The sequence below is a fragment of the Paraburkholderia sp. RHO2 genome, from assembly GCF_050955445.1.
In the GTDB taxonomy this organism is placed as follows: Bacteria; Actinomycetota; Actinomycetes; order Mycobacteriales; family Mycobacteriaceae; genus Prescottella; species Prescottella agglutinans_A.
Genome location: NZ_CP162617.1, coordinates 2,231,877 through 2,288,559 on the forward strand (window position 1 = coordinate 2,231,877; position 56,683 = coordinate 2,288,559).

At 69.3% G+C, this 56,683-nt stretch carries 54 protein-coding genes (2 of these 54 only partly in view); 32 read left to right on the top strand and 22 right to left on the bottom strand.

Translation table 11 applies throughout. The annotated features are described in order from the left end of the window. Window positions 1-343: the 5' portion of an SRPBCC family protein gene (locus ABTV10_RS10300; protein ID WP_499034505.1), read on the bottom strand. It extends 125 nt beyond the left edge of the window; 343 of the gene's 468 nt are visible here — the first part of the coding sequence; the start codon lies at window positions 341-343; the stop codon falls past the left edge of the window. Between the two features lie 136 nt (window positions 344-479). On the opposite strand from ABTV10_RS10300, the gene ABTV10_RS10305 reads away from it, so the two are divergent. From ABTV10_RS10305 to recX, 5 genes are all read left to right on the top strand, one after another. After that, the gene (locus ABTV10_RS10305) at window positions 480-1,463 is read left to right on the top strand and encodes an LLM class F420-dependent oxidoreductase (protein ID WP_499034506.1); all 984 of its coding nucleotides are present in this window, start codon (window positions 480-482) and stop codon (window positions 1,461-1,463) included. 71 nt (window positions 1,464-1,534) lie between these two features. Beyond that, window positions 1,535-2,683, top strand: a complete 1,149-nt coding sequence (locus tag ABTV10_RS10310; protein WP_499034509.1) for a glycosyltransferase — start codon at window positions 1,535-1,537, stop codon at window positions 2,681-2,683. Between the two features lie 40 nt (window positions 2,684-2,723). Then, entirely contained in the window at window positions 2,724-2,918 is a 195-nt protein-coding gene (locus ABTV10_RS10315; protein WP_433612323.1) for a DUF3046 domain-containing protein, read from the top strand. Window positions 2,919-3,103: 185 nt separating this feature from the next. After that, window positions 3,104-4,141 carry a recombinase RecA gene (recA, locus tag ABTV10_RS10320; RefSeq protein WP_433612325.1) on the top strand — a complete coding sequence of 346 codons (1,038 nt, stop codon included), beginning with the start codon at window positions 3,104-3,106 and terminating at the stop codon, window positions 4,139-4,141. Window positions 4,142-4,203: 62 nt separating this feature from the next. Continuing rightward, a complete protein-coding gene (gene recX, locus ABTV10_RS10325; RefSeq protein WP_499034512.1) occupies window positions 4,204-4,851 on the top strand; it encodes a recombination regulator RecX in 648 nt (215 codons plus the stop codon). Window positions 4,852-4,904: 53 nt separating this feature from the next. Here the strand turns inward: recX and ABTV10_RS10330 are convergent, their stop codons facing one another. Genes ABTV10_RS10330 through ABTV10_RS10345 form a run of 4 tightly spaced genes read right to left on the bottom strand, consistent with a single transcriptional unit; the run spans window position 4,905 to window position 8,118 of the window. Next, on the bottom strand, window positions 4,905-5,828 hold the full coding sequence (locus tag ABTV10_RS10330) for an amino acid ABC transporter permease (protein WP_433612329.1): 924 nt from the start codon (window positions 5,826-5,828) through the stop codon (window positions 4,905-4,907). Next, window positions 5,825-6,508: an amino acid ABC transporter permease gene (locus ABTV10_RS10335; RefSeq protein WP_499034515.1), complete on the bottom strand. Its 684-nt coding sequence runs from the start codon at window positions 6,506-6,508 to the stop codon at window positions 5,825-5,827. The genes ABTV10_RS10330 and ABTV10_RS10335 overlap by 4 nt, the downstream gene beginning before the upstream one ends. Window positions 6,509-6,523: 15 nt before the next feature. Next, complete coding sequence (locus ABTV10_RS10340; RefSeq protein ID WP_499034516.1) at window positions 6,524-7,369, bottom strand: glutamate ABC transporter substrate-binding protein; 846 nt, start codon at window positions 7,367-7,369, stop codon at window positions 6,524-6,526. 20 nt (window positions 7,370-7,389) lie between these two features. Next, window positions 7,390-8,118, bottom strand: a complete 729-nt coding sequence (locus tag ABTV10_RS10345; RefSeq protein ID WP_433613377.1) for an amino acid ABC transporter ATP-binding protein — start codon at window positions 8,116-8,118, stop codon at window positions 7,390-7,392. A gap of 188 nt (window positions 8,119-8,306) precedes the next feature. On the opposite strand from ABTV10_RS10345, the gene miaB reads away from it, so the two are divergent. Further along, the gene (gene miaB / locus ABTV10_RS10350) at window positions 8,307-9,824 is read left to right on the top strand and encodes a tRNA (N6-isopentenyl adenosine(37)-C2)-methylthiotransferase MiaB (protein ID WP_499034518.1); all 1,518 of its coding nucleotides are present in this window, start codon (window positions 8,307-8,309) and stop codon (window positions 9,822-9,824) included. Beyond that, window positions 9,821-10,426: an Rv2732c family membrane protein gene (locus tag ABTV10_RS10355; RefSeq protein WP_499034519.1), complete on the top strand. Its 606-nt coding sequence runs from the start codon at window positions 9,821-9,823 to the stop codon at window positions 10,424-10,426. Before miaB ends, ABTV10_RS10355 begins: the two co-directional genes overlap by 4 nt. Before the next feature lie 66 nt (window positions 10,427-10,492). Here the strand turns inward: ABTV10_RS10355 and ABTV10_RS10360 are convergent, their stop codons facing one another. After that, window positions 10,493-11,845: a DUF349 domain-containing protein gene (locus ABTV10_RS10360; RefSeq protein WP_499034521.1), complete on the bottom strand. Its 1,353-nt coding sequence runs from the start codon at window positions 11,843-11,845 to the stop codon at window positions 10,493-10,495. Between the two features lie 167 nt (window positions 11,846-12,012). Between ABTV10_RS10360 and ABTV10_RS10365 the strand changes: the two genes are divergently transcribed. The 7 genes from ABTV10_RS10365 (at window position 12,013) to ABTV10_RS10395 (ending at window position 19,900) form a co-directional block, all read left to right on the top strand. Then, window positions 12,013-12,756, top strand: a complete 744-nt coding sequence (locus ABTV10_RS10365) for a class III extradiol ring-cleavage dioxygenase family protein (protein ID WP_499034523.1) — start codon at window positions 12,013-12,015, stop codon at window positions 12,754-12,756. Continuing rightward, on the top strand, window positions 12,753-13,664 hold the full coding sequence (gene miaA, locus ABTV10_RS10370) for a tRNA (adenosine(37)-N6)-dimethylallyltransferase MiaA (protein ID WP_499034525.1): 912 nt from the start codon (window positions 12,753-12,755) through the stop codon (window positions 13,662-13,664). Before ABTV10_RS10365 ends, miaA begins: the two co-directional genes overlap by 4 nt. Window positions 13,665-13,703: 39 nt before the next feature. Beyond that, entirely contained in the window at window positions 13,704-14,573 is an 870-nt protein-coding gene (dapF, locus tag ABTV10_RS10375; protein WP_499034527.1) for a diaminopimelate epimerase, read from the top strand. Between the two features lie 79 nt (window positions 14,574-14,652). Then, window positions 14,653-16,143 carry a GTPase HflX gene (gene hflX / locus ABTV10_RS10380; RefSeq protein ID WP_499034528.1) on the top strand — a complete coding sequence of 497 codons (1,491 nt, stop codon included), beginning with the start codon at window positions 14,653-14,655 and terminating at the stop codon, window positions 16,141-16,143. Next, window positions 16,136-17,260: an SdiA-regulated/phytase-like domain-containing protein gene (locus ABTV10_RS10385; RefSeq protein ID WP_499034529.1), complete on the top strand. Its 1,125-nt coding sequence runs from the start codon at window positions 16,136-16,138 to the stop codon at window positions 17,258-17,260. The genes hflX and ABTV10_RS10385 overlap by 8 nt, the downstream gene beginning before the upstream one ends. 51 nt (window positions 17,261-17,311) lie before the next feature. Next, window positions 17,312-18,601, top strand: coding sequence for a uracil-xanthine permease family protein (locus ABTV10_RS10390; RefSeq protein ID WP_499034531.1), 1,290 nt, complete (start codon window positions 17,312-17,314; stop codon window positions 18,599-18,601). A gap of 153 nt (window positions 18,602-18,754) precedes the next feature. After that, window positions 18,755-19,900: an acyl-CoA dehydrogenase family protein gene (locus ABTV10_RS10395; protein WP_499034532.1), complete on the top strand. Its 1,146-nt coding sequence runs from the start codon at window positions 18,755-18,757 to the stop codon at window positions 19,898-19,900. 64 nt (window positions 19,901-19,964) lie between these two features. Here ABTV10_RS10395 and lexA read toward each other — a convergent pair whose 3' ends face one another. Next, window positions 19,965-20,693: a transcriptional repressor LexA gene (gene lexA, locus ABTV10_RS10400; protein ID WP_499034533.1), complete on the bottom strand. Its 729-nt coding sequence runs from the start codon at window positions 20,691-20,693 to the stop codon at window positions 19,965-19,967. Window positions 20,694-21,068: 375 nt separating this feature from the next. On the opposite strand from lexA, the gene ABTV10_RS10405 reads away from it, so the two are divergent. After that, window positions 21,069-21,470, top strand: a complete 402-nt coding sequence (locus ABTV10_RS10405; RefSeq protein ID WP_499034535.1) for a LysM peptidoglycan-binding domain-containing protein — start codon at window positions 21,069-21,071, stop codon at window positions 21,468-21,470. Between the two features lie 254 nt (window positions 21,471-21,724). After that, on the top strand, window positions 21,725-22,216 hold the full coding sequence (gene nrdR, locus ABTV10_RS10410; protein ID WP_499034537.1) for a transcriptional regulator NrdR: 492 nt from the start codon (window positions 21,725-21,727) through the stop codon (window positions 22,214-22,216). A 37-nt stretch (window positions 22,217-22,253) separates the two neighbouring features. Here nrdR and hrpA read toward each other — a convergent pair whose 3' ends face one another. Then, window positions 22,254-26,210, bottom strand: a complete 3,957-nt coding sequence (hrpA, locus tag ABTV10_RS10415; protein ID WP_499034539.1) for an ATP-dependent RNA helicase HrpA — start codon at window positions 26,208-26,210, stop codon at window positions 22,254-22,256. 166 nt (window positions 26,211-26,376) lie between these two features. Between hrpA and ABTV10_RS10420 the strand changes: the two genes are divergently transcribed. Further along, window positions 26,377-27,603, top strand: coding sequence for an aminotransferase family protein (locus ABTV10_RS10420; RefSeq protein ID WP_499034540.1), 1,227 nt, complete (start codon window positions 26,377-26,379; stop codon window positions 27,601-27,603). Window positions 27,604-27,622: 19 nt separating this feature from the next. Here the strand turns inward: ABTV10_RS10420 and ABTV10_RS10425 are convergent, their stop codons facing one another. Next, window positions 27,623-27,874, bottom strand: a complete 252-nt coding sequence (locus ABTV10_RS10425) for a hypothetical protein (RefSeq protein ID WP_499034541.1) — start codon at window positions 27,872-27,874, stop codon at window positions 27,623-27,625. Window positions 27,875-27,891: 17 nt separating this feature from the next. Between ABTV10_RS10425 and ABTV10_RS10430 the strand changes: the two genes are divergently transcribed. Beyond that, complete coding sequence (locus ABTV10_RS10430) at window positions 27,892-28,590, top strand: hypothetical protein (RefSeq protein WP_499034543.1); 699 nt, start codon at window positions 27,892-27,894, stop codon at window positions 28,588-28,590. A gap of 355 nt (window positions 28,591-28,945) precedes the next feature. After that, window positions 28,946-29,530 (top strand): transglycosylase family protein, encoded by a 585-nt coding sequence (locus ABTV10_RS10435; RefSeq protein WP_499034545.1) that lies wholly within the window; start codon window positions 28,946-28,948, stop codon window positions 29,528-29,530. A gap of 64 nt (window positions 29,531-29,594) precedes the next feature. On the opposite strand, the gene ABTV10_RS10440 is transcribed toward ABTV10_RS10435, so the two are convergent. Further along, window positions 29,595-30,167, bottom strand: a complete 573-nt coding sequence (locus ABTV10_RS10440) for a dihydrofolate reductase family protein (protein ID WP_499034547.1) — start codon at window positions 30,165-30,167, stop codon at window positions 29,595-29,597. Between the two features lie 71 nt (window positions 30,168-30,238). Between ABTV10_RS10440 and ABTV10_RS10445 the strand changes: the two genes are divergently transcribed. From ABTV10_RS10445 to ABTV10_RS10460, 4 genes are all read left to right on the top strand, one after another. After that, the gene (locus ABTV10_RS10445) at window positions 30,239-30,811 is read left to right on the top strand and encodes a TetR/AcrR family transcriptional regulator (RefSeq protein ID WP_499034548.1); all 573 of its coding nucleotides are present in this window, start codon (window positions 30,239-30,241) and stop codon (window positions 30,809-30,811) included. A 116-nt stretch (window positions 30,812-30,927) separates the two neighbouring features. Continuing rightward, entirely contained in the window at window positions 30,928-31,863 is a 936-nt protein-coding gene (locus ABTV10_RS10450; RefSeq protein ID WP_499034549.1) for a LysR substrate-binding domain-containing protein, read from the top strand. A 60-nt stretch (window positions 31,864-31,923) separates the two neighbouring features. Beyond that, a complete protein-coding gene (locus ABTV10_RS10455) occupies window positions 31,924-32,709 on the top strand; it encodes a lipase family protein (RefSeq protein WP_499034550.1) in 786 nt (261 codons plus the stop codon). 156 nt (window positions 32,710-32,865) lie between these two features. Continuing rightward, window positions 32,866-34,044, top strand: a complete 1,179-nt coding sequence (locus tag ABTV10_RS10460) for an acetyl-CoA C-acyltransferase (RefSeq protein ID WP_499034552.1) — start codon at window positions 32,866-32,868, stop codon at window positions 34,042-34,044. 64 nt (window positions 34,045-34,108) lie between these two features. On the opposite strand, the gene ABTV10_RS10465 is transcribed toward ABTV10_RS10460, so the two are convergent. Next, complete coding sequence (locus tag ABTV10_RS10465) at window positions 34,109-34,846, bottom strand: LysR substrate-binding domain-containing protein (RefSeq protein ID WP_499034554.1); 738 nt, start codon at window positions 34,844-34,846, stop codon at window positions 34,109-34,111. 73 nt (window positions 34,847-34,919) lie between these two features. Here ABTV10_RS10465 and ABTV10_RS10470 point away from each other — a divergent pair, with 73 nt between their 5' ends. After that, on the top strand, window positions 34,920-35,351 hold the full coding sequence (locus ABTV10_RS10470) for a DUF5997 family protein (RefSeq protein WP_433612384.1): 432 nt from the start codon (window positions 34,920-34,922) through the stop codon (window positions 35,349-35,351). Between the two features lie 63 nt (window positions 35,352-35,414). On the opposite strand, the gene ABTV10_RS10475 is transcribed toward ABTV10_RS10470, so the two are convergent. From ABTV10_RS10475 to ABTV10_RS10490, 4 genes are all read right to left on the bottom strand, one after another. Continuing rightward, the gene (locus ABTV10_RS10475) at window positions 35,415-35,885 is read right to left on the bottom strand and encodes a hypothetical protein (protein ID WP_499034557.1); all 471 of its coding nucleotides are present in this window, start codon (window positions 35,883-35,885) and stop codon (window positions 35,415-35,417) included. Window positions 35,886-35,928: 43 nt separating this feature from the next. Further along, the gene (locus ABTV10_RS10480; RefSeq protein WP_499034559.1) at window positions 35,929-38,448 is read right to left on the bottom strand and encodes a DEAD/DEAH box helicase; all 2,520 of its coding nucleotides are present in this window, start codon (window positions 38,446-38,448) and stop codon (window positions 35,929-35,931) included. Window positions 38,449-38,509: 61 nt separating this feature from the next. Continuing rightward, window positions 38,510-39,547 carry an alpha/beta fold hydrolase gene (locus tag ABTV10_RS10485; RefSeq protein ID WP_499034561.1) on the bottom strand — a complete coding sequence of 346 codons (1,038 nt, stop codon included), beginning with the start codon at window positions 39,545-39,547 and terminating at the stop codon, window positions 38,510-38,512. 179 nt (window positions 39,548-39,726) lie between these two features. After that, entirely contained in the window at window positions 39,727-40,674 is a 948-nt protein-coding gene (locus tag ABTV10_RS10490) for a proteasome assembly chaperone family protein (protein WP_499034562.1), read from the bottom strand. A 317-nt stretch (window positions 40,675-40,991) separates the two neighbouring features. On the opposite strand from ABTV10_RS10490, the gene ABTV10_RS10495 reads away from it, so the two are divergent. Next, window positions 40,992-41,687, top strand: coding sequence for a DUF5642 family protein (locus tag ABTV10_RS10495; protein ID WP_499034564.1), 696 nt, complete (start codon window positions 40,992-40,994; stop codon window positions 41,685-41,687). A 152-nt stretch (window positions 41,688-41,839) separates the two neighbouring features. Then, window positions 41,840-43,000, top strand: coding sequence for a DUF4192 domain-containing protein (locus tag ABTV10_RS10500; RefSeq protein ID WP_499034566.1), 1,161 nt, complete (start codon window positions 41,840-41,842; stop codon window positions 42,998-43,000). Here the strand turns inward: ABTV10_RS10500 and galE are convergent. Next, window positions 42,980-43,975: a UDP-glucose 4-epimerase GalE gene (gene galE, locus ABTV10_RS10505; RefSeq protein ID WP_499034568.1), complete on the bottom strand. Its 996-nt coding sequence runs from the start codon at window positions 43,973-43,975 to the stop codon at window positions 42,980-42,982. The genes ABTV10_RS10500 and galE overlap by 21 nt on opposite strands. Before the next feature lie 40 nt (window positions 43,976-44,015). Then, on the bottom strand, window positions 44,016-44,702 hold the full coding sequence (locus ABTV10_RS10510; protein ID WP_433612400.1) for an iron-dependent transcriptional repressor DtxR: 687 nt from the start codon (window positions 44,700-44,702) through the stop codon (window positions 44,016-44,018). Between the two features lie 151 nt (window positions 44,703-44,853). On the opposite strand from ABTV10_RS10510, the gene ABTV10_RS10515 reads away from it, so the two are divergent. Both ABTV10_RS10515 and ABTV10_RS10520 read left to right on the top strand, forming a co-directional pair. Then, window positions 44,854-46,128, top strand: coding sequence for an acetoin utilization protein AcuC (locus ABTV10_RS10515; RefSeq protein WP_433612402.1), 1,275 nt, complete (start codon window positions 44,854-44,856; stop codon window positions 46,126-46,128). Further along, window positions 46,121-48,808 carry a bifunctional acetate--CoA ligase family protein/GNAT family N-acetyltransferase gene (locus ABTV10_RS10520; protein ID WP_499034570.1) on the top strand — a complete coding sequence of 896 codons (2,688 nt, stop codon included), beginning with the start codon at window positions 46,121-46,123 and terminating at the stop codon, window positions 48,806-48,808. Before ABTV10_RS10515 ends, ABTV10_RS10520 begins: the two co-directional genes overlap by 8 nt. Before the next feature lie 106 nt (window positions 48,809-48,914). Here the strand turns inward: ABTV10_RS10520 and ABTV10_RS10525 are convergent, their stop codons facing one another. From ABTV10_RS10525 to ABTV10_RS10535, 3 genes are all read right to left on the bottom strand, one after another. Continuing rightward, window positions 48,915-49,883: a sigma-70 family RNA polymerase sigma factor gene (locus ABTV10_RS10525; protein ID WP_499034571.1), complete on the bottom strand. Its 969-nt coding sequence runs from the start codon at window positions 49,881-49,883 to the stop codon at window positions 48,915-48,917. Between the two features lie 152 nt (window positions 49,884-50,035). Next, window positions 50,036-51,514 (bottom strand): DUF7782 domain-containing protein, encoded by a 1,479-nt coding sequence (locus ABTV10_RS10530; RefSeq protein ID WP_499034573.1) that lies wholly within the window; start codon window positions 51,512-51,514, stop codon window positions 50,036-50,038. Between the two features lie 47 nt (window positions 51,515-51,561). Beyond that, window positions 51,562-51,918, bottom strand: a complete 357-nt coding sequence (locus ABTV10_RS10535) for a DUF3099 domain-containing protein (protein WP_433612410.1) — start codon at window positions 51,916-51,918, stop codon at window positions 51,562-51,564. Between the two features lie 59 nt (window positions 51,919-51,977). Here ABTV10_RS10535 and ABTV10_RS10540 point away from each other — a divergent pair, with 59 nt between their 5' ends. Further along, complete coding sequence (locus ABTV10_RS10540) at window positions 51,978-52,214, top strand: DUF3039 domain-containing protein (RefSeq protein ID WP_430332189.1); 237 nt, start codon at window positions 51,978-51,980, stop codon at window positions 52,212-52,214. On the opposite strand, the gene ABTV10_RS10545 is transcribed toward ABTV10_RS10540, so the two are convergent. Next, window positions 52,187-53,314: a YihY/virulence factor BrkB family protein gene (locus ABTV10_RS10545; protein WP_499034574.1), complete on the bottom strand. Its 1,128-nt coding sequence runs from the start codon at window positions 53,312-53,314 to the stop codon at window positions 52,187-52,189. The genes ABTV10_RS10540 and ABTV10_RS10545 overlap by 28 nt on opposite strands. Before the next feature lie 276 nt (window positions 53,315-53,590). On the opposite strand from ABTV10_RS10545, the gene ABTV10_RS10550 reads away from it, so the two are divergent. Further along, window positions 53,591-55,327: a DEAD/DEAH box helicase gene (locus ABTV10_RS10550; protein WP_499034575.1), complete on the top strand. Its 1,737-nt coding sequence runs from the start codon at window positions 53,591-53,593 to the stop codon at window positions 55,325-55,327. Between the two features lie 114 nt (window positions 55,328-55,441). On the opposite strand, the gene ABTV10_RS10555 is transcribed toward ABTV10_RS10550, so the two are convergent. Next, window positions 55,442-55,645 carry a DUF7455 domain-containing protein gene (locus ABTV10_RS10555; protein WP_430332192.1) on the bottom strand — a complete coding sequence of 68 codons (204 nt, stop codon included), beginning with the start codon at window positions 55,643-55,645 and terminating at the stop codon, window positions 55,442-55,444. Window positions 55,646-55,895: 250 nt separating this feature from the next. On the opposite strand from ABTV10_RS10555, the gene ABTV10_RS10560 reads away from it, so the two are divergent. Further along, a complete protein-coding gene (locus ABTV10_RS10560; RefSeq protein ID WP_499034576.1) occupies window positions 55,896-56,252 on the top strand; it encodes a DUF952 domain-containing protein in 357 nt (118 codons plus the stop codon). A 62-nt stretch (window positions 56,253-56,314) separates the two neighbouring features. Beyond that, window positions 56,315-56,683, top strand: the 5' portion of a protein-coding gene (locus ABTV10_RS10565) for a cation:proton antiporter regulatory subunit (protein WP_433612418.1). It continues 114 nt past the right edge of the window; 369 of the gene's 483 nt are visible here — the first part of the coding sequence; the start codon lies at window positions 56,315-56,317; its stop codon lies beyond the right edge, outside the window.

Consider the following 56,683-nt stretch of genomic DNA (forward strand, 5'->3'; position numbering starts at 1 on the left):
GTGCCGGGCGGAAGCGGACGGTTTCGGTCACGAGGTGGCCGCCGTCGGCGGGTTCCATGGTGAGCACCACGTTCTGCCGGATGCCCCGCTGTTTGCCGGAGATCTCGAATACTTCGTTCGGCACATGCCGAACGATTGTCCAACGGACGACGTCGAAGTCGCATTCGGCACCGTGCTTGCTGTCCCAGCCATGCCCGGCGGCCATTTCGAAGTCGGGCGGGAGCACGGCCTCCGTCTTGTGTTCCTCGTACAGGCTCGTCTCCACCGGGTGGGTGAACGCGTGCCAGATGAGGTCCGGGTCGCCTTCCAGCGTTCGCCGGTTGGTGAAGGATGCGTAGCCCACGACTGCCCCCTGAAGATGTGGCCCGGCCCTGAGGTGACGGTGTCGTCGCCGGGCGTTGCGGGACACAGTAGCTTCGGTGGGTCGGACCCGACTATTCGCGTCGGTCGATCACCGGTCTCGGCGTAGCGTCGATTGCATGAGTATTCGGTTGGGATACCAGATTCCGAACTTCAGCTACTCGACTCCCGTGCGCGACCTGTTTCCCACTGTCATCACCCAAGCTCGCGAGGCGGAAGCGGCCGGATTCGACGCCGTGCTCGTGATGGATCACTTCTACCAGCTCCCGGGTCTCGGCGAGCCCGACGAGCCGATGCTCGAGTCGTACACGGCGCTCGCGGGGATCGCGACAGCCACCGAGTCGATCCAGCTGTCGGCGCTCGTCACCGGCAACACGTATCGCAATCCCGCGATGCTGGCCAAGACGGTGTCGACTCTCGACGTCGTCAGCGGCGGCCGCGCAGTCCTGGGCATCGGCGCCGGCTGGTTCGAACTGGAACACCGCCAACTCGGGTTCGAGTTCGGCACGTTCACCGACCGGTTCGAGCGACTCGGCGAGGCGCTGCAGATCATCGCCCCGATGCTGCACGGTGAGCGGCCCACATTCGACGGCAAGTGGTACCGCGTCGAGAACGCGATCAACGAGCCACGGTTCCGCGACAACCTGCCGATCATGCTGGGCGGCGGCGGCGAGAGGAAGACGTTCGCACTGGCGGCCCGCTACGCCGACCATCTCAACGTCATCGCCAACGCCGTCGAACTGCCGCGCAAGCTCGAGGCGCTCGCGCAGCGCTGCGAGGAGATCGGCCGGGACCGGTCGACCCTCGAGACGAGCTTCCTGGCGTCCGTCATTGTCGACGAGGACGGCGACAAGGCGCGGGAGATGCAGCGCGAGTTCCTGCTGTCCCGAGGTGTCGACCTGTCGGCGCTCTCGGTCGACGAGCGGGCGGCCGCCACCGACCGCCAGTTCGTGGGGAGCCCCGACGAGGTGGCCGAGCAGATCAAGACCCGCGTCCTCGACCCCGGGATCGACGGCGTCATCGTCAACGTCGTCGTCAACGGGCATCAGCCGGGAGTCGTCGAACTCGTCGGACGCACGCTCGGACCTCTGGTGCGCAACTGAGAACGCCCGGCGGCGCCGCGATCCGTACCGGTGCGGGGCGACAACGCGTCGTCGTGTGGCACGCTGTCCGGATGCGAGTAGCTGTCGTCGCCGGACCCGAGGCCGGTCACGCCGTCCCGGCCCTTGCGTTGTGTCGCAAATTCCTTGCCGCGGGCGACGATCCGGTGTTCTTCTCCGACGGGCGCTGGCTCGATGTCGCCCGCGGCATCGGGATCGAGGCCCGGAAACTGGGTGGCCTCGCGCCGCGTGACATCGACGACGACGCCGACTCCGGTGCCAAGATCCACGGCCGAGCCGCGCACGTCTCGACGGCACTGCTGCCCGACATGCGGGCCGTCGCACCGGATCTCGTGGTGTCCGACGTCATCACCGTCGGCGGCGGCCTGGCGGCCGAACGACTCGGGGTGCCGTGGGTGGAACTGTCGCCGCACCCGCTCTACCTGCCGTCGAAAGGGCTGCCGCCCATCGGGTCCGGTCTCGCTCCCGGCGCGGGTATCCGCGGGCGGGTGCGCGACGTGGTGCTGCGCGCCATGACCGCCCCCGCCATCCGGAAGGGCCAGGCGCAGCGCGGTGCAGCGCGGACAAGTGTCGGGCTCCCGGCAGAGGATCCCGGGCCCGCGGCCCGGCTGATCGCGACGCTGCCCGCCCTCGAGGTGCCGCGGCCGGACTGGCCGTCGAACGCGCACGTCGTCGGCCCGCTCGTGTGGGAACCTGCCGACAACGTGCTCGATCCGCCGCCCGGCGACGGCCCGCTGATCGTCCTGGCGCCGTCCACCGCCTCGACGGGCGCCGGCGGGATGCTCGACACCGCGATCCGGGCGCTCGACGGCCTGGGGGTGCGGATGCTCGTGACGCTGTTCGAGACGCCCGACGTGGAGCTGCCCGACTGGGTGCGCGCCGGCTACGGGCGACAGGACGAGATGCTGCGGCACGCGTCCGCCCTCGTGTGCGGGGCCGGGCACGGCGTCCTCGCCAAGGGGCTTCTCGCCGGGGTTCCGCTCGTGACGGTGCCCGGCGGCGGCGACCAGTGGGAAGTGGCGAACCGCGTCGCCCGCCAGGGCAGCGGCGTCCTGATCCGCCCGCTGTCCGTCGACGCCCTCCGCGACGGGGTGCGACGTGTCCTCGACGACCCGTCGTTCGCCGCGGCTGCGCGGAAGGCCGCGGACGGCGTCGTCGACGTCGAGGATCCCGTCGCGGTGTGCCGCGCCGTGCTGGGATGAGCCGCGATGCCCGACGTCGGGCTCCGCTACCGTGGCAGGTGTGCGACTGACCGAATTCCATGATCTCGTCCGGGAAGAGTTCGGACAGGTCCGGGGCGACTCCCTCCTCGTCGACCACGTGATTCTCAGCCTGGGCGCCAAGACCGCCGCCGACGCGATCGAGGACGGCATCGACCCCCGGATCGTCTGGCGAGCGCTGTGTGACGAATTCGACGTCCCGCCGCAGCGGAGATAGCGGCGGCGGACGCCGTTCGGTGATTGACTCGAACACATGTTCGCCTATGCTGGGGTTATCCCTTGCTGTCCATGAGTTACCGCCGGGTGCGGCAGTGTCGGGGCGTTCGGGTCGGCGAAGTTGTCGGTACCGGGCTCTAACCTGAACCACAGATCGCTGGACGAGACTTCGAAAAGAGGACCACGATGGCACCACAGGCACACGACCGCGACAAGGCGCTCGAACTGGCGCTGGCCCAGATCGACAAGAGCTTCGGCAAGGGTTCGGTGATGCGCCTGGGCGAGGAGGCTCGTCAGCCCATCGCCGTGATCCCCACGGGATCGATCGCGCTCGACGTGGCGCTGGGCATCGGCGGTCTGCCGCGTGGCCGTGTCGTCGAGATCTACGGTCCGGAATCCTCGGGTAAGACGACGGTCGCCCTCCACGCGGTGGCGAACGCGCAGGCCAACGGCGGCATCGCGGCCTTCATCGACGCCGAGCACGCGCTCGATCCGGAGTACGCCCGCAAGCTCGGCGTCGACACCGACGCACTGCTGGTCTCCCAGCCGGACACCGGTGAGCAGGCCCTCGAGATCGCCGACATGCTGATCCGCTCCGGCGCCCTCGACATCATCGTGGTCGACTCGGTCGCCGCGCTCGTGCCGCGCGCCGAGATCGAGGGCGAGATGGGCGACAGCCACGTCGGTCTGCAGGCGCGACTGATGAGCCAGGCGCTGCGGAAGATGACCGGTGCGCTCAACAACTCGGGCACCACCGCGATCTTCATCAACCAGCTGCGCGAGAAGATCGGCGTGATGTTCGGCTCGCCCGAGACCACGACCGGTGGTAAGGCGCTCAAGTTCTACTCCTCGGTCCGCCTCGATGTGCGCCGCATCGAGACCCTCAAGGACGGCACCGACGCGGTCGGCAACCGCACCCGCGTCAAGGTCGTGAAGAACAAGGTGTCGCCGCCGTTCAAGCAGGCCGAGTTCGACATCCTGTACGGCCAGGGCATCAGCAAGGAGGGCTCGCTGATCGACATGGGTGTCGAGCACGGGTTCATCCGCAAGTCGGGTTCCTGGTACACGTACGAGGGCGACCAGCTGGGTCAGGGCAAGGAGAATGCCCGCAAGTTCCTGCTCGAGAACACCGACATCCGTGACGAGATCGAGAAGAAGATCAAGGAGAAGCTCGGCATCGGCGCGGTCCTGACCGACGAGGACGCCGAGTCGGCCGACTTCTAGGCCCGTGACGATCGTCTCCGGCCCGACCGGTAGGGGCCCGGGCCGGAGACGAATCCTCAGCCATGAGAGACGACAGCAGTCACAACAACAGTCACTACGACCAGTACGGCAGTGACGACGTCACCACCGGACGGCGCCGTGCATCGAACCGGGGGCGCGGACGGCCCGTCGGGGAGGACGGTGAGCCGTTCGAGCTGAAAGGCAGCCCGGTGACGCTGGCGGCCCGGGCGAAGGACGTGTGCCTGCGGCTGCTCACCGAGCGCGCCCGCAGCCGTGCGGAACTCGACCAGAAGCTCGTGCAGAAGGGCTACCCGCGGGCGGTGATCGACTCGGTCCTCGCCCGGCTCGCCGAGGTGGGGCTCGTCGACGATGCCGCCTTCGCCGAGCAGTGGGTCCACTCCCGCCACACGTACTCGGGGCGGGGCCGTCGTGCGCTGTCGATGGAACTGCAGCGCAAGGGAATCGACCAGCAGACCTCCACCGAGGCGCTGTCTCAGATCAGCGCCGACGACGAACGTGAGCGCGCGGCCGATCTGGTCCGCAAGAAGCTTGCACGAACTACCGCCGATGACATCGCCGACCGCGACGACCGGGAACGACTGATGCGGCGACTCGTCGGCATGCTCGCGCGGCGGGGATACCCGGCGTCCATGTCGTTCGCGGTCGTCAAGGCGGAGCTGGCCGACCTCGGCGGCGAAGACGAAAACTGAAGGGCTCGCGGAGGAATAGTTCCTCCGCGAGCCCTTCGGGGTGCTCGTACCGATCAGCGCGGCGGCCGCGACTGCACGGTGTCGCTGAAATCGTCGATGCCCGGGGCGCCGTCGAGTTCGTTGGCGTCGATCGGAACGACTACCGGTCGCCCGCCCTTCTTGCCGCCGGTGCGGAGTCGCTTCTCCAGCCACGTCGCGAACGAGGTGAGCGCGAAGTTGATGACCACCATGATCACGCCCACGACCACCAGCGCAGCGAAGAAGTTGCGGTAGTACGACGCCGACTGCTGGCCACTGCGGATCAACTCGACGTAGCCGATCTGGTAGCCGAGCGCCGAATCCTTCAGCGCGACAACCATCTGCGATACCAGTGCCGGCAGCATCGTCGTGATCGCCTGCGGGAGCAGGATCAACCGCATCATCTGGTTCTTGCGCATGCCGAGCGCCGACGCCGCCTCCGTCTGACCCTTCGGCAGCGACAGGATGCCCGCCCGGAGGATCTCGGCGATCACCGAGCCGTTGTACAGCGTCAGGCCCACCACGACCGCGGCGAGCGCCAGCTGGCTCGACGGGAAGACGCCGTACTGCGCGAACGCCTGGTAGGCGAAGATCATCAGGATCAGCACCGGGATCGCGCGGAAGAACTCGACGACCGCACCGCTGATCCAGCGGACCCACCGGTGGTCCGAGAGCCGGCCGATGCCGAGGATGGCGCCGAGGATCAGCGCGAACACGATCGACAGGGACGCCGCCAGCAGCGTGCCCTTCAGGCCGGGCAGCAGGTAGGTGGTCCACGTGAAGTGGTTCAGGAACGGCGACCACTTGTCGGCCTCGAGCTGACCGTTCTCGGCCAGAACATTGAGTACGTACAGCGCGACCGCGACCAGCACGATGCCGAAGGCGATCGCGATCAGCCGGTTGCGGACCCGGGCGCGGGGTCCGGGAGTATCGAAGAGAACGCTCGCCTGCTGGGTCATCGCTTCACCGCCAAACGCTTGCCGAGATAACCGAACAGGAAGCCCACCGGCAACGTCAGGATCATGAAGCCGATGGCGAAGATTCCGAAGACGAGGAACAGCTTGTCCGACTCGTTCTCGATCATCGTCTTCATGAGCAGCGACGCCTCGGCCACGCCGATCGCCGAGGCGATCGTGGTGTTCTTGGTCAGGGCGATCAGCACACTGCCGAGCGGTGCGATGACCGATCGGAAGGCCTGGGGGAGCACGATCAGTCGGATGCTCTGACCGAACGTCAGACCCAGCGAGCGGGCCGCCTCGGCCTGCCCCATGGGAACGGTGTTGATGCCGGATCGCAGCGACTCACAGACGAAAGCCGACGTGTAGACCACGAATCCGAGCACCGCGAGCCGGAAGTTGTTCTGGTCGATGAACTGCGGTGAATCCTCGGGTGCGAAGTGCACGCCCAGGTTCTGGTACAGGCCCACCGAGCAGAACACGATGATCAGCGTCAGCGGCGTGTTGCGGAAGATGTTGACGTACCAGGTCGCGAAGATCCGCAGGATCGGCACGGGGGAGACCCGCATGCCGGCGAGGATGGTGCCCCAGATCAGCGCGCCGAGCGCCGACCAGAAGGTGAGCTGCACGGTCGTCCAGAACGCGCTGACGAGCTGGTCGCCGTAAGTATCGATAAGTCCCATGTCACCTCCTCCGCGTCAGTACCGGTCGACCGTCGGGGGCGCCGGCAGCGCGTAACCCGACTCGCCCATGGTCTCCTGCAGTGCCCGTTCCCACGCGCCGGTCGCGATCATGTCCTCGATGGCATCGTTGATCTTCATGCGAGTTTCGGTCTCGCCCTTCGGTAGACCGACGCCGTACAGCTCGGTGGTGAACGGCTGGCCCGCGAGCTTGAACTCGCCGGGGTACTGCGCGGAGTACCCGGCCAGGATGATGTCGTCGGTGGTCAGGGCGTCGACCTTGCCCCGGTGCAGCGCCTCGACGCACGACGAGTAGCTGTCGAACTGCTGCAGCTGGACGCCCGGGTACGACTTCTTGATCTTCTGCGCGGGAGTCGAGCCCGACACCGAGCACAGCTTCTTGCCGCCCTCGAGCGAATCGGCCCCGGTGATCGAGTCGTCGTCCGCGCGCACCAGCAGCGACTGGCCCGCGACGTAGTACGGGCCGGCGAAGTCGACGACCTTCTTGCGGTTGTCGGTGATCGAGTACGTGCCGACGACGAAGTCGACCTCACCGTTCTTGATCAGGTTCTCGCGCTGCGCCGACGGCGCCTCCCGCCACGTGATGCCGCTCTCCGGGACACCGAGGTAGTTCGCGATGTACTTGGCGACCTCGACGTCGAAGCCGGTCATGGTCTTGTCCGGTTCGCGCAGCGCCAGCCCGGGCTGGTCGTACTTGGTGCCGATCGTGAGGTGGCCGTCGGCGGCGTCGGCCAGGACGTCGCGGGGCTCGCTGCTGCCGCACGCGGACGCCGTGAGCACGACGGCGGTCAGCGCCGCGACGACACCCAGCACGCGGGGCGATCTGATTCGAATGCGTCTCATGATGGTTCTTCCGTCCCCGCTCAGTGTCCGAGGATCTTGCCGAGGAAGTCCTTGGCGCGATCAGACTTCGGTGCGGTGAAGAACGTGTCCGGATCGGTGTCCTCGAGGATCGAGCCGTCCGCCATGAAGATGATCCGGTCGGCGGCCTTGCGCGCGAACCCCATCTCGTGGGTCACGACGATCATCGTCATGCCCTCCTTGGCGAGGGTCACCATGACGTCGAGGACCTCGTTGACCATCTCGGGGTCGAGGGCGGACGTCGGCTCGTCGAACAGCATGACCTTGGGGTCCATCGCGAGCGACCGGGCGATGGCCACGCGCTGCTGCTGGCCACCGGACAGCTGCGCCGGGTACTTGTCGGCCTGCGTCCCGATACCGACGCGGTCGAGTAGCGCCAGTGCGCGTTCCTTCGCCTGCGCCTTGTCGATCCGGCGGACCTTGACCGGCGCGAGCATGACGTTCTCGAGCACCGTCTTGTGGGCGAACAGGTTGAAGCTCTGGAACACCATCCCGACGTCGGAGCGCAGGCGCGCGAGCGCGCGACCCTCGGCCGGGACCGGCACACCGTCGATCGTGACGGTGCCCTGATCGATGGGTTCGAGGCGGTTGATGGTCCGGCAGAGGGTGGACTTGCCCGACCCGGATGGGCCGAGCATCACGACCACTTGGCCGGCCGGGATCTCCAGGTCGATGTTCTTCAGAACGTGCAGGTCACCGTAGTGCTTGTTGACCCCCTGCATGGAGATCATCGACTTGGTTCCGGTAGCCGCTCCGGTGGTCTCAGGCTGCGTCATAACGCGTAACCCTAGCTGCACTTATTCCGTACCTGTTGGTCCAGCGCGCCCTGATCTTGAACGATACAGATCCGGGGGTGGTCACGGACGGGTCGATGTGTGGCCCCAGCAGGCGGTTTTGTGTGGGGCCGTACCCTGGACGCGTGGAGACGATCGACCAGAACAGCGGGCGCAGCTACGAGGTCCGCACGTACGGCTGCCAGATGAACGTGCACGACTCCGAGCGGTTGTCCGGCCTGCTCGAGGATGCCGGCTACACGAAGGCCGTGCCGGGTGAGCAGGCGGACCTGGTCGTCTTCAACACGTGCGCGGTGCGCGAGAACGCGGACAACAAGCTGTACGGCAATCTCAGCCACCTGGCGCCCGTCAAGGAGGAGCGCCCCGGCATGCAGATCGCCGTCGGCGGCTGCCTCGCCCAGAAGGACCGCGACACCGTCGTCAAGAAGGCGCCGTGGGTGGATGTCGTGTTCGGCACCCACAACATCGGCTCGCTGCCCGCCCTGCTCGAGCGCGCCCGGCACAACCGGAAGGCGGAGGTCGAGATCCTCGAATCGCTCGAGGCGTTCCCGTCGACGCTGCCCGCCAAGCGCGAGTCCGCGTACGCGGGCTGGGTGTCGATCTCGGTCGGCTGCAACAACACGTGCACGTTCTGCATCGTGCCGTCGCTGCGCGGCAAGGAGGTCGACCGTCGTCCCGGCGACATCCTGGCCGAGGTGCAGGCGCTCGTGAACGAGGGTGTGCTCGAGGTGACGCTGCTCGGTCAGAACGTCAACTCCTACGGCGTCTCCTTCGCCGATCCGGAGCTTCCGCGCGATCGCGGTGCCTTCGCGAAGCTGCTGCAGGCGTGCGGCGGGATCGAGGGCCTCGAGCGCGTGCGCTTCACGTCGCCGCACCCGGCCGAGTTCACCGACGACGTCATCGAGGCGATGGCCACCACGCCGAACGTGTGCCCGCAGCTGCACATGCCGCTGCAGTCCGGCTCGGACCGCGTGCTCAAGGCGATGCGCCGGTCGTACCGCAGCGCCAAGTTCCTCGCCATCATCGAGAAGGTGCGCGCCGCGATGCCGCACGCGGCCATCACGACCGACATCATCGTCGGCTTCCCCGGCGAGACCGAGGAGGACTTCCAGGCCACGCTCGACGTGGTCCGGCAGGCCCGGTTCACCAGCGCGTTCACGTTCCAGTACTCCAAGCGCCCGGGCACACCGGCCGCGGAGATGGAGGGTCAGCTACCCAAAGCCGTTGTGCAGGAACGCTACGACCGCCTCATCGCGCTGCAGGAGGAGATCACTCTCGAGGAGAACCGCAAGCTCGTCGGCGCCGAGGTCGAGCTGTTGATCACCGCCGGTGACGGCCGCAAGAACGCCGAGACCGCGCGCATGAGCGGCCGGGCCCGCGACGGTCGACTCGTCCACTTCCGGCCCGTGGGCAACCTCGACGGCGACCTGCGCCCCGGCGACGTCATCACCGTCGTCGTGACCGCGGCCGCGCCGCACCACCTCGTCGCCGACGAGCCGATCCTCACCCACCGGCGCACCCGTGCCGGAGATTCGTTCGAACGAGGGGTCACACCCAAGACCCCGCCGATCGGCGTCGGGCTGGGACTGCCCCAGGTGGGCGTCCCCGCTCCGCTGCCAGCACAGACAGGATGCAACGCATGAGCGAGCGCGGCGACGCCGCCGGTGACGAGAACCGGCCCGCCGGCAACGGTTCGGATCCGATGGCGGAGTACGAGAAGGACTTCGAGGCCGCGGAGAAGAAGATCGCGGGCGAGATCGACCCCGGTGTCCGTGCGGTCGTCGTGGCGGTCTGCGTGCTCGTGCTCTTGCTGTCGTTCACACTGCCGCACGCCGGATCGGCGAACGGCTGGGACGTTCTGGTCTACGCGCAGTCCGCGGTCGACGAGCACATCAAGCTGCCGTCGCGGATCTTCGTGTGGCTCGCGCTGGTCTTCGGCGGCGTCTTCTCGATCCTCGCGCTCGTCACCCGTCGCTGGGTGCTCGCGTGGATCGCGGTCGCCGGCACCGCGGTGTCCGCGGTGTTCGGCATGCTCGCGGTCTGGTCGCGGCAGACACTCCCGCTCGCCGAGTCGGGCAGTGCCGGTCCGGGGATCGGCCTGATCCTGGGCTGGATCACCGTCATCGTCCTGACGTTCCACTGGATCAAGGTGGTGTGGAGTCGGACCGCGATGCAGTTGGCGGCCGAGGAGGAGCGACGACGGGCCGCCGCGGACGACGCCGACCACGGCGACTGGACCGTGTGAGTCCGAGAACGAACGAGGGGTGCGACACCGACCGGCGTCGCACCCCTCACTCGTCTCCAGGACGTGTCAGCGCTCGTTGACGGCGCCCTCGGCCGCCGCGGCCCACTCGCGCCACTGCTGTGCCTGGGCGAGGGCCTTCTCGGCATCCTTGGACCGGCCGGCGGCCGTCGCCTTCGCGGCCTGCTCCTCGAACTGGGCGACGCGTTCGCGGAACTGGGCGGCCCGCGCCAACGCCTCGGGATCGCTTCGGCGCCACTCGGAGTCGGCCGCGTCGCGGACCCGCTTCTCGATCGCGCGCAGCTTGGTCTCGAGGTCGTGCATGCGCTCGCGAGGCACCTTGCCGATCTCGTCCCACTTCTCCTGCAGGTCACGCAGGGCCGCGCGAGCCGCGTCGAGATCCTTCTCGGGATCGATGCCGTCGGCGCCCTTCAGCAGCTCCTCCTTGGCGAGCGCGTTCTGGGCGAACTCGGCGTCACGTTCGGACGCGGCGGCGTTGCGGGCCGCGAAGAACACGTCCTGCGCCTCCTTGAACTGCCGCCACAGCGCATCGTCCGCCTCGCGGGGTGCACGCCCGGCGGCCTTCCACTCGGCGAGCAGGTCCCGGAACTGCGCCGCGGTCGGGCCCCAGTCGGTGGAGGTGGACAGTGCCACCGCCTGGGCGACCAGGTCCTCCTTGCGGGTCTTGGCGGTCGCGCGTTCCCGGTCCAGTTCGGCGAAGTGAGTGCCCCGGCGGCGATTGAACGTCTCACGCGCCTTCGCGAACCGACGCCAGAGCGCGTCGTCGCTCTTGCGATCGAGACCGCGGATGGTCTTCCACTCGTCGAGGATCTCGCGCAGCCGATCGCCGGCGGCCTTCCACTGCGTGGACTCGGCACCGATCTGCTCGGCCTCCGCCGCCAGCGCCTCCTTGCGGGCGGTCTGCTCCTTGCGGGACTGTTCCTTGTCGTGCTTGGCCTGTTCCTCGGCCTGCTCCGACCCCTCGATGATCGCCGTCAGCCGGGCGCTGAGGGCGTCGATGTCGCCGATGACCGCCGCGGTCGGAAGCGAATCCGCGATGGCGCGGGCCGCGGACCGGGTTTTCTTCGCGTCCCCCGCCCCGGAGGCGAGGCGGGCCTCGAGGAGCGCCACCTCGGTCGCGAGGTCGTCGTAGCGTCGTCCGAAGTGGGCCAGCCCCTCGGCCGCGTCACCAGCCTGCCACGAGCCGATCTGACGTTCGCCCTCGGCCGTCTTGACCCACGCGGTGCCGTCTTCGTCGACTCGGCCGAAGAGGCTCGGGTCGCTCGCGGCGACGGCAGGCGTGGCGTGGCTCGGAGCCGGACCGGGCTTGGGTGAGCCGGATTTCACAGCACCGGGCTTGGCGCCGGGCTTCGGGGCACCCGGCTTGGGGGAACCCGGCTTGGGTGCGTTGCTCTCGGTCATAGCTCCTCGTCTCTGCCGCGCGTCACGGCTGCCTGATCGCACTGTCGCCTCCCGTTCGCGCCCGACCGGTCTTTCGGAATGGGCGGGAGCCTGCAGCGACTGTCAAGACTATTGAAACAGGTATGACCCCGGGAAGGCGTCACCTCGGTCGACTACCGTTGCGCAGTGTGTTGACCGCCGCCGCTTTCGTGCCCTCGCCGCCGCTGCTCGTGCCCCAGTTGGCTGGTGCCGCAGCATCGGAAACCGACCGGTTGCGCAGGTCGGCGCTCGATGTGTCGACGCGCCTGGGTGTCTCGTGCGCGGAGTGGACGGTGCTCGGGGTCGCCGAGCGCGGGATGCCGTCGGTCACCGACGTCGATCCCGAATCGTGCGGCACATTCGCGGGTTTCGGCGTCGATGTGCGAGTGTGCTTGTCGCCCGACGTATCCGAGCGCGACGATGCCGACCGGTCGATGCCGCTGACGGCGCTTGTCGCGGGCTGGCTGCGTGGACAGGCGGCGCCCGAGTCCCGGCTCCGGGTGCGGTTGTTGTCGCCCGACGCCTCGGCCGACGAGTGCGCGCGGGTGGGAGAGTCGTTGCGCCGCGAACTCGACGCACGCCCGACGCCGCAGGCGATCCTCGTGGTCGCCGACGGTGCGAACACATTGACGGACAAGGCCCCCGGCGCCTTCGACGCCCGGTCCGCCGACGTGCAGGTGGCGTTGGATGCGGCGCTCGCCGAGGGTGACTGCGGTGCGCTGGATCGCCTGGACCCCGCACTGTGCAGTGCGATCGGGCTGCCCGGGCGTGCTGCGTGGCAGACGCTTTCGGCGGTGTTCGGCGGCGCGAACGGTGGTCCGAGCAAGTCCGAGTCGCTCTACACGGGCGCGCCGTACGGTGTCGGCTACCACGTCGGGATGTGGCTGCCGTGACCGATCGGACCCCGATCGCCGTCGTCGGCCCCACCGCGACCGGGAAGTCGGACCTCGGCCTCGATCTCGCGGAGCGCCTGGGCGGCGAGATCGTCAACATCGACGCGATGCAGCTCTACCGCGGCATGGACGTCGGCACGGCCAAGCTCACCCCGGCCGAGCGGCGCGGCATCGTCCACCACCAGCTCGACGTGCTGGACGTGACCGAGACCGCCACCGTGGCCCGGTACCAAGAGTCCGCGTCCCGCGACGTCGAGGACATCCGGGCCCGGGGCGCGGTGCCGATCATCGTCGGCGGCTCGATGATGTACGTGCAGTCGCTACTCGACGAGTGGTCGTTCCCCGCGACCGATCCGCAGATCCGTGCGCACTGGGAGTCGGTGCTCGCCGAGCGCGGGGTCGCGGCTGTGCACGCCGAACTGGCCCGGGTCGATCCCGACGCGGCGGCGTCGATCCTGCCCACCGACGGTCGCCGCATCGTGCGGGCGCTCGAGGTGGTCCAGCTCACGGGACAACCCTTCGCCGCGTCGGCACCGAAGATCGGTGAACCCCGTTGGGGCACAGTCATCATCGGTGTCGACCGGGAGACCGAGGCGCTCGACGCCCGGATCCGGCTGCGGACCGATCTGATGTTCGACAAGGGACTGGTCGACGAGGTCCGGGGTCTGGTCGACGTCGGGCTCCGGGACGGTGTCACCGCGCAGCGCGCGATCGGGTACGCCCAGGTGCTCGCGATGTTCGGCGGCGAATACGACCTCGCCGAGGCGCTCGAGCGCACGTTCATCGGCACCCGCCGGTACGTCCGCCGGCAGCGGTCGTGGTTCCGGCGGGACCCACGGGTGCACTGGCTCGACGGCGCCGATCCGAACCTCGTCGACCACGCGCTGCGGCTGGTCGAGGGACAGTGACGCACGGGCCCGCATCCGCGCCTCGCTAGAGTGGGCGCCATGGAATTCAGCAAGGGCCACGGCACCGAGAACGACTTCGTGATCCTCCCGGATCCCGATGCCGACCTTGCTCTTCCCGAGCACCGGATCGCGGCGCTGTGCGATCGCCGCCGCGGACTCGGCGCCGACGGTCTGCTGCGCGTCGCGCGGGCCGGCGCCCTCACCGCGGTCGGCGTCCTGCGCGACCTGCCCGAGGGTGTCGCCGCCGACGACTGGTTCATGGACTACCGCAACGCCGACGGATCCATCGCCGAGATGTGCGGCAACGGCGTTCGGGTGTTTGCGCACTACCTGCGGGCGACCGGACTCGAACTGCGCGACGAGTTCGTCGTCGGCAGTCGCGCCGGTGCCCGTCCGGTCACCGTCCACGCCGCCGACCACGTGTACGGCGACGTCACCGTCGACATGGGCCGCGTCCGCGAACTCGGCACGTCGACAGCGACCGTCGACGGCCGCGTCCTCGAGGGGATCGGCATCGACGTCGGCAACCCGCATCTCGCGTGCGTCGACCCGGGGCTCACCCCGGCCGCGCTCGCCGCGTTGGACCTGAGCGTCTCGCCCGGCTTCGATCCGGGGTTCTTCCCGGAGGGCGTCAACATCGAGATCCTCACCGCGCTCGACGGCGGATCGGTGGACATGCGAGTCCACGAACGCGGCGTGGGTGAGACCCGCTCCTGCGGCACCGGCACTGTCGCGGCGGCGGTCGCCGCGCTGCGCGTGCACGGCGACACCGACGGCAAGGTCGAGGTACGGGTGCCCGGCGGCCGGGTGCAGGTGTCGGTCGACGGCGGCCGTGCGGCACTGCGCGGTCCGTCCGTGCTTGTCGCGGCGGGCCGGATCGACGACCGCTGGTGGACCGAACTGGGGTGACGATGCCCGGCCCGGTCCCTGTTCGCCCTGGGGAAATCCGTGTGCACGCCCGTCGCGCTTCGTGGGACCATGAACGTGTATGACGAAATCACATCGCACCAAGTTCCCGTCCGTCCCGGAGGCTCCCGGATCCGCCGGTGAATCGGCAGCGTCCGGTCGAGCCGAGCACTTCGAGGACGCCGGCGCCCCTTCCGTCGGCGAGATGCAGCTCGACGAGCGCACTGCTCTGCGGCGTGTCGCGGGACTGTCCACCGAGCTCACCGACGTCACCGAGGTCGAGTACCGGCAGCTGCGACTCGAGCGCGTGGTGCTGGTCGGTGTGTGGACGTCCGGCACCGCCGCGCAGGCCGACGCTAGTCTCGCCGAGCTGGCCGCACTCGCCGAGACGGCCGGTTCGGAGGTTCTCGAGGGCCTCGTCCAGCGCCGCGACAAGCCGGACGCGGCCACCTACATCGGCTCCGGCAAGGCCGACGAGCTCCGCCAGGTTGTCCTCGCGACCGGCGCCGACACCGTCATCTGCGACGGTGAACTCACCCCCGCCCAGCTGACCGCGCTGGAGAAGGTCGTCAAGGTCAAGGTCATCGACCGGACGGCGCTGATCCTCGACATCTTCGCGCAGCACGCCACCTCGCGGGAGGGCAAGGCGCAGGTGGCGCTCGCACAGATGGAGTACATGCTCCCGCGGTTGCGCGGCTGGGGTGAGTCGATGTCGCGGCAGGCCGGTGGTCGTGCCGGTAGCAACGGCGGCGTCGGTCTGCGCGGTCCTGGTGAGACCAAGATCGAGACAGATCGTCGGCGGATCCGTGAGCGGATGGCGAAGCTGCGGCGCGAGATCAAGGAGATGAAGTCCGCCCGCGACACCAAGCGCAGCCACCGGCTCCGCAGCGAGATCCCCTCGGTCGCCATCGTCGGATACACCAACGCCGGCAAGTCGAGCCTGCTCAACGCTCTCACCGGTTCGGGTGTGCTCGTCCAGAACGCGCTGTTCGCGACGCTCGATCCGACGACCCGGCGCGCGACGTTCGAGGACGGTCGGGAGTACGTCCTCACCGACACGGTCGGCTTCGTCCGGCACCTCCCGACCCAGCTGGTCGAGGCGTTCCGCTCGACGCTCGAGGAGGTGACCGACGCCGATCTGCTGCTGCATGTCGTCGACGGATCGGATCCGCTGCCCACCGACCAGATCAAGGCGGTGCGGGAGGTCATCACCGAGGTGATCCGCGAGAACGATACGGCCGCGCCGCCCGAATTGATCGTGGTAAACAAGATCGATGCGGCGGACCCGGTGGTCCTGACCCAGCTGCGCGGGCTGTTGCCCGGCGCGGTGTTCGTGTCCGCCCGAACCGGGGAGGGCATCGATGAGCTGCGCGAACGGCTGTCCGAGATCGTCCGGCGTCCGGAGGTCGAGGTAGATGTCCTCCTGCCCTACACCCGAGGCGACCTCGTCGCACGGATCCACTCCGACGGGCAGATCCTCGACTCGACGCACGAGGAGACCGGAACCCGGATGCGCGTGCGGGTGCCGGAATCCCTGGCATCGGCTCTCCTCGACTACGCGGGGCGTGCGTAGCGCCCGCGCGGCGGCAGGGTTGGCGTTGGTCGGGGCTCTCGTGCCGCTGTTGCTGACGGCCGCACCGTCGAGCTCCCAGAGCGCGGGCTCGAGCGGCTCCAGCGGCTCGGGTGTCCCGGTGACCGGCGCGCAGTTCGACCAGGTGTGCACGCCCACGGATCCGGCGCTCGGGGAACTGTCCGGTCTCGCCGCCGTCGGCGGCTTGATGTACGCCATCGGCGACAGTGGCGCCGACGATTCCGTCACGGTCATGGACGGCGACTGCGTGACCACGGGCACACTGCCCGTCCCGGTGGACCCGTACGACATCGAGGACATGGGTGTCGGCCCCGACGGCCGCCTGTGGCTGTCGGACACCGGCGACAACGACCGAGTGCGGCAGACGGTCGCGCTGATCAGCCTCGACCCGGCATCCGGGGACGGGCAGCTGCACCGGCTCACCTACCCGGACGGGCCGCACGACGCCGAGACGCTGCTCGTCCAGCGCGACGGGGTTCCGCTCGTCGTCACCAAGGAAGTTCTCGCGGCCAACGGGATCTACCGACCCGCCGGCGAGACCACCCTCGCGGGGTTGGCGTCCCCCGGCCCCACGGCGCTCGAACGGGTCGGCGAGGTGCGCCTCGGCCCCACCGACACCCCGGGCGGCCCGGTGCCGATCGGTGGATCCACTCTGGTGACCGGCGGCGCGGTCAGCGCCGACGGCACCGTTGCCGCGGTGCGGACCTACACCGACGTCTACCTCTTCTCGGCTCCGGACGGCGACCTGGTCCGCGCGATGACGACGACCACGCCCGTCCGGGTCGCGCTGCCGAACGAACCGCAGGGCGAGGCCGTCGCCTTCACCCCGGACGGCGACCTGCTCGCCGGATCCGAGGGCGCCGGCGGTCCGCTGCAACCGATCCGGATCCTGCGCGGCGCAACCGAACTCGCGCATAGCAGCGGCCAGTCGACGGGCTCGGTGACGCTGTCCGCGTCGGTCCACGGGACACCCGGCCACGCGACGGACGGCCCCACCGCCTCCTCGTGGGCGGTGCCGGTACTCGCGCTCGGCGGTGTGGCGGCCGGACTGGCCACCTTCTGGTCGGTTCGGCGCAGGTCACAGCCCAAGCGGCACTAGCGGGGGTTCGGCTGTTCGGCCGGCCGAGCGCTGCACCTACTATTTCGTGCTGTGAGTGAGCAGGAAGTTTCAGCGGCCGGGAAGACAGCATTCTCCTGGGCCGTGCACGGCGACGGTCGACGAATCAACGACGGCGCAGTGGTGGCGCCACACGAGCGGCTGTCGTGGCCGCGCACCATCGGCATCGGCATGCAGCACGTGATCGCCATGTTCGGTGCCACCCTGCTGGTGCCGACCATCACCGGCTTCCCGGTCACCACGACGCTGCTGTTCTCCGGCATCGGCACCGCGCTGTTCCTGATCATCACGCGTGGACGCATCCCCAGCTACCTGGGCTCGTCGTTCGCGTTCATTGCTCCGCTGAGCGCGTCCGCGGGCGAAGGACCGGCCGCGCAGCTCGGTGGCGTGGTCGCGGCGGGTGTGGTGCTCATGCTCGTCGGCGCGCTCGTGAGGGCGATCGGCGCCCGCGTCATCGACGCCGTGATGCCGCCCGTCGTCACCGGTGCGGTGGTTGCGCTGATCGGCCTCAACCTTGCGCCCACGGCGGCGGGATCCTTCCAGGCGCAGCCGCTGATCGCGGCGGTGACGCTGCTGGGCATCCTGCTCGCGACCGTGATCGGTCCGGGCATCATCGGCCGTCTCGGCATCCTGATCGGCGTCGTCGTCGGCTGGGTGTTCGCCGCGCTGACGGGCGGGCTCGCCGACGAGCGCGTCGACGCCCTGCGGGAAGCCGCGTGGTTCGGCGTCCCGCAGCTGCGCGCGCCCACGTTCGAACTGTCGGTGATCCTGCTCGCGCTGCCCGTCGTCATCGTGCTCATCGCCGAGAACGTCGGACACGTCAAGGCCGTCTCCGCGATGACCGGCAAGCCGCTCGACGATCTCGCCGGCAACGCGCTGTTCGCCGACGGGCTCGCCACGACGCTCGCCGGCCTCGGCGGCGGCTCCGGCACCACGACGTACGCCGAGAACATCGGCGTCATGGCCGCGACCCGCGTGTACTCGACCGCGGCGTACTGGGTCGCCGCCGTCACCGCGGTAGTGCTGTCCTTCTCGCCGAAGTTCGGCGCGCTGGTGTTCACCGTGCCCGACGGCGTGATCGGCGGCGCGACGCTGGTGCTGTACGGCCTGATCGGAGTCCTGGGCGTGCGGATCTGGATGGACGCCAAGGTCGACTTCACCGATCCCGTCAACCTCACCGTCGTCGCGACGGCACTGGTCGCCGGCATCGGCAACCTCACGCTGTCGATCGGTTCGGTCGAGCTGGGTGGCATCGCGTGGGGCTCGGTGGGCATCCTCGTCGCCTACCCGGTGATGCGCTGGCTCAGCACGCTGCGTCGCTGATCCGTACTTCCACCCGAGCGCGATTCGTGATCCGCACCGTGCGGTCACGAATCGCGCTCGTCTCGGTCATGGATCGGTGCCGACCGGCGTCCTACGGTCGTGTCGAGGAAGTATGTCCGCCGCGAGCCGGCAGATTCGACGCGAGGAGACGTAGTGGAGCGCACCCTGTTCGAACCGGAGCACGACCTGTTCCGGGAGTCCTACCGCAAGTTCCTCGACCAGCATGTCGCGCCCTTCCACGCCCAGTGGGAGCAGCAGAAGATCGTCGACCGATCGGTGTGGGTCGAGGCCGGCAAGCAGGGGTTCCTCGGCATGGCCGTCCCGGAGGAGTACGGCGGCGGGGGAGTCGACGACTTCCGCTACAACATGATCGTCACCGAGGAGACGACCCGCGGTGGCTACAGCGGCATCGGATTCATGCTGCACAACGACGTCGTCGCGCCGTACCTGATCAAGCTGGCCAACGAGGAGCAGAAGCAGCGCTGGCTGCCCGGCTTCTGTTCCGGTGAACTCATCACCGCGATCGCGATGACGGAGCCCGGCACGGGCAGTGACCTGCAGAACATCAAGACCCGCGCCGTGCGGGACGGCGACCACTGGGTCCTCAACGGCGCCAAGACCTTCATCACCAACGGCATCAACGCCGATCTGGTCGTCGTGGTCGCGTGCACGGACCCCGACAAGGGCGCCCAAGGCTTCTCGCTGTTCGTCGTCGAGCGCGGCATGGAGGGCTTCGAGCGCGGCCGCAACCTCGACAAGATCGGCCTCGAGGCGCAGGACACGGCCGAACTCAGCTTCACGGACGTGCGGGTGCCCGCCGAGAACCTCCTCGGGGAGGAGGGGATGGGCTTCATCTACCTGATGCAGAACCTGCCGCAGGAACGCATGTCCATCGCCGTCGTCGCCGCCGCCGCCATGGAGTCGTGCCTGGACATGACGGTCCAGTACTGCCGGGACCGCAAGGCGTTCGGAAAGTCCATCGGCAGCTTCCAGAACACCCGATTCGTCCTCGCGGAACTGGCCACCGAGACCACCGCGGTGCGCGTGCTGACCGACCGGTTCGTCGAACAGCTCAACGCTAGCAAGCTCACGGTCCAGGAAGCGGCGATGGCCAAGTGGTGGACGACCGAGGCCCAGGTCAAGCTCATCGACCGTTGCCTGCAGCTACACGGCGGCTACGGGTACATGCGGGAGTACCCGATCGCCAAGGCGTACATGGACTCTCGCGTCCAGACGATCTACGGCGGCACCACCGAGATCATGAAGGAGATCATCGGCCGGAGCCTCGATCTGAGCTGATCACCCGGAAGCGAGAAGGGCGGACCCGCGGCACCGAGCCGCGGGTCCGCCCTTCTCGTCAGGATCAGAGCTTGCGCATGACGGTGACGACCTTGCCGAGGATCGCCGCATCGTTGCCGGGGATCGGGTCGAACAGCGGGTTGTGCGGCATGAGCCAGACGTCCTTGCCGGTGCGCTTGAACGTCTTGACCGTGGCCTCTCCGTCGATCATGGCCGCGACGATGTCGCCGTTCTCGGCGACGTTCTGCTGCCGGACGACCACCCAGTCGCCGTCGCAGATCGCGGCGTCGATCATCGACTCGCCCACGACCTTGAGTAGGAACAGCGAGCCCTGCCCGACCAGTTCGCGGGGAAGCGGGAACACGTCCTCGACCGCTTCCTCGGCGAGGATCGGCCCGCCCGCGGCGATGCGGCCGAGCACGGGGACGAACGTCGGGGCCGGCAGCTCGTCGGCGGGCGTGATGGTCGTCGAACCGCCGTCGACGGATCCGACGGTGGCCTCGGCCCGGGCCGCCGGAACGTCGAGTCCGCGCACGTCCACCGCGCGGGGGCGGTTCGGGTCGCGACGCAGGAATCCCTTGCGCTCGAGGGTGCGCAGCTGGTGCGCGACGGACGACGTCGAGGTCAGACCCACCGCGTCGCCGATCTCGCGGATGCTCGGCGGATAGCCGCGCTCGGCGACGGAGGTGCGGATGACCTCGAGGACCTTGCGCTGCCGATCGGTGAGCGTGCCGACGTCGACGGACGGCTCGCGTCCGGTCTCGCTGGAGGTACCCGAGTTGTCGTCCTTCATGCCGTTCCCCTCTCACGGCTCCGCCGCATCCGCAGTGGATTCGTGGTTCCGGTCTTCCGTCCGCCTGTATGTACTGCCACAAATCTATCCCGATCGACCCTCGACTTCAAACATCTGTTCGAGATTTGTCGGGGAAGGTGCTGACTTTGTCGCGGACGCGTGGTAAGAATCGAATATGTGTTCTATCGAACACGTGATCGAACATATGGTGTTCGGACAACTCGTGTTGTGTCCGACGAGCGAAAACGACTCGCTGGGAGGCTTCGGATGGGTATGGCACTTTCGGGGACTGGTTCGACAGGTGTGATCGGTAGCCGTGGGGACCGTGCGGTGGCGCACCGGGTCCGGCGGACACGCCCCCGGCGAGGCGACTCGGTGGGGCCGCGTGCGGGCACCGTGCGCTACGACGCCGTTCCGCGGTACGGCTCCCGCGGTTCCCGGGTGTCCGCGGCGTCCGCGCCCTCGCACGACCAGCGCCCTCGGCAGTCGCGGTTCGTGGGGTTCGGCAACGTGGTAGCGGCGGTCGTGGTGACGATCGGCGCCGTCCTGGGGCTGGGCGCCCTCGCGAACCTGACCGCGGTCTCGGGCGCGGTGCCAGCGGAGACCGCGACGGTGCGGGTCCACGGCGGGGAGACGCTCAGCGACGTCGCCGCGCGGGTCGCCCCGGACGCGCCGGTCGGCCCGGTGGTCGACCGGATCATGGAATTGAACGAGATGTCGAGCGCGGCCGTGCGGGCCGGCCAGACCCTGCTCGCCCCCGTCTCGCTCGACCGCTGAATCCCGACGTCGGTCGGGGATGGAGGAGGCGTTCGATCATGGCGCTCTCGCGGAGGCCCGACCACGTGCCGATCCGTCTCGGTACCCGGGAGTCACTGCCGGTATGGAAGGGGCGGGTATCCTCGAATCCTGTCAGTCACACCACATCGCGTGGTCGCGTCGATTTCGTTCCTGTTCTGCGTGCGCCGGTCCTGCTGGAACCGGCATCGGTCGAGAAGCGGCGCAGCGGCCACGATGGCTACGAAGGATTCACCATGCACTGCCCGTTCTGTCGGCACCCTGATTCGCGCGTGGTCGATTCCCGTGAGGCCGACGAGGGCGCGGCGATCCGCCGCCGACGCTCGTGTCCCGAGTGCGGTCGTCGGTTCACGACCGTCGAGACCGCGGTCCTCGCGGTGGTCAAGCGTAGCGGGGTCACCGAGCCGTTCAGCAGGGAAAAGGTTGTGCAGGGTGTTCGACGCGCCTGCCAGGGCCGGCAGGTCGACAACGATGCGCTGAACCTCCTGGCCCAACAGGTCGAGGATGCCGTGCGCGCGGCCGGGTCGCCCGAGATCCCCAGCCACGAGGTGGGATTGGCCATCCTCGGACCGCTGCGTGACCTGGACGAGGTCGCCTACCTGCGTTTCGCGTCGGTGTACCGGTCCTTCAGCTCCGCGGAGGACTTCGAGCGCGAGATCAAGGATCTCCGGGCGCACCGCGAGAGCCGCGCGGCCGAACTCGCCGACGCCGACACCGCGGCCGAATAGTCCCACCGCGCCGACGCGCGGCCGGTGGGGCTACCGCCTACCGACGGATCGCGTCGATCGCCTTGAGGACCCGCTTCTCCGACACCGGGATCGCGGTTCCCAGGGTCTGCGCGAACAGGCTGACGCGCAGCTCCTCGATCTTCCAGAGGACCTCGTTCACGTCGTCGTCACCACGACGCTCCTCGGGCAGGGCCGACAGCATGCGGTCGTAGGCGGCGTACACGCGGTCCAGTGCGTCCATGCCCACCCGGTCGCGCCCCGCGCTGGCGGGCAACGACTCGAGCCGCATCGACGCCGCCGCCAGATAGCGCGGAAGGTCCTTCAGCCGCCTCGCGCCGAGTTCGGTCACGAATCCAGGGAACAGCAACGACTCCCGTTGCTCCCGCACGTCGTCGGCGGCCTCGCCGCTCGCCCGGTCGAGGAGCACGGCCAGCCGGTGTGCCTCCGCGAGTGCCGGAAGCAGCAGACGCAGCAGGCGCGTCACCCGGGTGGCGAGCTGCGATCGCACCGTGGACGTCAACTGCTCGAACGCGGCCGGATCCTGCACCGGACCACCGTTCTCGGCGATCAGCTCGTCGACGGCACAGGACCGGCAGTCCTCGAGCAGCGCGTCGAAGCTGCCGTCCGGATTCTGACCCAGCGCGAGCCGGTCGGCGTTGCTCATCCCGTTGGTCACCGACTTCGCCTGGGTCGGAACCGCGTTCAGCAACAGCTGGCGGGTGCCCGCGCGCATCGCAGCCTTCTGGGCGGCGGGGGTGGTGAGGACCCGCACCGCGACCCCGGAGTCCTCGGCGACCAGCGCCGGATAGCCGGTGACCTTCTGGCCGCCGATCGTGCGCGTCACCGATTCCGGCAGCGTGCCGAGGGTCTGTGCGGTCCACACCAGCGCGGGCTTGCGCTCGGTGTTCGCCGTCGCCTTGGCGACCTCCACCTCGACCCGCGGTGCGAGGGTGCGACGCAGCGCCGTCAGGCTCTTGTCCTTGCCGAGGACCTTGCCCTTCTCGTCCACCGCCGCGAACGTCATCCGCAGGTGCGGGGGGAGCGACGCGACATCGAGGTCGGTCGGCTCGATCCGGCAGTTGCCCAGTCGCGACAGCTCCCGGGCCATCGCGTGCACCAGTGACTTCGAGCGGGGCTTCACCGACGCGAGCGCCGCGGCGGCGAAGTCGGGCGCCGGCACCACCTGGCGGCGCAGTTGCTTCGGCAGGGTCTTGATCAGCGCCGTGACCAGTTCGGTGCGCATCCCCGGCACCAGCCAGTCGAAGCCGACGGGCCGCACCCCCGCGAGCAGGGCCACCGGGATCCGGGCGGTGACGCCGTCGTCCTCCTTGCCCGGCTCGAACTGGTAGGTGAGCGGGAACTGGATGTCGCCCTGACGCCAGGCGTCCGGGTAGTCGCCCTCGAGCACGGCGGCGGAGTCGGCGTTGACGACCGTGGAGGTCGTGAAGTTCAGCAGGTCGGGGTTCTCCCGTCGCGTCTTCTTCCACCACGTGTCGAAGTGCTTGGCGGACACCGCCTCCGGGCCGACACGCTCGTCGTAGAACTCGAACAGGGTCTCGTCGTCGACGAGGATGTCCCGTCGCCGCGCACGGTGCTCGAGTTCCTCGACGTCGTCGAGCAGCGCGCGGTTGGCGTGGAAGAACTTGTGCTGGGTCTGCCACTCACCCTGGACGAGCGCGTGCCGGATGAACAGGTCGCGCGAGACCTCGGGGTCGATCGAGCTGTATGTGACGGGACGTTCGGTGACGAGCGGGACGCCGTACAGCGTGACGCGCTCGTACGCCATCGCGCATGCCCGCTTGGTGGACCAGTGCGGCTCGGAGTAGGTGCGCTTGACCAGGTGCGGCGCCAGCTTCTCCGCCCACTCCGGCTCGATGCGGGCGGTCATCCGCGCCCACAGTCGGGACGTCTCGACCAGTTCGGCGGCCATCACCCAGCGGGGTGGCTTCTTGAACAGGCCCGAGCCGGGGAAGATTGCGAACCGGCTGCCGCGGGCGCCGAGGAAGTCGCGTTTCTCGCCCTCACGCAGGCCGATGTGCGAGAGAAGGCCGGCCAGCAGCGACTGGTGGATCAGGGACTCAGCCGCCTCGGACGCCCCGCTATCGGAGTCGGACGTCTCCCAGCCGAGTCCGCGCGCGATCTGGCGGAGCTGGCCGTGCAGGTCCTGCCATTCGCGGATCCGCAGCCAGTGCAGGAACTCGTTGCGGCACATCTTGCGGAACTGGCTCCCGCTCAGCTCCTTGCGCTGCTCGCGCAGGTAGTCCCACAGCTTCAGGTACGCCAGGAAGTCGGAGTTCTCGACGTTGAACCGGGCGTGCTTCTCGTCGGCTGCCTGCTGGAATTCGGCCGGCCGCTCACGAACGTCCTGGATCGACAGGGCGGCCACGATCACGAGCATCTCGCGCAGGCAGCCGTTGCGGTGCGCCTCCACCAGCATTCGGGCCATGCGTGGGTCGACCGGGAGCTGGGCGAGTTCGCGTCCGGTCGCGGTGAGCTGGGGGCCCGCCGGCGCCTGGCCGTCCACCTTCGCGGGCTGCTTGCCGGACGCGATCGCACCCAGTTCCTCGAGCAGCGCGATGCCGTCGCGGATGGCGCGCGGGTCGGGTGCCTCCACGAACGGGAACGCCTCGATGTCGCCGAGTCCGAGCGCGGTCATCTGCAGGACCACCGACGCGAGGTTGGTGCGCAGGATCTCGGGCTCGGTGAACTGGGGCCGGGACTCGAAGTCGTCCTCCGAGTACAGCCGGATGCAGATGCCGTCGGCGACACGGCCGCAGCGGCCGGCGCGCTGGCGGGCCGACGCCTGCGAGATCGGTTCGATCGGCAGACGCTGCACCTTGGTCCGCACCGAGTACCGCGAGATGCGCGCGGTGCCGGGGTCGACGACGTAGCGGATGCCGGGCACGGTCAGCGACGTCTCGGCGACGTTGGTGGACAGCACCACCCGGCGACCGGTGTGCGGGGTGAAAACCCTGTGCTGCTCCGCCGCCGACAGTCGCGCGTACAGCGGGACGATCTCGGTGTTCCGTAGCTTGCGGTCGCGCAGCGCGTCGGCGGTGTCGCGGATCTCGCGTTCGCCGGACAGGAACACCAGGATGTCACCACTTCCGGACGAGTCCTCTGCCATCAACTCGTCGACCGCCTCGCACACCGCGTCCACCGGGTCGCGGTCGAAGGTCTGCTCGCCCACCTCGACAGTGAGCGGACGGTAGCGCATCTCGACGGGGAACGTCCGGCCCGACACCTCGACGATCGGGGCGGGCACGCCGTCGACCGCGAAGTGCTCGGCGAACCGCTCCGGGTCGATGGTCGCCGACGTGATGATCACCTTGAGGTCGGGTCGGCGGGGGAGCAGCTGCTTGAGGTAGCCGAGGATGAAGTCGATGTTGAGGCTGCGCTCGTGGGCCTCGTCGATGATGAGCGTGTCGTAACGGCGCAGCATCCGGTCGCGCTGGATCTCGGCGAGCAGGATGCCGTCGGTCATCAGTTTGACGAGCGTGGAGTCGGAGACCTGGTCGGTGAACCGGACGGTGTAGCCGACGGTGTCGCCCAGGTCGCGGCCCACCTCCTCGGCGATGCGCTCGGCGACGGTGCGCGCGGCGAGCCGGCGGGGCTGGGTGTGCCCGATCATGCCGCGGATGCCGCGGCCGAGTTCGAGGCAGATCTTGGGGATCTGGGTGGTCTTGCCGGAGCCGGTTTCGCCGGCCACGATCACGACCTGGTGCGATCGGATCGCGGCCGCGATGTCGTCGCGGCGCTGGGTGACCGGGAGGGATTCCGGGTAGGTGATCGACGGAACCTGGGCGTGGCGGCCCGCGATCCGCAGTTCGGCCGCCGCAATCTCCTCGTCCAGGGCAGCGAGCGCGGACGGGGACTTGGCGCGGTCGAGGCGCCGGCGCAGGCGGTGCTCGTCACGGAGGGTGAGCGCGCCGAGCCGCTTCCTCGCCTCGCGGCGATCGAACGTGACCTCGGCTGCTGATGGTGTTGTCGACATGCTCCGGACAGCCTATCGAAGCGCGCAACGACAATTCCGGCTGGAACCGGCCGCCGGAGTTCGCGCTGCAGCTCACCTCGGCCGCCGGTGGCGCGGCCACGAGGCCGCACGCGAACCCGTGGCATAGTCGCCGGAAGAAGATGTCATCCGGACAGGGAGAGCGCTGATGGGTGGAGCACTGTGGCACGGGTTCGCGGACATGGGAGCCGTCCAGCGGGAGGGTGCGTTCGTCGTCGCTCGCGGTGAGGGCGCCTACATCTGGGACGACGGCGACAACCGCTACCTCGACGCCACGGCCGGCCTGTGGTTCACCAACGTCGGGCACGGTCGTACCGAGATCGCCGACGCCGTCGCCGCACAGCTGTCGAAGGTGGCCCACTTCTCGAACTTCGGCGACTTCACCTCCGACGTCACCGCCGCGCTCGCGGACCGTCTGGCCGAGATCGCCCCGGTGCCGGGCTCGAAGGTGTTCTTCACGTCGGGCGGATCCGACTCCGTCGACTCCGCCGCGAAGCTGGCCCGCCGCTACTGGACGGAGGTCGGCCGGCCGTCGAAGAAGCTGGTCGTGGGCAGGCAGAAGGCGTACCACGGCATGCATGTGGCGGGCACCGCGCTCGCCGGCATCCCGGTGAACCGCGAGGGCTACGGCGAACTGATGTCCGACGCCCGTACCGTCGCGTGGGACGACGCGAAGGGGCTGCTCGAACTGATCGAGCAGGAGGGCGCGGACGCGATCGCCGCCTTCTTCTGCGAGCCGATCATCGGTGCCGGCGGCATCTACCTGCCGCCGGAGGGCTACCTGACCGAGGTCCGCGACATCTGCCGTGAGCACGAGATCCTCTTCGTCGTCGACGAGGTGGTCACCGGATTCGGTCGGATCGGTGGCTCGTGGTTCGCCTCGACCCGCTTCGATCTCCAGCCGGACATGATCACCACGGCGAAGGGACTGACGTCGGGATACGTCCCGATGGGCGCCGTCTTCGTCGCGCCCCGCGTCGCTGAGCCGTTCTTCGGCGGCGGCGTGTGGTGGCGGCACGGCTACACCTACGGCGGTCACGCCGGGGCGGCAGCCGCGGCGATGGCGAACCTCGACATCATCGAGCGCGAGGACCTGCTCGCGGACTCCAAGCGACTGGAGGCGTCGTTGCACGAGCACCTGGCGCCACTCGCCGCGCACCCGCGCGTCGCGGAGGTGCGCAGCGGTCTCGGCGCGGTTGCGGCGGTGCAGTTGGCCGATCCGGCCGAGGCGCTGCCGTTCGTGAAGACGTTGCGCGAGTTCGGGATCTCGGGTCGGGCCGCCGGTCAGGGCGCGATGCAGTTCTCCCCGTCGTTCGTCATGACCGACGAGCAGGTCGCCGAGATGGCGGCGGGAGTGGCCAAGGCGCTCGGGTGAACCCGGCGCGGGCGTCGGGTCAGCGGCGCCGACGCAGCCGACGCGACAGACGTTGCCGCAGGGATGGTTTCACCTCGACCAGCTCGACCGTGGTGCGGTCGGCGGCGGCCGACGCCTGCGCGTAGCGGGTGTGCAGGCGGTCGCGGACCTCGTCGGGGCTGTAGGCCCGGCGCTGCCGTTCGGCCCGCGCCACCAGGACCCCGCCGGCCGCCACCCCGACCGCACCGGCCAGGCCGAGGGCCTTCCACACATGTCTACCTTGGAACCGCATCGCTCTAGGCTAGGTGGATGATTCGGCGACCGCATCCATCGGAGATCGATCTGGACGAGGCGGTGGACGTCGCCCGCACCGGCGACATCTGGATCTTCCGCGGGCACTCAGGGGCCGATCGCGCGATCCAGACCCTGACGAACAGCCCGGTGAACCACGTCGGCATGTCGGTGGTGCTCGACGACATGCCGCCGCTGATGTGGCACGCCGAACTCGGGCGGTCGCTGCCGGACATGTGGACCGGCAAGTTCCAGCGTGGGGTCCAGCTGCACGACCTGCGCGCGGCGGTCCAGGTATGGGGTGCGCGCTACGGCCAGCGGGCGTGGCTGCGTCAACTCGCCGAGCCGGTGACCCGCGAGCAGGAGGACGCGCTGCTGCGCACGATCGCCCGGCTGGACGGGACGCCTTTCCCCTCCAGCGCGAAGCTCGCGTCCCGCTGGTTCGGTGGACGGTTGCCCTCGTGGCGGGGGCGGCGCCGCCGGGACGATGCCGGTGAGCGCGCGGGCGTCGAGAGCGCGTACTGCGCGGAGGTCGTGGCGTCGACCTACGAGGCGATGGGGCTGTTGACGTCGGATCGCAAGACCAACTGGTACGACCCGGGCCGGTTCTGGAGCGGTGATCGCCTCCCGCTCGCTCCGGGTGTGGTGTTGGGCGACGAGGTTGCGGTGCTCCTCGGCCCGGACGATCTGGCCGCCGGAGCCGCTCCGCGACCGTGAAGCCGTGACCCACGCCACCGAAGAGGTGTGTTGGTTATCACGTAACGGATGGATAACGACCGGTCTGCCGACTTGCGGACACGCCGAATGCAACTGCGTAAACATGATCGCGTGACGTTGATTCTCGGACGTCCGTACCGAAAATGACCGTCGTGACCTTTCCGTGACCATCGCCTACGGTCGTTACCGGTCCGAGACGAACGGGCCGCGCCGGATCGCCGCTGCAAGCACCTGTCCCCGCGATCCGGACACCCGATTCTTCGAGGGGGCAGGGGTGAGGCGGATCGGAATTCCGCCCGACGCGGTCGGTGCGGGAGCGCCGACTCACCGGCAGGAGCGGAGAGGATCTACCCGAATGACCAGCATCACCATCAAGCGCGCCCTGGGCGCTGTCGTTGCCACCGGCGCCGTCGTCGCGATTCCGCTGGCGATCGGCGCCGGCACCGCCAATGCGGCCGGCAGCCACGACTGGTCCGGCGTCGCCGAGTGCGAGTCGTCCGGCAACTGGGCGGCCAACACCGGCAACGGTTTCTACGGCGGCCTGCAGTTCACGCAGAGCACGTGGGAGGCCTACGGCGGCACCGGCAGCGCCAACAATGCGAGCCAGGCCGAGCAGATCCGCGTCGCCGAGAACGTCCTCGAGGGTCAGGGCGTCGGTGCGTGGCCCGTGTGCGGCCAGTACCTCACCGGTGGCAGCACCCCGGGTGTCGCCGAGGCTCAGCCGGTCGTCGAGTCGGCCCCGGCCGCGCAGGATTCCGTCTACCCGCAGCAGGTGACCGAGGTGGCGCAGGCCGTCAGCGCCGGCGTCGGCAACTACGTCGTCCAGCTCGGCGACACCCTCTCGGCGATCGCCGAGGCTCACGGTGTCTCGCTGGGCAGCCTCGCCGCCCAGGTCCAGAACCCCGACCTGATCTTCCCCGGTCAGAGCCTGTCCCTCTGATTCGGTTCGCGGCCGACAGCTCGTGACCCCGCCGGTGATCCCCTCCCGGCGGGGTCGCGTCGTCTCATCCCCGCTCGAACCAGGTCACCGTCGCGCCGTTCTCGAACGAGATCGAGTCCGTTCGGGTGAACGCCGTGGGTTGGAACGGGCCTGCGAAGGCGGGGATCCCCGCGCCCGCGACCACCGGGTAGCTCTTGACGATCAGTCCGTCGATCTCCGGCAGGAGCGCGCCCGCGAGCTGCCCGCCGCCGGCCAGCCAGATGTCGAGGCCGTCCTCCTTCTTGAGTTTGCGCACCGCCTCGACCGGGTCGTCGGTCACGAGTTCGACGGCGGGGTCCGGGCTCGTCCCGAGGGTGGTGGACACGACCAGCTGACGCAGGTGGGCGTACGGGCTGGTGATGTCGACCGCGAGTGCCGGTTCGTAGGTGCTGCGTCCCATGATCACCGTGTCGAAGGTGCCGTTGGGTGCGCCCTCGAGGCCGGCGTGTGGGCGGAGGTGGGTGGGCACGGTGTCGGGGTAGCGCTCGTTGATCCAGGTCGCCATGGTGTCGGAGAGGGGGTAGAAGTCGACCTCGCCGCCGGGGCCGGCGATGTAGCCGTCGAGGGTTACTGCCACGTAGTAGACAAGGTTGCGCATCAACCACTCCGTTCGTAGTACTCTGATTGAAGTGGTTGCGAAGTTAGTACTACGGATGGAGTGGTGTCAAGGTGCGGCGGAATACTGAGCGGCGGGCGGCGCTCGTCGACGGTGCGATCGAGGTGCTCGCCCGGGAGGGCGCGCGCGGTCTGACCTTCCGCGCTGTCGACACGGAGGCCGGGGTGCCGACCGGGACGGCGTCGAACTACTTCGCGAACCGCGACGACCTGCTGACACAGGCCGGGATGCGCGTCTACGAACGGCTGAAGCCGGACGACGCGACCATCGATCTCAGCCTGCGCGGCGCACACGACCGGGCGCACCTCGCCGCGCTGATGCGTGAGACCGTCGGTCGCGTCGCCGCGTTCCGTACCGGATTCCTCGCGCTGCTCGAGCTTCGGCTCGAGGCGACCCGGCGACCGGAACTGCGCGCGGTTCTCACCGAGCGGGTGCGGCAGGACCTGGACTTCAACATCGCCAACCACGTCCAGGCGGATATGCCGGGCGACCCGACGACCGTGGCGCTGCTCTACATGGCCTTGAACTGGCTGATCGTCGACCGGTTGACCCTGCCGGACCTGTTCTCGGACAAGGAGATCGACGACCTCGTCGAAGCCGCCGTCGACCGCGTCGTGCCGGACTGACGGTCGGCGCGGTCCGCCGACGATCGTGCACTCCGATCTGGCCATGCTGAACCCGAGGTGCTTCGCCCGAGCCCGGACGAAAGGTAAAGGTGATAGGTGGACCTATACTGATAGGCATGGCAGATGGGACGTACCAACCGACACTGTCGCAGCTGCGAGCATTCGTCGCGGTGGCCGAGTATCGGCACTTCGGCACCGCAGCAGCTCGCCTGAGCGTGAGCCAGCCCACCCTGTCCCAGGCGCTCGCGTCGCTGGAGAACGGCCTGGGAGTGCAACTGATCGAACGCAGTACCCGGCGCGTCCTCGTCACCGCCGCCGGTGAGCAACTCCTCACACAGGCCAAATTGATCCTCGACGCCGCGGACGGTTTCGTCGCTGCCGCGGCCGGGGTGGGTGACAAGCTGGTTGGGCCCCTGCGCATCGGACTGATCCCGACCGTTGCGCCCTACGTGCTGCCTGCACTGCTACCCGCTCTGCGCCGGGAGATGTCCGCGCTCGTGCCGCAGGTCATCGAGGATCAGACCGCGCGACTGCTCGAGTCGCTGCGGACCGGTGCGATCGACGTCGCCGTGCTGGCCCTGCCCTCCGAGGCACCCGGGCTCATCGAGATCCCCTTGTACACGGAGGACTTCGTGGTGGTCCTGCCCAAGGATCATGCCTTCGCCGGCCGCGACGACCTGCCGCTCGACGTGCTCGACGAGCTGCCCCTCCTGCTCCTCGACGAGGGGCACTGTCTGCGTGATCAAACGTTGGATCTGTGCCGATCGGTCGATGCGCACCCGCTGTCCGGCGACACCCGGGCGACATCGTTGGCGACCGTGGTGCAGTGCGTCGCAGGGGGATTGGGGGTGACCCTGGTCCCGGACTCCGCGGTGGAGGTCGAGACCCGTCGCGGTGATCTGGCCACCGCCCGATTCTCCGCCCCCGTGCCGGGGCGCACGATCGGCCTGGTGTTCCGGGCGTCGAGCGGCCGTGCCGACGGGTACACCCAGTTGGCCGAGTTGCTGCGCACGGTCGCGCCGACGGGAGTGGTCGCAGCGGCCGGAACCTGACCGTTCCACGCCTACCGTGCAGCGCGGCGGGGGATGATCGACTGGTCACGAGGAGGCGAGATGCCGATGGACACCGTGGTCGCTGCTGGATGGGGTCCGTTCGTCCAAGCGGCCTACGACCAGTTCTACGCCGCCCCGCGAGTGGTCAATCCGGCGTCGATGTCGCTGCCGGCGGGCTTCTCGCTCGTCCGCACGATCCAGATGACCGACGTGTCGGGATCGACTCCCGTGTTCTTCGGGTTCCTCGCGGCCGGTGGGACACCGAGCATCCAGGTGATCGCACTGCGCGGCACCGCGACCGTCGCCGAGTGGGTGGACGACCTGCACTGGGCTCCGGTCCCGTTCACACAGGTGAGCGGCGGCGGGAAGGTGGCCGAGGGCTTCCTCGACCTCTACGACACCATTGCCACGATGCAACCGGGACAGCCCGTGGTCTCCCTCGGAACAGGGGAGCTCGTCTCGGCGATCGACCCGGCCGTGCCGCTGGTCGTCACCGGTCACAGCCTCGGTGGCGCCCTGTCGACGCTTCTCGTTGCAGACCTCGCGGCGAACTCGGCGCTGAAGCCCCAGGCGTGGACGTTCGCAGCACCGAAAGTGGGCGATGCGAACTTCGCGGCGCGATACGGGGAACTCAGTACCGTGTCGTGGCGGATCTACAACGTCGTCGATCCGGTCCCGTACTTTCCCCGCGACCCCGTCGACGACTACCAGCACGTCAACACCGGCTATGCGATCGAGTCGCTGACCTATGCCCGGTGGAGCCTCGGCTGCGCGCATTCTCTGAACACGTACCTGTACGGGCTGTCGCCCGGGACCGTGACGCTGCAGCCGGCTTGTCGCACGTGACCCGATATCTCGAGGATCCGGCGTGGGCCGGGTCTACGCCGGTGCTGACCGAGACATCGATCGTTGTAGGTGCGAAGATTCAGGGGTGTGCGAGCCGCGTCACGTTCGGTGGGCGTGCTCGCGCCGGATCGATCAGAGATGAAGGAGTGAGCTGGCTTGAGCACCAGTGTCATCATTGCGGGGGCACGGACCCCGATCGGCAAGCTGTCGGGGGCATTCGCCTCCCTGACCGCGGTGGACCTCGGCGCGCACGCCATCGCGGCGGCGGTCGAGCGGGCCGGGGTGGGTACCGACGGCGTCGACGCCGTCGTGATGGGGACCGTCGTGCAGGCCGGCGTCGGCCCGAACCCGGCCCGCCAGGCGGCGGTCGGGGCGGGTCTGCCGATGACCGTGCCGGCAACCACCGTCAACAACCTGTGCCTGTCCGGCCTCGAGGCGATCATGCAGGCCGATCGGCTGATCGCCACCGGTGCCGCCGACGTCGTGGTTGCAGGCGGCATGGAGTCGATGACCGCAGCGCCCTACGTGGTGCGCGGCGCCCGTCAGGGGCTGAAGTACGGCTCGACCGGTTTCGAGGACGCGCTGGACCGCGACGCGCTGACGTGCGCGTTCGACGGCATCTCGATGGGTGCCTCCACCGAGCGCTACCAGGCTGGGGAGAACATCACCCGCGCGGAGCAGGACGAGTTCGCCGCCCGCTCGCACCGCCTCGCCGCCGCGGCGACCGAGTCCGGCGCGTTCGCCGCCGAGATCGCGCCGGTCGAAATCTCCTCCCGCAAGGGCACCGTCACGGTGTCGGAGGACGAGGGCATCCGCGCGCAGACCACCGTGGAGTCGCTCGGAAAGCTGCGTCCGGCGTTCGCAAAGGACGGCACTATCACCGCGGGCGCGTCCTCGCAGCTGTCGGACGGCGCGGCGGCCGTCGTCGTGATGCGCAAGGAACTCGCGATCGAGCGCGGCATCGAGTGGCTCGCCGAGATCCGCTCGCACGCCCTCGTTGCGGGACCGGACACCTCGCTGCTGCACCAGCCTGCGAACGCGATCGAAGCCGCGCTGAAGCGTGACGGCGACACCACCGTCGCCGATCTCGACCTGCTGGAGATCAACGAGGCGTTCGCCGGTGTCGCGATCGCGTCCGTGCGGCAGCTCGGCGTCGACGCGGAGAAGGTCAACGTCAACGGCGGCGCGATCGCAGTGGGTCACCCGGTCGGCATGTCCGGCGCGCGAATCGCGCTGTCGCTGGCGCATTCGCTCAAGGCACGGGGCGGTGGCAAGGGCGCAGCCGCGCTGTGCGGCGGCGGCGGTCAGGGCATCGCCATGATCCTCGAGGTGTAACGACAGCTGCGTCGTCCGTGCGCGGTCGCCGAGTCGGTGGGCTCGGTGACCGCGCACGGCCGCATCAGCGCTTGCCGCGCCGCGCTTTCTGAGATTTTCGTGGTGGCGGCACCTTGCCCGCCTCCGCCCGGGCGGCGCGTCGGGCCGCCGCCTTCTGGGAGGCGGTGCGCTTGGGCGCCGGTTCGGGTGCCCCACGGCCACGAGAGCTGTTGACGCTGCGCCCGCGCACGATGCCGACGAACTCCTCCACCAGTTCGGTGGTGGCGGCGGCCGGCCAGGCCAAGGCGACGGGGGAGAGCGGGCCGTCCGTGACGGTGCGGTACGTCAGGTCCTTGCGGTGGTGCAGTCGGGCGAGGGACTGCGGCACCACCAGCACACCCACCCCGGCCGCAACGAGTTCGACCGCGTCGCCGGTGGTGTCCGGACGGTGCAGTGCCGGGGTGCCCGGTCGGACCGGCCATTCGAGCGTGTCGTCGTGCGGATGCAGCACGATCTCGTCCGCCAGATCGGCGGCGGCCACCTCGTCGGCGGCGGTGACCACGTGGTCCTTCGGGACCACGACCACCGGAATCTCCTCGTACAGCGCGATCATGCTCAGCCCGTCGTGCTCCACCGGCAGGCGCAGCAGCGCCGCGTCGGCGCGGTCCTCGCGCAGCGCGGCCGTCGCGTCGGCGGCATCGACCGCGACCAGTTGAAGCGGAGTGTCGGTGACGCGCTCACCCCAGATGCGGACCCACTTTGCGGGGGTGACACCGGGGACGTACGCGAGCCGGAACGGTCGGGATTCAGTAGCCTCGGTCACCCGGTCAGGCTACCCGCCACCCGTGGGGAGCCACCGGTGCGGCCGCGCGGGACGTGCTCGTTACCCTTGACGTATGACGTCGCAGAAGACCCCCCAGACGATGAAGCCGGCAACCGCCGCGAAGAAGCTGGGCGTGTACCTCCAGGCCACCCCCGCCGAGTTCCAGGACGGCGTGGTCTCGCGCGACGAGCTGAACGAATGGCAGACCAATCCGCCGGAGTGGCTCGTCGCTCTCCGCAAGGACGGTCCGCACCCGCGTCCGGTCGTCGCCGCCAAGCTCGGCGTGTCCATCGCGGGCCTGGCCCGTGGCGGCGTCAGCGAGGCGCTCACCACCGCAGAGATCGACGCGCTCCTCGCCGACCAGCCCGACTGGCTCGTCGCCGAGCGCGCCAGCCTCGTCGAGGTTCGCAAGGAGGAGAAGCGGATCAAGGAACTCCACGCCACCAAGCGCGAGGAGTCCAACCGCAAGCCGCGCAACGCGGGACCGTTCAAGCCGTCGAACTGACGTCCGTCGGGCTGTTGCTCCGAGTTGCACTCGGTCGGTGACGGAGCAACAGCCCGATGCACGTTAGGCAGGGGCTGGCTGCCACTGGTCGCGCAGCGTTCGTTCGCGCCCGAGCACCCGGGCCTGCGCAATCGTGCCGGCGACCGCGAGCACCATATACAGCGCGTACCACCACCAGTCGTGAGCGACTGTCGCGGTGAGTGTTTCCTCGTCGAAGTCGGCGGTGTCGAGGGTGCCGACGAGCAGCATCACGCCGCCGACGACGGCGACCGCGCCGCCGAGCGCGCTGACCACGACGAGCAGCACCGCCGGCAGGTTCACCATCAGCGTCAGTGCCGCCAGCACCACACCGAGGACGACACCGACGGCGATGACCACCCAATTCCACATCACCCCGACCGCGGCCATGGCCGCCGTGCCGAGAGCGAATCCGACCGACGCCATCGTCAGCGTCACCGCTACCGCGTAGTACAGGTAGGCCAGGACGGAGAAGAGCACGGCGAGGAGGATCCCGACGATCACGATGTCCGGCATGCGAAGACAGTACCGACTGGATGGTGCTTGCTCCGGCTAACGCTCAGCCCTCGGCCACCTCGAACTCGTCGAAGATCACCTCGCCGGCCGCGTCGGACTCGGCGAGGTTGACCTCGCCGAGCAGTGCCCAGCCGTGGTCGCCGTTCGGGTCCTCGAGGACCTGCCGGACCCGCCACAGCGTCGGCTCGACCGTGACCTGGAACAGCAGCGGGCCGCGGGCCGACGGGCCGGTCCCGATCTCGTCGTACTCGTCGAAGTACAACTCCAACAGGTCGGCCCAGTCGTCGGCGTCGAGGCCGTCGCCCAGGCCGGCGAGCTCGTCCCACCGCTGCCGGGACGCGAGTTCGACGCGCCGGAACATCGCGTTGCGGACCATCACCTTGAAGGCGCGGGTGTTCGCGGTGATCGGCCGCGGCGTGTCGGCGCCGAACGCGACCTGCTGGTCGTCGGACTCGACACCCGGGTTGGTGAGCTGCTCCCACTCGTCGAGCAGGCTCGAATCCACCTGGCGGATCAGCTCACCCAGCCACTCGGTGAGGTCCTCGAGCTCCTCGGTCCGGGCCTCGGCCGGAACCGTCTGCCGCAGCGCGCGATACGCGTCGGCGAGATAGCGCAGCACCAGACCCTCGGAGCGGGCGAGGCCGTAGTGGCTGACCAGCTCCGCGAACGTCATGGACCGCTCCACCATGTCGCGCACGACGGACTTGGGGGAGAGGGCGAACTCGTTCATCCACGGATGACCCGCACGGTAGGTCTCGAATGCGGGGAACAGCAGGTCCGCCAACGGTTTCGGCCAGGTGATCTCCTCGAGCAGCTCCATGCGCTCCTCGTACTCGATGCCGTCGGCCTTCATCTCGGCCACCGCCTCACCGCGCGCCGCGTGCTGCTGCGCCATGAGGATCTGCCGCGGATCGTCGAGCGTCGATTCGATGATCGACACGACGTCGAGTGCGTAGCTGGGAGATTCGGGGTCGAGCAGTTCGAGCGAGGCCAGCGCGAACGGCGACAGCGGTTGGTTGAGTGCGAAGTCGCGCTGTAGGTCCACCGTCAGCCTGGCCATGCGGCCGTACTCGTCGGGCTCGTCGAGTTGCTGGACGATCCCGGCCTGCAACAGGCCCCGGTACAGGCGGATCGCCTTGAGGATGTGTCGCCGCTGCGCGGGTCGCGGCTCGTGGTTGTCCTCGAGTAGGTGCCGCATCGCCTGGAAACAGTTGCCGGGCCGGGCGATCACGTTGAGCAGCATCGAATTGCTCACCGAGAACCGAGAGGTGAGCGGTTCGGGCGACGCGACGATCAGCTTGTCGAACGTGCCCTCGCCCCACGACACGAAGCCCTCAGGCGGCTTCTTGCGCTGCACCTTCCGCCGCTTCTTCGGGTCGTCTCCGGCCTTCGCGAGCGCCCGCACGTTCTCGATCTCGTGCTCGGGGGCCTGCACGACCACCGTGCCCATGGTGTCGTAGCCGGCGCGACCGGCGCGGCCGGCGATCTGGTGGAACTCGCGGGCCCGCAGCTGACGGGTGCGGGTGCCGTCGAACTTCGTCAGGCCGGTCAGCAGGACCGTGCGGATCGGCACGTTGATGCCGACGCCGAGGGTGTCGGTGCCGCAGATCACCTTGAGCAGGCCGTCCTGGGCGAGCCGCTCGATGAGGCGCCGGTACTTCGGCAGCATGCCGGCGTGGTGGACGCCGATGCCGTGACGGACGAGGCGCGACAGTGTCTTTCCGAATCCGGTGGTGAACCGGAACGCGCCGATCGCCTCGGCGATTGCGTCCTTCTCGGCGCGACTGCACAGGTTGACACTCGTCAGCGCCTGCGCGCGTTCGAGCGCTGCGGCCTGCGTGAAGTGCACGACGTACACCGGGGCCTGGTGAGTGGTGACGAGTTCCTCGATCTCCTCGCCGATCGGGGTCTGCGAGTACGAGAAGTGCAGCGGCACCGGGCGTTCGGAGCCCGACACCTCGGTCGTCGGACGTCCGGTCCGGCGGGTGAGGTCGTCTCGCAGGTGCGTGACGTCGCCGAGCGTCGCCGACATCAGCAGGAACTGGGCCTGCGGCAGCTCGATCAGCGGCACCTGCCACGCCCAACCCCGATCCGGTTCGGAGTAGAAGTGGAACTCGTCCATCACGACCTGGCCGATGTCGGAGCCAGCCCCCTCGCGCAGCGCGAGATTCGCGACGATCTCCGCGGTGGCGCAGATGATCGGCGCCGACGAGTTCACCGACGCGTCGCCGGTCATCATCCCGACGTTGTCCGCCCCGAAGACGTCGCACAGCGCGAAGAACTTCTCGCTGACCAGCGCCTTGATGGGTGCGGTGTAGAAGGTGCGGCGACCCTCGGCGAGCGCGAAGAAGTGCGCGCCCAGCGCGACCATCGACTTGCCGGAGCCGGTGGGAGTGGCCAGGATGACGTTCGCCCCGGAGACCAGCTCCATGAGCGCCTCCTCCTGCGCCGGGTACAGCTGCAGGCCGCGATCGCTCGTCCACGACGTGAAGGTGTCGAACAGGGCGTCGGCATCGGCGCCGTCGGGGTCGACGGACTCGGGAAGCAGATCGGGAAGCAGCACCGTTACAGGCTAGAGCCTCGCTGAGACACACCGGCATTCCGGACCCGAGGCGCGGTGGTCGTCACGTGGCGCTGCGCTCGTCCGACCCCATCGCGTCGAGCACCGCCATGCGGGTCTCGGGCGCCCCCGAGATGGCACCCTCGCCGACACCGTTCATCAGCAGGTTGCGCCAGCGGATCTCGTCGAACTCGAGCGGCGCGGTCGACGTGAGGAAGTTCTCGACGACCGTCAGGAAGCGGAGCGGATCGTCCCGGAACGGGAAGTGCCCGGCGTTCTCGAAGATCTCGAGGCGCGCGCCCGGCATGGCCGAGTGTGCGAGGTGGGCGTGGCTGATCGGGATCACCGAGTCGCGTTCACCCCAGATCAGCTGCACCGGAAGGTTCTCGGTGAGATAGCAGCGGTCGAGCATGGTCACCACCTGGCCGCGCCAGTCGACAACCGATCGCAGCGTGCGCAGGTACGCCTCGTACGCGGTGGGATCGGGCAACTCGCCGAGCACCCGGACCAGATCCGGGGTGTCGTGCAGCATCGTGCCGGGGCGCAGCGGCGAGCCGTGGACCCGCGCGACCACCTCGCCGACCGCGCGGACCGCAGTCATCGCGCCGGGCACGCGCAGCAGTTTGAGGGCCTCGTTGACCACCGGCATCGTGATGAGCCGCAGCAGCGGGTGGACATCCTTCGTCACCCCGCCCGCGGACACCAGCACCAGACGGTCGACCATGTGCGGGAACTGGTACGCGAACTGCATGGCGACGCCGCCGCCCAGCGAATGCCCGACCACCGTGACCTTGTCGATGCCCAGCACCGACAGCAGATCCCGCATGCCGTTGGCGTACGCGGCCACCGAGTAGTCGGCTCGGGGCTTGTCCGACCGGCCGTGGCCCAGGAGATCGGGCGCGACGACCGTGTAGTTCTGCGCGAGGTGCGGGATGATCTCGCTCCAGGTCGACGAGTTGTCCCCGATGCCGTGCAGCAGGAGTACGGCGGGCCCCTCGCCGGCTATCCGGAACGCGCGCCGGTACCCGTGGATGGTCCGGAATGCGAGCCGCGGCTCGGTGTCGGGCACCGGGCGGAGCATGCGCGTGCGAGAGTCGCTCATATCGCCTCCTGAAGCCGCTGCCCAGCAGGTGAGCACCGCTCAGATGTGATCGTCCGAGTATATCCGTGTACCGAGAGAGTAAATGCCATATTTGTCGTAAGCATGACATCGGATAACGGATAGGTTTCGCCGTCGACCATACCTGGACAGACGACCAAATGACCGGCCGATCGACGAACTCAGTCGTCCTTTTCGTCCCGGTGGTCGTCGTCGATCTGGGCCTGTTCGGCCAGGAACCGTTCGAACTCCGCGCCCAGTTCCTCGCCGCTCGGCAGGTCGTCGTCGGTGGCGAGGAGCGTCGACTGCTGTTCCTGCGCGGCGACGTACGAGTCGTATTGGTTCTCGAGCGCGCGCACCACGGCCTGGACCTCCTCGTTGGCTGCGATGTGCTCGTCGATCTGCTCGCGCACGCGCGCCGACGCCTCGCCCAGTGCGGCCAGCGGCAGCTCGAGATCGGCGATTTCCATGACGTTCTCGAGCAGCGTCTCCGCGGCGGCGGGGTAGTCGGTCTGCGCCAGGTAGTGCGGAACGTGCACGGAGAATCCCACCGACTCGTGGCCGTGCTGACTCATCCGCAACTCCAGAAGCGACGACGCGCTTCCCGGCACCTGCAGTTCACCCGACCAGCGGTGGTGGTCCTTGATCAGTTCCTTGTTGGTCGAGTGCGCCGTCACACTCAGTGGACGGGTGTGCGGGATCGCCATCGGAATCGCGTTGATGCCGACGGTCCGGCGAACCCCCAGCTGCTCGGCCAGCAGGCGTACCGCCGTGGTGAACCGCTCCCAGCGCAGATCCGGCTCCATGCCGGCCAGCAACAGGAACGGAGTCCCGGTGGTATCGCGGAGGGCATACAGATTCAGCTCCGGCGCCTCGAAGTCGGAGAAGTGGTCGGCCTTGAACGTCATCGTGGGCCGTCGCGACCGGTAGTCGATCAGCTCGTCCACCGCGAACGACGCGACGAGTTCGGACTCCAGGCTCTCGCGCAGATGCTTGGTGGCCAGCTTCACGGCATGCCCGGCATCGGAGAATCCCTCGAGGCCGTGAACCAGGACCGGGCCCAGGCCGTCGGAGGAGGACAGATGCGGTGCCGGGAACTCCAGCTCGTACATCTTCGACTGCTCGTCCATGACGGCTCCTTTTCCTTCGAACGGTGCTTCCAGTGTCCCTCACCACCTCCCGCGCACCGAAAACGGGAGGAGTGGACACGTCCTCCGGCGCCGACCAAGATCACCGGACGGCGTCCTGCGAACATCAACATCCGGTGGCCGCCGTCGATTCCCGAAGGTCGCGACGCGGGCGGCGACAGCTCGGCGTGACGACTCCGCCCGGACGTCTCCCGGGTCGCTGATGGAGTTCCGGGTGGGCCGGTTGCGGGGTGTATCCCGAGGCGCGTGTGTCACGCTGTCGGGTGGACCGGAACGGTCGTACGGCAGGAGGCCCGGGTATGTCGCTGCGGACGCGCGTCGCGCCCCGTCTGGTGCTCGGATCGGCGCTGCTCGGCGCCGGTGCATTCGTCGTCGGATGCGCCACGGCGGTGGACGGCGCGGCGCATCCCGTCGATGCCCACCCAGCCGGCTCACGCCCCCTCGACGAGATGCTCCTCGAGCCGTCCGCGTTCCCGCCGCGGTATCCGGCGGTCGTCCTCCCGCCGCAGGCGGTGTCGCAGGCCGCGCCCGATCTGACCGGCATCGCGCCGGGTGCGCGGGTCGAACCGGCGGGATGCAAGCCGCCCACCCAGGACTACGGCCCCGACGGCACCGCGATGGTCGTCGGAACCGACAACACGAATCGGTCGACGATCACGATCGAACTGGTCCGGGTGGACACCCCGCTGTCCGAGTTCGGGGCGCAGATCGTCGACTGCCCCGAGGTGACCGCCACGCGGAACGGGGTCGAGGCCGTCGTGCGCACCGCCCTCACCCCGCCGCCGCAGATCGACGGCGACGAGACGCTCGCGCTCCGCCGATCGGTGAGCTCCGGCCAGGGGGAGCAGGCCGTGACGCAGTCGATGGTGTCGCTCATCGCGCAGATCGACGGCGTGCGCGTGCAGGCGACGGCGATGTCGTTCGGGGACGTCACCGATCCCGCGGTGCTCGGTGCACTCTTCGCATCGGCGGTCGAGAAGGTGCGGGCGGGATGAAGCGGCGAACCTAGCAGGGGCCTCCGACGCCGACGGGTGCCGGAACGGATCCGCCGGCGTGGTTGTGCACAGCCTCGGGTGCCATCCACAGGTTCGTGGAAGTCGCTGGTCGCGCGGGACTCGGTCACCGGAGCGCGAGGCAGGGTCGACGCATGACGACATCAGCCTTCCCACACAACTCGCCCTTTCCCTCCAGCCCGCAGGACGGGACAGGATTCGGCACCCGCTGCGCCGTGCGGATATCCGATCCCGGCACGCTGATCAGCTCGGTGCCGGCGCTGCTCGGGTTCCATCCCCGTCGCTCCCTCGTGGCGATCTGCCTGGCCGGGACCAAGGTCGGGGCCGTGATGCGGCACGACCTGGTCCTCGACGAACCCGGTCGCGCGGGCGGGGTGATGGACCTGGTCCTCGAACAGTTCGCCGCGGTCGCGGAGCGGGAAGGCGCCGACCGCATGCTCGCGGTCGTCGTCGACGACCGGATCCCGCCCCGTGCCCGTCCCGCGGATCTCGCCGGGCACGTGGCCGTCGTGGAGCGATTCCGGGACTTGTTGGACCGCAGTGCGATCGAGCTGTCCGCAGCGCACGTTTGTTCCCGGATCCAGGCGGGAGCGCCGTGGCAGGACCTCGACGGCGCCAATCACGGAATCCTTCCCGATCCCACGGCATCCGCGGTCGCGGCGGCCCAGGTCCTCGAAGGTTGGGCGATCCGCGGCTCCCGGGAGGAACTCGAGGCAGTGCTCGATCCCGCCTCGCCCGACGTGCAGGAGCGGATCGCCGACCTGATCGACGCCGCGCGCGACGACAGCACGCGCGGCGTCGCGCGCACCCGCGCGGCCGCCGACCCGGAGCGGGCCGACCGTGAGGGGCTCGAGTACGTCCTGACGCGGATCGCGCAGCACGACTCGGGAGAGGAGATCTCCGCGGAGGAATGTGTCGAATTGGCTCTCGCACTCGAGAACCTCACCATCCGCGACTCGCTTCTCGCACTGTCGGCAGGGGTGCATGCCGGTGCGGCCGAGCAGATGTGGGTGCATCTGGCCCGGAGCCTGCCCGACCCCGAACGCGCCGAGCCGCTCGCGCTGCTCGGGTACAGCGCATACCTGCGCGGCGACGGGCCCATGGCCGGTGTCGCGCTGTGCGCCGCGCTCACCGCCGACCCGTGTCACCGGCTGGCGGGCCTGCTCGACGACGCACTCCAGGCAGGGGTCAGACCCGCCGCACTCCGAGACCTCGCGGCGGTCGGACACCGGATCGCGAACGATCTCGGGGTGCAGTTGCCGCCGCTCGGCCCGCTACCGCTTGGCGGCGTGTGACCGATCGCCGAGAGCCTGCAGGTACGTCCACGCGTCGGCGACGATCTCGTCGAGGTCGGTGTGCGCCGGGCGCCAACCCAACTCGGCGATCGCCCGGTCGCTCGACGCGATGAGAACGGCCGGATCGCCGGCGCGGCGGGGTGCGTCCTCGGCGGCGATGGGCAGCCCCGTCACACGCTCGCATGCCGAAATGACTTCACGGACAGTGAATCCGGCGCCGCTGCCGAGGTTGTAGATCTTGTGACGGCCCGGCTCGGACGACTCGAGTGCGAGCAGATGGGCCTCGGCAAGATCCAGCACATGGATGTAGTCGCGGACCGCGGTGCCGTCCTTGGTCGGCCAGTCGGTGCCGAACACCGAGATCTTCTCGCGCTGCCCCAGCGCGACCTGGAGCACGAGAGGGATGAGATGCGTTTCCACGACACGGTTCTCACCCGCGCCCTTGTACGCGCCCGCGACGTTGAAGTAGCGCAGGCTGGTCGCCGCGAGCGAGTGCGCATTCGCGTAGGAGGTGATCGCATGGTCGATCGCCAGCTTGGTGGCGCCGTACGGATTCGTGGGCCGGGTCGGATCGTCCTCGGTGATCGGAGTCCGCTCGGGCTCACCGTAGGTCGCGGCCGTCGACGAGAACACCAGACGCGGCGTGCCGGACACGCGCATCGCCTCGAGCAGCGCCAGCGTGGTGACCACGTTGCCCTGCCAGTACTGCTCGGGCTTCTCGACCGACTCGCCGACCAGGGACTGCGCGGCGAAGTGCAGCACACCGTCGAAACGCGGTGCGCCGTCGCCGGACCCGAGGACGGATCCGGCGACGGCGGCGATGTCACCCTCGACGAACTCGGCACCCGCGGGCACCGCGTCGGCGTTACCGGTCGACAGGTCGTCGACAACGACGACCTCGTGGCCCCGCTCGAGCAGGACAGTGCTGCACACGCTGCCGACGTAGCCGGCGCCGCCGGTAACCAGAAGTCTCACCGCTTGTCTCCTCACCCGCCGAATCCGGCGGAGCGAGGCGTCAGACCTGCTTCACCTGGACGGCGTGGGCCATTTCCTCGGGAAGTTCGAATTCGTCGTGGCCGGAGACGGTGATCGTCACCGATCCGGGCCGGGTCTCGACTGTAACCCGAGCATCGGGGACCACGCCCGCCTCGCGGAGCTGGCCGATCAGTTCGGGGTCGGACTGCACGTGCTCGGCGAGTCGGCGAACCACGACGGCCGTCGGCTTGCCCGCGGGGACGTCCGTGAGCCGGATCAGCGTCTCCGCGTTGGTGGACGGGCGATCGAGACCCAATTCGGACAGACCCGGGATGGGGTTTCCGTACGGGGACGTCGTGGGATTGTTCAGCACCTCGACGAGGCGTCGCTCGACGTCCTCGCTCATCACGTGCTCCCACCGGCACGCCTCGGCGTGCACCTGGTCCCAGTCGAGCCCGATGATGTCGACGAGCAGACGCTCGGCGAGGCGATGCTTGCGCATCACCGAGACCGCGAGGCTGCGGCCCTTCTCTGTGAGCTCCAGATGGCGATCGCCGGCCACCTGGAGCAGCCCGTCACGTTCCATGCGAGCAACTGTCTGGCTCACCGTCGGCCCGCTCTGATCGAGCCGTTCGGCGATCCGTGCGCGGAGCGGGACAACGCCCTCTTCTTCCAAGTCGTAGATCGTCCGGAGATACATCTCCGTGGTGTCGACCAGATCCTTCACTCTCACACCCCTTCGTCTGGAGAGATTCTACCGGGCAAACCGCATTCAGGGTTCCGGTCGGGCGTTCCGCGCGTTCCCGGCGGAGACCGCCTGATCGGCGCCTCCCGACGGCGCCTCGCGCGGGGGGCGCCGCGGGAAGTAACTTGAGTCCATGACCGCGCCGACAGGTCCCGCCCCGGGCATCCGAGCTTCCGGTACCAACCGCGTCGTGGTGTGGAGTCCGGACTACCTCAGCTACCGGTGGAGTCCGCAGCATCCGATGAACCCGACCCGGCTCGAGCTGACGATGGATCTCGCGCGCGGCCTCGGACTCGTCGAGGGCGCGGAGCTGATCCGCCCCGAGTCGGCACCCGACGCCGAGTTGCTCCGCATTCACACCCCGGCCTACATCGACGCGGTGAAACGCGCCGGTTCCCCGGCGGAGGGCGGCCTGCCCGCCGAGATCGAGACTCGACACGGGCTGGGCACTGACGACAACCCGGTGTTCCCGCGCATGCACGAGGCCAGCGCGATCCTCGCCGGCGGCACGCTCGCCGCGGCGAAGGAGATCGCGTCGGGCCGCGCGCGCCGCGCCGTCAGCATCGGTGGCGGGATGCATCACGCCATGGCGGACTGGGCGTCGGGCTTCTGCGTCTACAACGACGCGGCGATCGCGATCTCCTGGTTGCTCGACAACGGATTCGACCGCATCGCCTACATCGACATCGACGCCCATCACGGTGACGGCGTGCAGCACGCGTTCATCGGCGATCCCCGGGTTCTCACGGTGTCCATCCATCAGCATCCGGCGACGCTCTGGCCGAACACCGGATGGTCGAGCGAGGTCGGGGCGGGCGCGGCCGAAGGCACCGCGATCAACCTCCCGGTGCTCCCGGGAACCTCCGATGCGTTGTGGCTGAGGGGATTCCACGCGGTGGTGCCCGCGGCGATCGCGGCGTTCCGGCCGCAGATCGTCGTCAGCCAGTGCGGTGCCGACAACCATCGCGAGGACCCGCTGGCGGACCTCGCGCTCACCGTCGACGGGCAGCGCGCGGCATACCTGGCGATGCGGGACCTCGCGGACCGGTACGCGGAGGGCCGCTGGCTCGCCGTCGGCGGCGGCGGGTACGGGTTGGTGCGGGTGGTGCCGCGATCGTGGACCCACCTGATCGCGGCGGCCCTCGATCGCGAGATCGACCCCGCCACCGCGACACCCGAGTCCTGGTGCGAGAAGGCGCACATGATCGCTCCCAGCGTCGACATCCCGGTGACAATGGGGGAGGGCGGCGACACGTCGTACCTGCGCTGGGACGGACCCGGCGGCACGCCGGAGACCGGGGTGGCGTCGATGGATCGGGCGCTGACCCGAATCGACTCGGCCATCATCGCGACCCGCCGTGCCACGTTCCCACTGCTCGGACTCGATCCGGAGGACCCCCGTGACTGACGGCAGCACCAAGGAAGCCGATCTCGACCGCGCGCGCAACTTCCCGCGTCACTGGCTGGCCGACGTCCTCGCCTCCGACGGCGGGGTCGTACACCTGAGGCCGATCGTGCCGGAGGACGCGGACAAACTCGTGGAGTTCCACGGCAAGCTGTCCGAGCGCACCCGTTACCTGCGTTACTTCGGTCCCTACCCGACGATGTCGAAGCGCGACATCGTCAACTTCACCACCGTGGACCACCACAACCGGGTCGCGTTCGTGGCGATCCTCGGCGACGAGATCATCGCCGTCGGGCGGTACGAGCGACTGCTCGACGTAGGCGACGGGCGCTCGGCGGAGGTCGCGTTCGTCGTCGCGGACGCCCACCAGGGCCGGGGCCTCGGGCCGATCCTGCTCGAGCATCTCGCCGGCGCGGCCGCCGAGAACGGGCTGAACATGTTCGTCGCCGAGGTCCTGGCCGAGAACCGCAACATGGTCTCGGTGTTCCGGGAGGCCGGCTACCAGGTCAGCCGCAGCTTCGATGGTGGCGTGCTGCGCCTCGAGTTCGCGATCGACCCCACCGAAGCGCTTCTGTCCGTTCGGAATTCACGGGAGCGGGCGGCTGAGGCGCGCAGCGTGCGCAACGTGCTCAGCCCGCGTTCGGTCGCGGTCATCGGCGCCTCCACCGACAGTTCCAAGGTCGGCAACGCGGTGCTGGTGAACCTGCTGCGCGGCAACTTCTCCGGACCGGTGTACCCGGTCAACGCCGAGCACCGGTCGGTCCGCGGCGTCCGCGCCTACCCGACGGTCCGCGACATTCCCGACGACGTCGACCTCGCGGTGGTCGCCGTCCCCGCCGAGTCCATCGACGCCGTGCTCGACGACTGCCTCGCCAAGGGCGTCAAGGCGCTGGTCGTGGTCTCCGCAGGCTTCAGCGAGTCGGGCCCGCACGGCCGCGACTCCGAACGCCGCCTCGTCCACGCGGCCCGCGCCCACGGGATGCGGCTCATCGGCCCCAACGCGCTCGGTGTCGCCAACAACGACGTCGCGGTGTCCCTCAACGCGACCCTGGCGCCCGTGCTGCCCACGCCCGGCAAGGTGGGGTTCTTCTGCCAGTCGGGCGCACTGGGCATCGCGATCCTCGACCAGGCCGCCAAGCGGAAGCTGGGCCTGTCGACGTTCGTCTCGGCCGGCAACCGCGCCGACGTCTCCGGCAACGACCTGCTGCAGTACTGGGACACCGATCCCGAGACCGAGGTGGTGCTGCTCTACCTGGAGAGCTTCGGCAATCCCCGCAAGTTCTCCCGGATCGCCCGCCGGGTGGCCCGCAACAAGCCGATCGTCGCCGTCAAGAGCGGCCGGCATGCGGTGCCGCCCGCGCTCGCCGCGACCGGCGTCGAGATGGACGACTCGATCGTGCGCGCGCTGTTCGAGCAGGCCGGCGTCGTGCAGGTGGGGTCGATCTCGCAACTCTTCGACTGCGCGATGCTGTTCGGATACCAGCCGCTGCCTGCCGGGCCGCGGGTGGCGGTGATCGGCAACTCCACCGCCCTCGGCGTACTGGCCACCGACGCGGCCCGCCGCGAGGGCCTGCAGGTGGGGGAGCCGGTGGACCTCGGTGCGCAGGCCACCCCGGAGGTGTTCGCCGACGCGGTGTCGACGGCCCTCGCGTCGTTCGACGTCGACGCCGTGATCGCGGTGTTCGCGCCGCCCGTCGCCGTTCCCGTCGAGCCGTACGCGCGGGCCCTGCGCGAGGCGGTGGTCGACGCCGACAAGCCGATCCTCACCACCTTCCTCGCGACCGAGGGCATCCCCGATGTGCTGGCGGTGCGCGGCCCCGACGGGCATCCGACGCGAGGCTCGGTGCCGTCGTTCCCCGGACCGGAACGTGCGGCGCTGGCCCTCGCGCGGGCCTGGCGGTACGCCGCGTGGCGCGGCCGGCCGGTGTCGAAGGTGGTGCGCCCCAACGGTATCGACCCGGACCGGGCGCGGCAGATGGTCGAGGGCTGGCTCGGAGAGTCCAACGGCCGCTGGCTGTCCGACTTCGAGGCGTCGCAGCTGCTCGAGTGCTACGGCATCCACGTCGTCGAGTTCCGCGCCGCCACCACCGAGGACGAGGCGGTCGAAGCGGCGACCGAGCTGGGCTACCCGGTGGCGGTCAAGGCGACCGGCGAGTTGTGGCGGCACCGACCCGACCTGAGCGGTGTCCGGCTCGACCTGCTCGGACCCGACGCGGTGCGCGTCGCCTACCGGGACCTGGCGACGGCGTCCGGTGAGCCGCTGCTGCACGTGCAGAGGATGGCGACCAAGGGCATCGGCTGTGTCGTCGGGGTCCAGGACGACCCGTCGTTCGGTTCGCTGATCTCCTTCGGTCTGGCCGGGGTGATCTCGGATCTGCTCGGCGACCGCGCCTACCGGGTGCTGCCGCTGACCGAGGATGAGGCGGCCGAACTGATCGATGCGCCCAAAGCGGCCCCGCTCCTGTCCGGGTACCGCAGCGCGGTTCCGGTCAACAAGAAGGCCCTCGTCGACCTCGTGCAGCGGGTGTCGGCGCTGGCCGACGACCTCCCGGAGGTGCGCTCACTCGCATGTGAGCCGGTGCTGGCGTCCTCGGCAGGGGCGCAGATCACCGACGCCCGGGTGCGGATCGGACCCGAGCCGAGCATGGCCGACATGGGCCCCCGCCGCTTGCGCGAGTGGTGAGCCCGCACCCGAACGACCTACCGGGCGCCGAAACGTGAAAAGCCCGGCCGGAGGCGGATCCCGAGGGGGAGGGACCCGCTTCCGGCCGGGCGGCCAGGGTGGTCGGTCAGCTGGCGTAGGCCCGCAGGCGGTCGGCGCGCTCGCCCTGACGGAGCTTGCCCATGACCTCGCGCTCGATCTGGCGCACGCGCTCCCGCGAGAGGCCGAACAGCTTGCCGATCTGGTCCAGGGTGCGCGGCTGGCCGTCGTCGAGACCGTAGCGCAGGCGGATCACCTGCTGCTCGCGCTCGTCCAGCGTCGCGAGCACGCTGCGGACGTCGCTGTGGAGCAGACCCGCGATCACCGCGTTCTCCGCCGAGGTGGCCTCGGAATCCTCGATGAAGTCGCCGAGCGGGGCCTCCTCGTCGTTGCCGACGGGCATGTCCAGGCTCACCGGGTCACGGCTGTGGTCCAGCAGATCGGCGATCTTGTGCTCCGGGATGCCCGACTCCTGCGACAGCTCCTCGTCGGTGGCCTCGCGGCCCAGCTGCTGGTGCAGCTCCCGCTTGATCCGGGCCAGCTTGTTGACCTGCTCGACGAGATGGACGGGCAGCCGGATCGTGCGGCTCTGATCCGCCATGCCGCGGGTGATGGCCTGACGGATCCACCACGTGGCATACGTCGAGAACTTGAAGCCCTTGGCGTAGTCGAACTTCTCCATTGCGCGGATCAGTCCGAGGTTGCCCTCCTGGATCAGGTCCAGCAGCGGCATCCCACGACCGGTGTAGCGCTTCGCGAGCGACACGACGAGACGCAGGTTGGCCTCGAGCAGATGGCGCCGGGCGGCCTCGCCGTCACGCACGATCGTCGTCAGATCACGCTTCTTCACTGCCGAGAGACGCTTCTTGGTCTCCAGCACGTGAGCCGCGTACAGCCCAGCCTCGATCCGCCGCGCCAGATCCACCTCGTCGGCAGCGGTCAGCAGGGCGGTGCGGCCGATCCCGTTCAGGTAGACGCGAACGAGATCCGCAGCCGGGCTCTGGCCGTCCAGATCCGAGTCGGTGATGCGGGGTCGAGTGGTGCTGGGGCTTGTCATGACGGGCCTCCTCGTCGGGGTGTCTCATATGCCTCAACGCTCCGACGACCCGGGAAAGTTCCCGAGAGAATTCGACCCGATGGTCCGTGACCTGCGGATTCCCGCCGGTGCCCCTGAGAAGTTCCTGAGAAGCTGCGAGGCGGGAACGCGTGTCAGGCCGGCGCGATCACACCGTGCCGCACCAGAGAATGGACCAGCGGCACCGCTGTCGCCGCGAGCGTGTCCTCGTCCTCGTCGTGGGCGAACGCGAGGAGCGTGACGAGTTCTTCCAACGGCAACCCGTCCTCGCGCATTCCCGCGAGCAGCGCCGCGGCGAGGTCGTCGACCTCGTGCTGCCACTGCGGGCCGTTGCCGCGGTGCACCCGCGCCACCACCTGACGCCAACCGTCCTCGCCCGGCAGGTACACCCGTTCGAGCGCCGTCTCGGGCTGCACCACGAACCGCGCCGAGAGGACGTCGTGCTCGCGCAGCCACGCCAGGCGCTCGAAGTACGCGAGAGCCTCGTCACCGAGCGGGTCGTCGAAGCCGTGGCGCAGGTCCTCGCACAGGATGTCCGACGGTGCATCCGTCCGACGCAGGTACACGAACCCGAACCCGACGCCCTCGACGTCGGCCTCCTCGAGATGGTCGAGCCACGCGTGCGCCCGCGCCGACGTGGCGGGATCGCGCGGATCGGCGCCGCCGTCACGCAGCCACGTCCCGACGTACAACGCGGGATCGGCGACGTCGCGCTGGACGATCCACGCGTCGATGCCGTGCGCCGGCAGCCACGACGCGACCCGATGGCGCCAGTCCTCACCCTCGACGTGCAACCACGACGCCAGGAGCGCGGCCGTCCCGCCGGGATTGAGGTAGTCGGCGGCGTGGGAGATCATCAGCTCGCTCGCCCCGTCCAGGTCGAGGCCGGAATCGCGGTAGCTGTGCGTCACCCGGGCCTCCCCGACGACGAACGGGGGATTCGCCACCACCCGGTCGAAACGACGGCCCTCGACCGGTTCGAACCACGAGCCCTCGCGGATCTCGAAATCGAGCCCGTTGAGCGCCGCGGTGGCCGCGGTCAGCGTGAGCGCGCGCGGGTTGATGTCCGTCACGGTGACCGTGCCCGCGTAGTCGGCGGCGCGGATCGCCTGGATTCCACAGCCGGTACCGACGTCGAGGACGGTGCCGACCGGGCTGGTCGGGGTTCCCCGCAGCAACGACAAAGATGCCTGCCCGACCCCGATGACGTGGTCGTCGGCGGTGGGGCGGGGGCGCATCGAGCCGTCCAGGTCCGACACCACCCACCGGTTGCCGGCGCCCAGGTCGAGGGGGCGCAGGTCCAGTTCGGCGCGCACCGTGTCGCCGGTGCGCGAGAGCAGCCCCGCGGCGACGGCGTCGTCGAGGCTGACGGGCTTCAGTGCCGCCGCGATGTCGTCCGCGGGACAGTCGTCGCCCAGGAGGAACAGGCGGATCAGCTGGCCGAGGTCTCCGCCGTCCGCGGTCGCGCGGCGGGCGGGAACGGGCTCGTGCCGTCCGAGTGCGGCGTGGGCGTCGACGCCGAGAAGATCGACGATCGAGTCGGTGTCGTACCGGGCGCGGGTCAGCGCCTCGCGCAGCGGGCCGCAGATGGACAGCAGGAGGTCTCGGTTCACCCCAGCATTGTTGCAGCCTTCGGCGCCGGATCACCCGTGCCCGCGGGTCACCCCTCGATGGTGCGGTGCCGCCGGGATTCGAGGGCCCGGGCCGCGTCGCGGTGGTCGTACCTGCTGGGTTCGTCCTTCGACCGCGGCGGTCGGTCGTTCGCGATGAGCACCGCGATCCACGGCAACGGAATGGACAAAGCGATGATGCCCACGGAGATCCAAGGATTACCGAATGCCCCGTATGCGATCGCGGCGAGAATCAGTGCCGGGATTCGGAACGACATGATCGTCAGGTACTTCTTCACTCGCGCCCGGTGCTGATCCTCGATCGACTGTGCAGCCTCGGTGATCAGTGCCGGGTTGCGGGGTGTGCCGCTCTCGGCGGACTCGCCGAACCCCGATGTTCTTGCCATACGTCCACTGTTGCACTCTCGGGCGGCAAATGCACACGCGAGTGCGGCATCATTGACCCGTGAGCACATTGACGAAGGAACGTCCCGACACCACCACCGACGAGACGACCGACGACGACACGCCCAAGTTCTTCCACTATGTGAAGAAGAACAAGATCGCGGAGAGCGCCGTGATGGGCACCCACGTCGTCGCGCTGTGCGGCGAGGTCTTCCCGGTCACGCGGTCCGCGAAGCCGGGCTCCCCGGTCTGCCCGGAATGCAAGAAGGTCTACGACGGGTTGCGCAAGGGCGACTGAATCGGGCGGGTCTCGTCCCCGTCGGTGGACGCGTTGCGCTGGCACGCGTCCACTTTGTCGTCTCCGTCGCCGTCTGCGGACTGTGACCGATCAGACGTGAATCGGATCGGTCCGGTCGCCAGCCGCCGGGTCAGAGTCGTCATCGGGCCCGCGTCCTCGGATGCGTCGACGGCCGCCTGCGCGGCGATCCAGTCCCGGACCTGCTCCATGCGGGTCGCCCGCGCCGGCCAGAACTCCTGGATGGTCGCGTTGAACTCGGCGCCGAGCACGATCGCGAATCCGAGGAAGAACGTGAACAACAGGAAGGCGATGGGCGTCGCCAGCGCGCCGTAGGTGTATCCGGTCCCGGTCACCCAGCTCAGGTACCACCGCAGGACCGTGCTGGCCGCCATGAAGAACACGCCGGCGACCAACGCCCCGCCCAACAGGCGGTGCCACGGCAGCGACTTGGGCAGGGCCGCCTTGTACAGCGTGGTCAGGCCGACGATGAGGAGCAGGCCGACGGCGGGGTAGTAGAAAGCGTCGACCATCTCGGTCCCGACCGCGTGCCACGACGCCGGCAGGACGCGGCCGATCATCGTCGGCCCCAGCGCGACCAGGGGAAGCGTGAATACGGCCAGGATCAGGAAGGTGACGTAGAGCAGCAGCGCGAAGACGCGCTGCCACACGGGGTGCCGGGCGTCCTTCTGGCCGTGTGCCTCGACGATCGAGTCGACGAACGTCGAGATGGCCGACGACCCCGCCCACAGCGACAGCAGGAAGCCGGCCGAGACGATCTCCGGGCGGCCCCGCCCGAGGACGTCGGTGACGGTCGGCTGGATGATCTGGTCGACGACGTTCTCGCTGAACGCGGTGTGGCTGAACGTGATGATCTTCGACTGGATGATCTCGACGGTGTTCGGGCCGAACCACCCGCCGACGTAGCCGAGGCTGCCGAGCAGCCCGAGCAGCAGCGGGGGCAGCGAGAGCGTCTGCCAGAACGCCGCGGTGGCCGACTTCCCGAAGATCGAATCGTTCCACGCCTTCACCGCGGTACGGCCGACCACCTGCCCGCACCGGCGTACCGGGCGGACTCTGGTGACGGTCGACGTCTTGCTCATGGTTCTTTCCAGGATTCCTGACGACACGCCGTCGTGCGCGGTGGGGCGCCGTCGTGTCGCGACCGATTGTGCCACCGCAGGTCATTCGCGCCCGGCCGGACGCCGGGCCCCCTGGACACCCCGGCGTGTCCGCGGCTGATGCGCGAGCGGTCGGTCCCGGGCGCTAGGCTCCTCGGGGGTCGTCGCCGGACATCGTGCCGGGTACGAGCGGCCGATTGCCCCGTCAGCGAAGCAAGGAGTGGGACCGACTGTGCGAAGCCTGTGGCGAGGTGCGATGTGAGCGCTGAACCCGGAAGTATCGAACGTGCACCTGCTCCCACCGGTTCCCTCCGAGCGTGGCAGCGCCGCGCACTGACGAAGTACCTGGCGACCAAGCCGCGCGATTTCCTCGCCGTCGCGACGCCGGGTGCCGGCAAGACCACGTTCGCGCTGCGGGTCGCCGCCGAGCTGCTGCAGGACCGCACGGTGGACCAGGTGACCGTGGTGGCGCCCACCGAGCACCTCAAGCACCAGTGGGCCGAGTCGGCGGCGCGCATCGGCATCGCGCTGGACTCGAACTTCTCGAACTCCACGGGCCAGACGTCGTCGGACTACCACGGTGTCGTCGTCACGTATGCCCAGGTCGCGTCGCATCCGTTCAAGCATCGGGCTCGGACCGAGGCGCGCCGGACGCTCGTCATCCTCGACGAGATCCACCACGGCGGTGACGCGAAGAGCTGGGGCGACGCGATCCGAGAGGCGTACGGCGACGCGACCCGTCGCCTCGCCCTCACCGGAACGCCGTTCCGCAGCGACGACAGCCCGATCCCGTTCGTGACGTACGAACCCGACAACGAGGGTCACCAGCGCTCGAAGGCGGACCACACGTACGGCTACTCCGATGCCCTCGCCGACGGCGTCGTCCGCCCCGTCGTGTTCCTGGCGTACTCGGGTGAGGCGCGGTGGCGCAACAGCGCCGGCGAAGAGTTCGCGGCACGTCTCGGCGAGCCCCTGAGCGCCGAGCAGACGGCGCGGGCATGGCGCACCGCCCTCGACCCTGCCGGCGACTGGATTCCGTCCGTCCTCACGGCCGCGAACACCCGGCTGGGCCAGCTGCGTGCCGGCGGTATGCCCGACGCGGGCGGCCTGGTGATCGCCACCGACCAGACCGTGGCTCGGGCCTACGCCAAGCAGCTCGAGACGATCACCGGCGAGGCGCCCGCCGTGATCCTCTCCGACGATCCCACCGCGTCCAAGCGCATCGCGGAGTTCTCCAAGAGCACGCAACCGTGGATGGTTGCCGTGCGCATGGTGTCCGAGGGCGTCGACGTGCCGCGGCTCGCTGTCGGCGTCTACGCCACCAGCGCGTCGACGCCGCTGTTCTTCGCGCAGGCCATCGGGCGTTTCGTGCGTCTGCGGACGAAGGGGGAGACGGCGAGCGTGTTCCTGCCGTCGGTCCCGGTGCTCCTCGACCTCGCGAGCCAGCTCGAGGCGCAGCGCGACCACATCCTCGGCAAGCCGCACCGTGAGAAGGACGGTCTCGACGACGACCTGCTCGCCGACGCGAACAAGCAGAAGGATGAACCCGGTGAGGAGGAGAAGGCGTTCGTCTCGCTGGGCGCCGACGCCGAACTCGACCAGGTGATCTACGACGGTTCGTCGTTCGGCACCGCGACCTTCGCCGGGTCCGACGAGGAGGCCGACTATCTCGGTCTGCCCGGCCTGCTCGACGCCGATCAGATGCGGGCGCTGCTCCGGCAGCGGCAGCAGAAGCAGCTCGACAAGCCGGCCGCCGAGCCCGAGCCGGTGCCTGTACCCGCGCCGCAGATGGTGACCGAGCGCGTCGCCGCCGCGGGCCAGCTGGCGAACCTGCGACGCGAGCTCAACTCGCTCGTCGCGATGCACCATCACCGGACCGGCAAGCCGCACGGTGTCATCCACGGCGAGCTGCGCCGGGTCTGCGGTGGGCCGCCCACCGCGATCGCGACCGTCGACCAGCTCACCGACCGCATCGCGATGCTGCGCCAGTGGTGAGCCGTCCTGATGAGGACCGCCAGGCTTCGGAAACGCCGAAGCGGGCGACCACCGTGGTGGCCGCCCGCTTCGGGAACTGGGGACGGACGGGAGTCCGCCCGGAGGGCTGACGCGTCAGATCGTCGCCGCAGATGATTCCGAATCGCTCACGATGGTCGCATTCATCTCACGAAGACGATCGGCATGCTCGTTGGCGTGATGCTGGCAGAAGAGAAGCTCTCCTCCGCTCGCGAGCACGGCGCGCACGCGGGCTCCTGCGCTGCACCGGTCGCACCGGTCGGCAGCGGTCAACGGGGGGCTGGTCAGGGTTCCGGGCATGACTCCTCCGAACTGGCTTCGGGTTCGCACCCGCCGCCTGGGGTCTTCCGCCGCGTCGGGGGTGACGCGGTAGGTCCACTCTGTCAGACGTTCGACTTGATCGGGTTGTTCCCGACATCGCCTCGGTGTGTTCTCTCTAACAGTGACCGCCCTGAACTCGGACAACGCGATTCGGGAGGGTTCTGTGTTCGCTGACAGCTGAGCGTCGGCCTAGTGTGTCGGGGCGACGACCGGCCGAAAAGGAGCCCCGATGACCGACCCCGAGCAGGTGCTGGTGCACATGTGCACCCGCGACGAGTGGGAGAACGCACAGCGCGTCGGGCAGCGGATTCCGGACGGGTTCGTCGCCGACGGATTCGTGCACCTGTCGACGCGCGGGCAGGTCCATCTGCCCGCCAACCGGCTGTTCGCGGGCCGTCGCGATCTGGTGCTTCTCCAACTGGATCCGAACCGGTTCGCCGCCGAGGTCCGGTGGGAGCCCGGCGTCCCGTCCGACCCGTCCTCGATGCTGTTCCCGCACCTGTACGGCCCGCTGCCGGTGGCCGCAGTCGTCGAGGTGACCGACTACCTGCCCGACGAGACCGGGGTGTTTCCGCCGATCGCGTGACACGTCGGCCGGGGAACGGGTGTTCGTGGTGACCCGTCGGTGCGTGGCGCTAACGTTGAGCCATGAACGTGGAAGTGACGCCGCTGCCCGGTATCGGAGTCCGCAAGGACTTCGCGCTGGCGACGGGTCGACGCATCGGGGTAGTCACGCACCGTGACGGCCGCACCGATCTCATCGTCTCCAAGCTCGACGATCCGGACGCCTGCATGGCGTCGATCCCGCTCGAATCGGACGAGGCGTCGGTGCTGGCGAACCTGCTCGGCGCCCCGCAGCTCGTCGCGCAGCTGCGCGAGGAGCACCGGGACCTGCCCGGCATCAGCACCCGTCAGCTGCCGATCGCCGAGAACTCCCCGTGGGACGGCCGGACCCTCGGCGAGACCGCGATGCGCACCCGTACCGGGGTGTCGGTGGTCGCTGTGATGCGGGCCGGT

What these genes read in the sequence shown, in the direction of transcription:
- ABTV10_RS10305 (WP_499034506.1), top strand. Translation starts at nt 480, where the DNA reads ATGAGTATTCGGTTGGGATACCAGATTCCGAACTTCAGCTACTCGACT.
- ABTV10_RS10310 (WP_499034509.1), top strand. Translation starts at nt 1,535, where the DNA reads ATGCGAGTAGCTGTCGTCGCCGGACCCGAGGCCGGTCACGCCGTCCCG.
- recA (WP_433612325.1), top strand. Translation starts at nt 3,104, where the DNA reads ATGGCACCACAGGCACACGACCGCGACAAGGCGCTCGAACTGGCGCTG.
- recX (WP_499034512.1), top strand. Translation starts at nt 4,204, where the DNA reads ATGAGAGACGACAGCAGTCACAACAACAGTCACTACGACCAGTACGGC.
- ABTV10_RS10330 (WP_433612329.1), bottom strand. Translation starts at nt 5,828, where the DNA reads ATGACCCAGCAGGCGAGCGTTCTCTTCGATACTCCCGGACCCCGCGCC.
- ABTV10_RS10335 (WP_499034515.1), bottom strand. Translation starts at nt 6,508, where the DNA reads ATGGGACTTATCGATACTTACGGCGACCAGCTCGTCAGCGCGTTCTGG.
- ABTV10_RS10340 (WP_499034516.1), bottom strand. Translation starts at nt 7,369, where the DNA reads ATGAGACGCATTCGAATCAGATCGCCCCGCGTGCTGGGTGTCGTCGCG.
- ABTV10_RS10345 (WP_433613377.1), bottom strand. Translation starts at nt 8,118, where the DNA reads ATGATCTCCATGCAGGGGGTCAACAAGCACTACGGTGACCTGCACGTT.
- ABTV10_RS10355 (WP_499034519.1), top strand. Translation starts at nt 9,821, where the DNA reads ATGAGCGAGCGCGGCGACGCCGCCGGTGACGAGAACCGGCCCGCCGGC.
- ABTV10_RS10360 (WP_499034521.1), bottom strand. Translation starts at nt 11,845, where the DNA reads ATGACCGAGAGCAACGCACCCAAGCCGGGTTCCCCCAAGCCGGGTGCC.
- dapF (WP_499034527.1), top strand. Translation starts at nt 13,704, where the DNA reads ATGGAATTCAGCAAGGGCCACGGCACCGAGAACGACTTCGTGATCCTC.
- hflX (WP_499034528.1), top strand. Translation starts at nt 14,653, where the DNA reads ATGACGAAATCACATCGCACCAAGTTCCCGTCCGTCCCGGAGGCTCCC.
- lexA (WP_499034533.1), bottom strand. Translation starts at nt 20,693, where the DNA reads ATGAAGGACGACAACTCGGGTACCTCCAGCGAGACCGGACGCGAGCCG.
- nrdR (WP_499034537.1), top strand. Translation starts at nt 21,725, where the DNA reads ATGCACTGCCCGTTCTGTCGGCACCCTGATTCGCGCGTGGTCGATTCC.
- hrpA (WP_499034539.1), bottom strand. Translation starts at nt 26,210, where the DNA reads ATGTCGACAACACCATCAGCAGCCGAGGTCACGTTCGATCGCCGCGAG.
- ABTV10_RS10420 (WP_499034540.1), top strand. Translation starts at nt 26,377, where the DNA reads ATGGGTGGAGCACTGTGGCACGGGTTCGCGGACATGGGAGCCGTCCAG.
- ABTV10_RS10425 (WP_499034541.1), bottom strand. Translation starts at nt 27,874, where the DNA reads ATGCGGTTCCAAGGTAGACATGTGTGGAAGGCCCTCGGCCTGGCCGGT.
- ABTV10_RS10430 (WP_499034543.1), top strand. Translation starts at nt 27,892, where the DNA reads ATGATTCGGCGACCGCATCCATCGGAGATCGATCTGGACGAGGCGGTG.
- ABTV10_RS10435 (WP_499034545.1), top strand. Translation starts at nt 28,946, where the DNA reads ATGACCAGCATCACCATCAAGCGCGCCCTGGGCGCTGTCGTTGCCACC.
- ABTV10_RS10440 (WP_499034547.1), bottom strand. Translation starts at nt 30,167, where the DNA reads ATGCGCAACCTTGTCTACTACGTGGCAGTAACCCTCGACGGCTACATC.
- ABTV10_RS10450 (WP_499034549.1), top strand. Translation starts at nt 30,928, where the DNA reads ATGGCAGATGGGACGTACCAACCGACACTGTCGCAGCTGCGAGCATTC.
- ABTV10_RS10455 (WP_499034550.1), top strand. Translation starts at nt 31,924, where the DNA reads ATGCCGATGGACACCGTGGTCGCTGCTGGATGGGGTCCGTTCGTCCAA.
- ABTV10_RS10470 (WP_433612384.1), top strand. Translation starts at nt 34,920, where the DNA reads ATGACGTCGCAGAAGACCCCCCAGACGATGAAGCCGGCAACCGCCGCG.
- ABTV10_RS10475 (WP_499034557.1), bottom strand. Translation starts at nt 35,885, where the DNA reads ATGCCGGACATCGTGATCGTCGGGATCCTCCTCGCCGTGCTCTTCTCC.
- ABTV10_RS10485 (WP_499034561.1), bottom strand. Translation starts at nt 39,547, where the DNA reads ATGAGCGACTCTCGCACGCGCATGCTCCGCCCGGTGCCCGACACCGAG.
- ABTV10_RS10490 (WP_499034562.1), bottom strand. Translation starts at nt 40,674, where the DNA reads ATGGACGAGCAGTCGAAGATGTACGAGCTGGAGTTCCCGGCACCGCAT.
- ABTV10_RS10495 (WP_499034564.1), top strand. Translation starts at nt 40,992, where the DNA reads ATGTCGCTGCGGACGCGCGTCGCGCCCCGTCTGGTGCTCGGATCGGCG.
- ABTV10_RS10500 (WP_499034566.1), top strand. Translation starts at nt 41,840, where the DNA reads ATGACGACATCAGCCTTCCCACACAACTCGCCCTTTCCCTCCAGCCCG.
- ABTV10_RS10515 (WP_433612402.1), top strand. Translation starts at nt 44,854, where the DNA reads ATGACCGCGCCGACAGGTCCCGCCCCGGGCATCCGAGCTTCCGGTACC.
- ABTV10_RS10525 (WP_499034571.1), bottom strand. Translation starts at nt 49,883, where the DNA reads ATGACAAGCCCCAGCACCACTCGACCCCGCATCACCGACTCGGATCTG.
- ABTV10_RS10535 (WP_433612410.1), bottom strand. Translation starts at nt 51,918, where the DNA reads ATGGCAAGAACATCGGGGTTCGGCGAGTCCGCCGAGAGCGGCACACCC.
- ABTV10_RS10545 (WP_499034574.1), bottom strand. Translation starts at nt 53,314, where the DNA reads ATGAGCAAGACGTCGACCGTCACCAGAGTCCGCCCGGTACGCCGGTGC.
- ABTV10_RS10555 (WP_430332192.1), bottom strand. Translation starts at nt 55,645, where the DNA reads ATGCCCGGAACCCTGACCAGCCCCCCGTTGACCGCTGCCGACCGGTGC.
- ABTV10_RS10560 (WP_499034576.1), top strand. Translation starts at nt 55,896, where the DNA reads ATGACCGACCCCGAGCAGGTGCTGGTGCACATGTGCACCCGCGACGAG.